Annotated in this window: 41 protein-coding genes (2 of these 41 cut by a window edge); 23 read left to right on the forward strand and 18 right to left on the reverse strand. The window is 52.8% G+C overall.

Annotated features, from left to right (window positions below):
- Positions 1-1,567, reverse strand: the start of a protein-coding gene (locus tag ABNT34_RS18060) for a multidrug efflux RND transporter permease subunit (protein WP_348734137.1). The gene continues 1,610 nt to the left of window position 1, outside the view; 1,567 of the gene's 3,177 nt are visible here — the first part of the coding sequence; its start codon is at positions 1,565-1,567; the stop codon falls past the left edge of the window.
- A gap of 14 nt (positions 1,568-1,581) precedes the next feature.
- Positions 1,582-2,832: an efflux RND transporter periplasmic adaptor subunit gene (locus tag ABNT34_RS18065; RefSeq protein ID WP_348734139.1), complete on the reverse strand. Its 1,251-nt coding sequence runs from the start codon at positions 2,830-2,832 to the stop codon at positions 1,582-1,584.
- Positions 2,833-3,244: 412 nt separating this feature from the next.
- Between ABNT34_RS18065 and ABNT34_RS18070 the strand changes: the two genes are divergently transcribed.
- A complete protein-coding gene (locus tag ABNT34_RS18070; protein WP_348734141.1) occupies positions 3,245-3,883 on the forward strand; it encodes a TetR/AcrR family transcriptional regulator in 639 nt (212 codons plus the stop codon).
- Positions 3,884-3,925: 42 nt separating this feature from the next.
- Here the strand turns inward: ABNT34_RS18070 and ABNT34_RS18075 are convergent, their stop codons facing one another.
- Positions 3,926-4,153: a hypothetical protein gene (locus ABNT34_RS18075; RefSeq protein ID WP_348734143.1), complete on the reverse strand. Its 228-nt coding sequence runs from the start codon at positions 4,151-4,153 to the stop codon at positions 3,926-3,928.
- A 126-nt stretch (positions 4,154-4,279) separates the two neighbouring features.
- On the opposite strand from ABNT34_RS18075, the gene ABNT34_RS18080 reads away from it, so the two are divergent.
- A complete protein-coding gene (locus ABNT34_RS18080; RefSeq protein WP_348734145.1) occupies positions 4,280-6,079 on the forward strand; it encodes a diguanylate cyclase in 1,800 nt (599 codons plus the stop codon).
- Positions 6,080-6,134: 55 nt separating this feature from the next.
- Here ABNT34_RS18080 and ABNT34_RS18085 read toward each other — a convergent pair whose 3' ends face one another.
- Positions 6,135-6,842 carry a SapC family protein gene (locus tag ABNT34_RS18085; RefSeq protein ID WP_348734147.1) on the reverse strand — a complete coding sequence of 236 codons (708 nt, stop codon included), beginning with the start codon at positions 6,840-6,842 and terminating at the stop codon, positions 6,135-6,137.
- 255 nt (positions 6,843-7,097) lie between these two features.
- On the opposite strand from ABNT34_RS18085, the gene ABNT34_RS18090 reads away from it, so the two are divergent.
- Together ABNT34_RS18090 and ABNT34_RS18095 are read left to right on the forward strand one after the other, a co-directional pair.
- Entirely contained in the window at positions 7,098-8,858 is a 1,761-nt protein-coding gene (locus ABNT34_RS18090) for a phosphoethanolamine transferase (protein WP_348734149.1), read from the forward strand.
- Positions 8,859-9,071: 213 nt separating this feature from the next.
- On the forward strand, positions 9,072-9,977 hold the full coding sequence (locus tag ABNT34_RS18095) for a porin (RefSeq protein ID WP_348734151.1): 906 nt from the start codon (positions 9,072-9,074) through the stop codon (positions 9,975-9,977).
- 47 nt (positions 9,978-10,024) lie between these two features.
- Here ABNT34_RS18095 and corA read toward each other — a convergent pair whose 3' ends face one another.
- From corA to ABNT34_RS18110, 3 genes are all read right to left on the reverse strand, one after another.
- Entirely contained in the window at positions 10,025-10,969 is a 945-nt protein-coding gene (gene corA / locus ABNT34_RS18100; RefSeq protein WP_348734153.1) for a magnesium/cobalt transporter CorA, read from the reverse strand.
- A 343-nt stretch (positions 10,970-11,312) separates the two neighbouring features.
- Positions 11,313-14,024, reverse strand: coding sequence for a TonB-dependent receptor (locus ABNT34_RS18105; protein ID WP_348734155.1), 2,712 nt, complete (start codon positions 14,022-14,024; stop codon positions 11,313-11,315).
- 132 nt (positions 14,025-14,156) lie between these two features.
- A complete protein-coding gene (locus tag ABNT34_RS18110; RefSeq protein ID WP_348734157.1) occupies positions 14,157-16,856 on the reverse strand; it encodes a hypothetical protein in 2,700 nt (899 codons plus the stop codon).
- Between the two features lie 371 nt (positions 16,857-17,227).
- Between ABNT34_RS18110 and phoB the strand changes: the two genes are divergently transcribed.
- Together phoB and phoR are read left to right on the forward strand one after the other, a co-directional pair.
- Positions 17,228-17,914 (forward strand): phosphate regulon transcriptional regulator PhoB, encoded by a 687-nt coding sequence (gene phoB, locus ABNT34_RS18115; protein ID WP_031568707.1) that lies wholly within the window; start codon positions 17,228-17,230, stop codon positions 17,912-17,914.
- 55 nt (positions 17,915-17,969) lie between these two features.
- The gene (gene phoR, locus ABNT34_RS18120; RefSeq protein WP_348734159.1) at positions 17,970-19,310 is read left to right on the forward strand and encodes a phosphate regulon sensor histidine kinase PhoR; all 1,341 of its coding nucleotides are present in this window, start codon (positions 17,970-17,972) and stop codon (positions 19,308-19,310) included.
- Between the two features lie 52 nt (positions 19,311-19,362).
- Here the strand turns inward: phoR and ABNT34_RS18125 are convergent, their stop codons facing one another.
- The gene (locus ABNT34_RS18125; protein ID WP_348734161.1) at positions 19,363-20,661 is read right to left on the reverse strand and encodes an amidohydrolase; all 1,299 of its coding nucleotides are present in this window, start codon (positions 20,659-20,661) and stop codon (positions 19,363-19,365) included.
- A 228-nt stretch (positions 20,662-20,889) separates the two neighbouring features.
- On the opposite strand from ABNT34_RS18125, the gene ABNT34_RS18130 reads away from it, so the two are divergent.
- Together ABNT34_RS18130 and ABNT34_RS18135 are read left to right on the forward strand one after the other, a co-directional pair.
- On the forward strand, positions 20,890-22,095 hold the full coding sequence (locus tag ABNT34_RS18130; RefSeq protein ID WP_348734163.1) for a DUF547 domain-containing protein: 1,206 nt from the start codon (positions 20,890-20,892) through the stop codon (positions 22,093-22,095).
- Between the two features lie 35 nt (positions 22,096-22,130).
- The gene (locus ABNT34_RS18135; RefSeq protein WP_348734165.1) at positions 22,131-23,273 is read left to right on the forward strand and encodes a DUF547 domain-containing protein; all 1,143 of its coding nucleotides are present in this window, start codon (positions 22,131-22,133) and stop codon (positions 23,271-23,273) included.
- A 52-nt stretch (positions 23,274-23,325) separates the two neighbouring features.
- On the opposite strand, the gene ppx is transcribed toward ABNT34_RS18135, so the two are convergent.
- From ppx to ABNT34_RS18150, 3 genes are all read right to left on the reverse strand, one after another.
- Positions 23,326-24,861: an exopolyphosphatase gene (gene ppx, locus ABNT34_RS18140; protein WP_348734167.1), complete on the reverse strand. Its 1,536-nt coding sequence runs from the start codon at positions 24,859-24,861 to the stop codon at positions 23,326-23,328.
- Positions 24,858-26,978: a polyphosphate kinase 1 gene (gene ppk1 / locus ABNT34_RS18145; RefSeq protein ID WP_348734169.1), complete on the reverse strand. Its 2,121-nt coding sequence runs from the start codon at positions 26,976-26,978 to the stop codon at positions 24,858-24,860. The genes ppx and ppk1 overlap by 4 nt, the downstream gene beginning before the upstream one ends.
- Before the next feature lie 121 nt (positions 26,979-27,099).
- A complete protein-coding gene (locus ABNT34_RS18150; RefSeq protein ID WP_348734171.1) occupies positions 27,100-27,606 on the reverse strand; it encodes an ACT domain-containing protein in 507 nt (168 codons plus the stop codon).
- A gap of 330 nt (positions 27,607-27,936) precedes the next feature.
- Here ABNT34_RS18150 and ABNT34_RS18155 point away from each other — a divergent pair, with 330 nt between their 5' ends.
- The 8 genes from ABNT34_RS18155 (at position 27,937) to ABNT34_RS18190 (ending at position 37,958) form a co-directional block, all read left to right on the forward strand.
- Positions 27,937-28,881 carry a phosphate ABC transporter substrate-binding protein PstS family protein gene (locus tag ABNT34_RS18155; RefSeq protein WP_348734287.1) on the forward strand — a complete coding sequence of 315 codons (945 nt, stop codon included), beginning with the start codon at positions 27,937-27,939 and terminating at the stop codon, positions 28,879-28,881.
- Positions 28,882-29,074: 193 nt separating this feature from the next.
- Positions 29,075-31,354: an ABC transporter permease subunit gene (locus ABNT34_RS18160; RefSeq protein WP_348734173.1), complete on the forward strand. Its 2,280-nt coding sequence runs from the start codon at positions 29,075-29,077 to the stop codon at positions 31,352-31,354.
- A gap of 15 nt (positions 31,355-31,369) precedes the next feature.
- Positions 31,370-33,031 carry a phosphate ABC transporter permease PstA gene (gene pstA, locus ABNT34_RS18165; protein ID WP_348734175.1) on the forward strand — a complete coding sequence of 554 codons (1,662 nt, stop codon included), beginning with the start codon at positions 31,370-31,372 and terminating at the stop codon, positions 33,029-33,031.
- Positions 33,032-33,127: 96 nt separating this feature from the next.
- The gene (pstB, locus tag ABNT34_RS18170; RefSeq protein WP_348734177.1) at positions 33,128-33,934 is read left to right on the forward strand and encodes a phosphate ABC transporter ATP-binding protein PstB; all 807 of its coding nucleotides are present in this window, start codon (positions 33,128-33,130) and stop codon (positions 33,932-33,934) included.
- Positions 33,935-33,959: 25 nt separating this feature from the next.
- Positions 33,960-34,670, forward strand: coding sequence for a phosphate signaling complex protein PhoU (gene phoU / locus ABNT34_RS18175; RefSeq protein ID WP_031568685.1), 711 nt, complete (start codon positions 33,960-33,962; stop codon positions 34,668-34,670).
- A 163-nt stretch (positions 34,671-34,833) separates the two neighbouring features.
- Entirely contained in the window at positions 34,834-35,508 is a 675-nt protein-coding gene (locus tag ABNT34_RS18180) for a DUF47 domain-containing protein (RefSeq protein ID WP_348734180.1), read from the forward strand.
- Positions 35,509-35,527: 19 nt separating this feature from the next.
- A complete protein-coding gene (locus ABNT34_RS18185; RefSeq protein ID WP_348734182.1) occupies positions 35,528-36,799 on the forward strand; it encodes an inorganic phosphate transporter in 1,272 nt (423 codons plus the stop codon).
- A gap of 235 nt (positions 36,800-37,034) precedes the next feature.
- Positions 37,035-37,958: a LysR substrate-binding domain-containing protein gene (locus tag ABNT34_RS18190; protein ID WP_348734183.1), complete on the forward strand. Its 924-nt coding sequence runs from the start codon at positions 37,035-37,037 to the stop codon at positions 37,956-37,958.
- A 12-nt stretch (positions 37,959-37,970) separates the two neighbouring features.
- Here the strand turns inward: ABNT34_RS18190 and ABNT34_RS18195 are convergent, their stop codons facing one another.
- Complete coding sequence (locus ABNT34_RS18195; protein WP_348734185.1) at positions 37,971-38,195, reverse strand: hypothetical protein; 225 nt, start codon at positions 38,193-38,195, stop codon at positions 37,971-37,973.
- A gap of 267 nt (positions 38,196-38,462) precedes the next feature.
- Here ABNT34_RS18195 and queA point away from each other — a divergent pair, with 267 nt between their 5' ends.
- The 6 genes from queA (at position 38,463) to ABNT34_RS18225 (ending at position 44,372) form a co-directional block, all read left to right on the forward strand.
- The gene (gene queA, locus ABNT34_RS18200) at positions 38,463-39,497 is read left to right on the forward strand and encodes a tRNA preQ1(34) S-adenosylmethionine ribosyltransferase-isomerase QueA (RefSeq protein WP_348734187.1); all 1,035 of its coding nucleotides are present in this window, start codon (positions 38,463-38,465) and stop codon (positions 39,495-39,497) included.
- 97 nt (positions 39,498-39,594) lie between these two features.
- Positions 39,595-40,752 carry a tRNA guanosine(34) transglycosylase Tgt gene (gene tgt / locus ABNT34_RS18205; protein WP_348734189.1) on the forward strand — a complete coding sequence of 386 codons (1,158 nt, stop codon included), beginning with the start codon at positions 39,595-39,597 and terminating at the stop codon, positions 40,750-40,752.
- Between the two features lie 37 nt (positions 40,753-40,789).
- The gene (gene yajC / locus ABNT34_RS18210) at positions 40,790-41,128 is read left to right on the forward strand and encodes a preprotein translocase subunit YajC (RefSeq protein ID WP_208933294.1); all 339 of its coding nucleotides are present in this window, start codon (positions 40,790-40,792) and stop codon (positions 41,126-41,128) included.
- A 21-nt stretch (positions 41,129-41,149) separates the two neighbouring features.
- The gene (secD, locus tag ABNT34_RS18215) at positions 41,150-43,000 is read left to right on the forward strand and encodes a protein translocase subunit SecD (RefSeq protein WP_348734192.1); all 1,851 of its coding nucleotides are present in this window, start codon (positions 41,150-41,152) and stop codon (positions 42,998-43,000) included.
- A 10-nt stretch (positions 43,001-43,010) separates the two neighbouring features.
- Positions 43,011-43,955, forward strand: coding sequence for a protein translocase subunit SecF (gene secF / locus ABNT34_RS18220; protein WP_348734194.1), 945 nt, complete (start codon positions 43,011-43,013; stop codon positions 43,953-43,955).
- Positions 43,956-44,003: 48 nt separating this feature from the next.
- The gene (locus ABNT34_RS18225) at positions 44,004-44,372 is read left to right on the forward strand and encodes a rhodanese-like domain-containing protein (RefSeq protein ID WP_348734196.1); all 369 of its coding nucleotides are present in this window, start codon (positions 44,004-44,006) and stop codon (positions 44,370-44,372) included.
- Between the two features lie 107 nt (positions 44,373-44,479).
- On the opposite strand, the gene suhB is transcribed toward ABNT34_RS18225, so the two are convergent.
- The 6 genes from suhB to dusB all read right to left on the reverse strand — a co-directional run bounded on the left by suhB (position 44,480) and on the right by dusB (position 50,928).
- Entirely contained in the window at positions 44,480-45,283 is an 804-nt protein-coding gene (suhB, locus tag ABNT34_RS18230; protein WP_031568663.1) for an inositol-1-monophosphatase, read from the reverse strand.
- 112 nt (positions 45,284-45,395) lie between these two features.
- Positions 45,396-47,120 (reverse strand): potassium/proton antiporter, encoded by a 1,725-nt coding sequence (locus ABNT34_RS18235; RefSeq protein ID WP_348734198.1) that lies wholly within the window; start codon positions 47,118-47,120, stop codon positions 45,396-45,398.
- Between the two features lie 271 nt (positions 47,121-47,391).
- A complete protein-coding gene (locus ABNT34_RS18240; RefSeq protein ID WP_348734200.1) occupies positions 47,392-47,730 on the reverse strand; it encodes a DUF4144 family protein in 339 nt (112 codons plus the stop codon).
- A 158-nt stretch (positions 47,731-47,888) separates the two neighbouring features.
- On the reverse strand, positions 47,889-49,475 hold the full coding sequence (gene purH / locus ABNT34_RS18245) for a bifunctional phosphoribosylaminoimidazolecarboxamide formyltransferase/IMP cyclohydrolase (protein WP_348734202.1): 1,587 nt from the start codon (positions 49,473-49,475) through the stop codon (positions 47,889-47,891).
- Positions 49,476-49,647: 172 nt separating this feature from the next.
- Positions 49,648-49,938 carry a DNA-binding transcriptional regulator Fis gene (gene fis / locus ABNT34_RS18250; protein ID WP_031568655.1) on the reverse strand — a complete coding sequence of 97 codons (291 nt, stop codon included), beginning with the start codon at positions 49,936-49,938 and terminating at the stop codon, positions 49,648-49,650.
- Between the two features lie 18 nt (positions 49,939-49,956).
- Positions 49,957-50,928, reverse strand: a complete 972-nt coding sequence (gene dusB, locus ABNT34_RS18255; RefSeq protein WP_348734205.1) for a tRNA dihydrouridine synthase DusB — start codon at positions 50,926-50,928, stop codon at positions 49,957-49,959.
- Between the two features lie 876 nt (positions 50,929-51,804).
- Between dusB and ABNT34_RS18260 the strand changes: the two genes are divergently transcribed.
- Positions 51,805-57,671, forward strand: partial view of an SDR family NAD(P)-dependent oxidoreductase gene (locus ABNT34_RS18260; protein WP_348734207.1) — the 5' portion only. It continues 376 nt past the right edge of the window; 5,867 of the gene's 6,243 nt are visible here — the first part of the coding sequence; the start codon lies at positions 51,805-51,807; its stop codon lies off the right edge, out of view.

A 57,671-nucleotide genomic window follows, 5' to 3' on the forward strand; every position in this document is an offset into this window, starting at 1 on the left:
ATGGCCGGAACACCAGACGACCGAATAACTTATCCAGCAGCACTGTCAGTTTATCCGGCGCCGCGCCATGCGGTTTTAACAGCAGGGCGGCTAACGCCGGGCTTAACGTCAGCGAGTTCAGTGCGGAAATCACCGTCGAAATAGTAATGGTCAGGGCAAACTGTTTATAAAACTGGCCGGTGAGGCCGGTCATAAAAGCGGTTGGCACAAACACCGCAGCCAGCACCAGCGTGGTGGCAATAATTGGGCCTGTGACTTCTTTCATCGCTTGCTGAGTCGCGGCAAGTGGCGACAAACCGGCTTCGATATTGCGTTCAACGTTCTCCACCACAACGATGGCGTCGTCGACGACAATACCGATGGCCAGCACCAGACCAAATAAGCTCAGCGCGTTCAGTGAAAAACCAAACAGGTGCATAAAGGCAAAAGTACCAATTAATGACACCGGCACTGCCACCAGCGGGATAATCGAGGCGCGCCAGGTTTGCAGGAACAGCACGACGACCAGCACCACCAGTAAAATGGCTTCAAACAGCGTTTTCACTACAGCTTCAATCGAACCGCGCACAAAGACAGTCGGGTCATAGACGATGTCGTAACTCAGACCTTGCGGGAAATTCTGCGCCAGTTCAGCCATGCGCGCACGCACATCATCAGAGATTTGAATGGCATTCGAACCAGACGCCTGAAACACCGGAATAGCAATCGCGTCTTTGTTATCCAGCAAAGAACGCAGCGCATAAGAGCTGGCACCTAATTCCAGTCGCGCCACGTCTTTGAGGTAACTCAGCTCGCCATTGGCACCGGTTTTGATGATGATATTGCCGAATTCTTCGGTGGAGGTCAGCCGGCCTTTGACGTTAATCAACAGCTGAAATTCACTGCTGCCGGACGGTTGCGCACCCAGGCTACCGGCCGCAGCTTGTTGGTTTTGCTCGCGAATCGCATTGACGATTTGCGGTGGCGTAAGACCTAGCGCCGCGACTTTATTCGGATCTAACCAGACGCGCATGCTGTATTCGCTGGCACCAAACAAACGCACAGCGCCGACACCGTCAATCCGCGCCAGTTCATCTTTGATGTTTTGCGCGGCATAGTTCGACAGATACAACATGTCATAGCGGTTATCCGGCGAAGTTAAATGCACCACCATAGTTAAATCCGGTGAGGATTTCTCCGTGACAATACCAAGCCGCTGCACTTCCTGCGGCAGCCGTGGTTTGGCACGGTCGACCCGGGCCTGTACCTGTGACTGCGCTTTGTCGACATCGCTGCCGATGGCAAAAGTGATGGTCAGCGTCATGCGGCCGTCGCTGGTTGCCTGCGAGGACATATACAGCATGTTTTCCACGCCGTTAATTTCCTGCTCCAGCGGGCTGGCGACAGTGTCAGCGATGACTTTCGGGTTGGCGCCCGGATAAGTTGCTGTCACCACCACTGTGGGGGGGACCACTTCCGGGTATTCCGTGATCGGCAGTTGCCAGACTGCAATGGCGCCGCTGATGACAAACAGCAGCGACAACACAGCGGCAAAAATAGGCCGGCGTAAAAAATAATTCGATAACATAGATGATGCCCCTGTTATTGGCCGGCGCCGCTCACGCTACCGCTGCCTGAGGTGGCAGCAGGTTGCTGTGCGATGCGAAAGGGTTGTTGTTCACTGGCAAGCGCGGCCAGCTGCTGTGGCGTCGCCATTTCGACCCGGTTCGGTTCAATCACGACACCTGGGCGTACCCGTTGCAGGCCATTCACCACCACTTGTTCGGCTGGTTTCAGGCCCGATTTGATGATGCGCAGGCCGCCGGTTTTTTCACCGAGTGTGACCGGGCGATATTGCAGCGTACCTTTCGGGTCGACCACCAGCACAAAACGGCTGGCCAAATCAGTGCCAATGGCTTTGTCGTCGACCAGTACGGCCTGATAAGGCGCGCTGCCGGTCAGTTTCAGCCGGGCGAACAGGCCAGGCAGCAGGCCGCCGTCATTGTTGTCAAAGCTGGCGCGGATACGGATAGTGCCGGTCGCGGCGTTTAACTGGTTGTCGATAAAATCGATAGTGCCCTGATGACGGAACTCAGTGCTGCCGCTTAAAGCCAACAGCACAGGCCGCTGTTGTTGCTGCAGCTGGCTGGCGGTACCGCTGGCACTGTCCAGGCCCAGATAACGCAACAGGCTTTGTTCGTCGGCATCAAACCAGGCGTAGATGCGACCACTGGAGACCAGGCTGGTCAGCACCGATTGACCGGCGTGCACATAGTTACCGGCCGTGATAAAGGCGTTCGATACCACACCGGCGATTGGCGCGCGAATTTCGGTATAAGACAAATCCAGCTCGGCTTTTTTCAGCGCGGCAGTCGTGGCGGCCAGCTGTGCTTTGGCTTGTTCAAACCGGCTGAAGCGGCTGTCGAGTAATTCGGTCGCAATCGCATTTTGTTTTTTCAGGCTCAGTGCGCGCTGATACTCACGTTCGGCCAGTGCTAAAGCACTTTTGGCTTCGCTCTGGCTGGCACTGAGGCGCGCCACTTCGGCGGCAAAAGGCGCATTGTCGAGGCTAAATAACAAGTCACCGGCAGCAACCTTTGCACCTTCGCTGAAGTGCACTTTGGCGAGGTAACCGGACACCCGTGGCATCAGATTAACCGATTCCGGCGCCTGTAACCGGCCGGTGTATTCGTCAGTTTCGCTGATTTGCTGGCTGAGCACGGTTGCCACATCCACTTTGACCGCAGCCGGACCGCTGGCAGCAGGTGCTGCGGGTTGGCAGGCAGCGAGTACAAGGGCCGCCAGGCTGGTCAGCAGCAGGCGACGGGGCAGTTTTAACTGGGGTCTGGCCATGATCGGTAATTCCTCTTATTCAGGGTCGGTGGCAGGAAGGTTTTGGCATTACACGCTGTGGAAGTCGGTATTTGTTGACTTCTGTACTGATTGGTATAATGTGCTGACCGGTAAATATATAGAAAAGCATTACAGAGTCAATTTAATTTTGTACTGATTGGTAAAATAGTTTGGAACTTTTTCGCAGGGCAGCGATTCTGTTGGTTATAAGCAGAAAATAAGCTGTCAGTGAATAAGCAGTGCAGCCAAGGTGGAGCGTCCGCTGTTTCGGTGTTAAAGCCGGACTGTGGACCGCAGTGTATACTGCAGTGTTTACCAGGCCGGGCTGCTGCGTTATTCTCTGGCCCATGCAGATAAAGGGCGGTTGCGATGCTGACTTCAGGTCGTCGCAGATGCCGCCACAGAGGTAGTGATGAGTGCAAACACGCTAAACAGCACCACATGTAATAACAGCGCACCGGTCGGCCGGCCGCGCGCTTTTGATTTGGAAACAGCGCTGCAAAAAGCGCTCGAAGTGTTTTGGCAAAAAGGTTATGAAGGCGCGTCTTTGCCTGATTTGACTGAAGCCATGGGCATTAACAAACCCAGCCTCTATGCGGCATTTGGCAATAAAGAGCAGTTATTTCTCAAAGCCATTGAACGCTATGAAAACCGCCCAAGCGCGTTTTTTTATCCGTCGATGCAGGAGCCCACGGCTTATCGGGTGGCAGAGCGGATTCTGCTGGGCGCAGCGGCAGAACACAGTAATCCGCAGCATCCGCCCGGATGCCTGATGGTGCAGGGTGCTTTGGCCTGTAGTGACAGCGGTCAGTCGGTGAAAGATGCCTTAATTGCACGGCGTAAAGCCGGTTTTGAACAGTTAGTGCAGCGGTTTGAGCGGGCCAAAGCAGATGGTGATTTACCTGCCGATGCCGATCCGCAGGGCCTGGCGGGTTTTATTATCACGGTGTTACAGGGGTTATCGGTTCAGGCGACCAATGGCGCTTGTACCGATCAGCTTCACAACATTGCCCGCACTGCGCTGAAAGCATTTCCACAGACGCAAGCTTAAGCGCTGACTGTGCCGCAATTGGCAGTTGTTTGGGGGCAGTTGTTAGGATGGTGGTTGCTTTAACACACGACAACCGCCGTCCAGATAAGGCCCGCTATGCCGGACCCAGCCTGGCCCGGGGTCAATCTGTTTGCAGATATATTTGCCGGTTTTGACACTTTGCCAGCGATACCAGAGTGCGGGTTCGGCACTGGGCCTGAGTGGCAGCAGCACCAATATCAACAGCAGTGCCAGCACATCAGGTCGCAGACTCATCTTTTTCAGCTTCATCTCCATCCACCTGCATGTCGCCGGTCGGGCATTATAACGTGCAGTGTGCCGGATTGACCGGCCAGTTGTCGACAGGTACAGTCTTTGCGTTGATGTAATAACATCAGAGCCACGGAGAAACCATCGATGCGTGCGTGCTGGCTGAGCCTGATTGTTTTCCTCTGGTCGTGGACCGCTCAGGCTGATCCTGTGTTGCTGCAAGGCGCGGGTTGTTGCGACCCGCGCCAGGATATCCGTGTACTGTCCGACCCTGGCGGTGCACTGAGCTTCAGTCAGGTGCGCAATTTGCAGGCTGATTTTCAGATGCCACTGCGGGAAGATCTCAGTTATGGCTATCGCAGCGGTGCTATCTGGCTGTATTTACAGGTAAAATCAACTGAGCGCGCCCGCTGGTGGTGGCTCTTTACCTATCCGTCGCTGGACCATCTGACGCTCTATATTGAAAACAGTCATGGCATCCGCCAGTTCGACAGTGGCGATATGGTGGCGTTGTCATCCCGGGCCCTGGTGCACCGGCAAGCGGTATTTCCGCTCGATTTGGCCGCTGATGAGGTCACGACTTTGTGGCTGCGGGTGGAAAGTCAGGGCAGCATGACGCTGCAGAATCAACTCATCAACAATGACGAATTTATCAGCCTGACCGCAGACGCTTATCTGGCGCCTGCTTTGTACTTCGGCGCTTTGCTGGCGCTGGCAGGTTATAACTTGTTGTTGTTTCTGGTGCTCAGAGAAAAAGTTTTTTTGTGGTATGTGTTGTTTGTGCTGTGGTTTGGCGTCGGTAGTGCCTCGCTAAACGGCATCGGCGCTATTTACCTGTGGCCCGGTGCGCTGGAACTGTCGAACCGTTTGCTGCCGCTTGGCTTTACCGTCGCAGCCCTGATGGCGGTGTTGTTTACCCGGGCTTTCCTTGATACGGCACGGTTTAGTCCGGCCTGGGACAAATTATTGCGTCCGCTCAGCACTCTGATGTTGGTTGCGGTTGGATTTGCTGCCTGGATGCCAGTGCAGCAAGCGCTGATTGTGATGTCGCTGATTGGCATTGTTGCGGTGTTAGCGCTGACTTTGTGCGCTATTCAGAGTGTGCTGAACCGGGCTCCAGGTGCGCGCTTGTTTGCGCTGGCCTGGGCCATGTTGTTGCTCGGTACTATTGTAATGTCACTGCGTAATCTTGGCTTGTTACCGTCAAACTTCTTTACTATCAATGCGATGCAGCTTGGCTCAGCTTTGGAAATGCTGCTGGTGTCTTTTGGTCTGGCTGCCCGGTTTAACCAGCTGAAACTGCAGCACAGCCAGGCTCAGCAGCAGGCGCTGGATGCACAGCAGCAACTGGTGCAACAATTACGCGAACATGAAAATCAGCTGGCGCAGAAAGTGGCAGAGCGCACCGCTGAACTGGAACAGATGAATGAAAAACTGCAACGGCTGGCGACTACAGATCCGCTGACTGGCCTGGCCAACCGCAATGCCATGTATCAGCAGCTCAGTCAGGCGATGGCGCGGGCGAAACGGCAGGGTTCCAGTCTGGCTTTGTTGTATCTGGACCTCGATGGCTTCAAAACGGTCAATGACCAGTTTGGCCACCTGGCTGGTGACAAAGTGTTGTTTGAAGTCAGCGAGCGGCTGCGCGATGCAGTGCGGGAAACCGATCTGATTTGCCGGATTGGCGGGGACGAGTTTTTACTGATTTGTGAGGGGCTGACGCAAGGCGCGATTCTGGTTCAATTAACGGAACGGCTGTTACAGCATGTGCAGCAGCCGTTTTACCATGGCACGGCGCAAATCAGGCTTGGCGTCAGCATCGGCGTGGCAATTAGCAGCGCCGGTGAAACCGCGGCCGAAGCGCTGATTGATGCCGCAGACCGTGCCATGTACGACGCCAAAGCGGCCGGCAAAAATTGTGTGCAGCTGGCCAGTGATTTTGCCTGAACCTTTGGATAATAAAAAAGCGGCAACAGCCGCTTTTTATTGGATAAACATTCGCTTAGGCAGTTGCGGCTGGTAAACGCGCGATCAACACACCGATACGCTCCAGTGACGTGAAATGTGCGTAAATTGCTGGCAGGACACCAAACTTACGTAACTGCAGGAATTGTTCGTCGCTTAATGCTTCGAATTTTTCCCGGTCGATCACATGGAAACCGTTCAGGCGGCGCTCGTTACCAGCCAGATCACGATATTGCAGACCATCGGCTTTAAACAGACCCATCTCGGTGATTTGGCTCAGGATATTGCGGCTGACGGTGTTAGCATCGATGTAATCTTTGAAGAAAGAATTAATGCCGTCGAAGAATTCAGTAGCTTTGCCTTCTGCATCAAACAAGGCCTGGCCTTCAGTGCGGCTGACGTTGTCGGCTTGTTCGTTGACACACAGCACTAACTGGTCGTCATTGGCCTGAGCCAGCGTGAACGGGTAAGCGCGGATGCCGGCAGGAATATATTCACCTTTCCACTCGCCATCTTGCAGGAACAGATTCTGCGCTTCCTGCAGACCAAATACTGCGACCGGGTTATACACGTCGGCGTCGCCGGCTTTTAAGAAGAAAATTGGATAAAACGGCGCAGCGGCAGTGAATTCCTGCAGCATTAACGGCGCGACGTGACGGTTTTCCAGGATTTCAACGGAGAATTTTGGCAGGATACGGAGATCTTTGTGTTGGTCCTGGGTCAGGGCGACTGGTTGAGCGAGCATGTTACTACTTCCTTTGGATCTTGTCTGAGGCCAGCATTGGCGGGCGTCCGCCGGTGGCCGGTTTTTATAAAGTCGCAAGCACCATACTATAAAAATATGACAGAATGCCAGCGCCGTTCTGCAGAAAAATGTTAGCAATTTAGCAACGCCAGACCTGCACTGTGGCGACTGGTTGAGTAACAGGCTGAATTTATGAATAATGCCGCCGTTTTCTGCGAATTTCGCTGCTGAGCTGTGACGAGGACTTCTTCCCGCATGATAAAAAAACTGCCGCAGAGCCAGTCACTGGCCGTTGTCTTACTGCTGAGTTTATTGCTGCTGTTGTTATCACCGCAGTGGCTGGTGCTGCAGCGTGGACAAGACCTGAGTCTATGGTTGCGCTTTGGGCTGCTGCCAGCTGCATTGCTGTTGCTGCTGCTGTTGTCGTTACAGCGTTCGCCCGGCCGCTCAGTCTGGTTGTGGTTGCCGCTGGCGCTGTTAGTGCCGCAGGAATGGTTTTATCAGCTGACTTACGGCAAGGCGACTGACGCGCATGCCATGGCGATTATCTTTGAAACCGATTTGGCCGAAGCTGCGGGTTATCTGTCCGGTATTGGTTGGTTGTTATTCGCGGCTTTGCTTGGCATTTTGTTGTTATTTGGCCTGACCAGCAGTGTGCTGCTGGCGGCGCAATTGCACTGGCCGCGGTTCTGCCGGCCGTTGATTTGGGGTTGTACCCTGGCGGGACTTTGCTGGGTGGCGCTGCAGGAACGTCAGTATGCCATTGATTATCCGCTTGACCCGCAAGCCGACGCGACGCAAACGGCGTTAAGCCGGCGGCCTCTGCCGCAAAGCCACAATCTGTTTTATCAGAGTTTTCCGCTCAATCTGCTGCTGGCCGGCAATGAGTTCCGTGTGCAGCAACAGGCGCTGAGTGCAGTCGCGGCGAAAAGCCGGAATTTTAAGTTTGGCGCAGCGCAGCCGGAAGTGCAGGGCGAGCGGCAAATCTATGTGCTGGTGATAGGCGAAACTCTGCGACCGGACCGGCTGCAGCTCAATGGTTATGGCCGCGTCACCACGCCAGAACTGGCCAGTATTCCCGGCGTCATCAGCTTTCAGGATATGGTCAGCCCCTGGGCCTGGACGCGGATGTCGGTGCCGGTGATTATTTCGCGTAAAACCGCCGCCAATCACAGTTATTTCTTTGATGAAAAGTCCTTAGTTGCCGCTTTTGGCGAAGCCGGCTTTCGCACTTATTGGTTGTCGACGCAAAGCCCGCTCGGCGTGCATGACTCTTCGGTGGCTTTACATGCCAGCGAAGCGGACGAAGTGCAGTACTTAAATCCGGTTGGCTACAAAAAAGAAGGCTTTTATGACGAAGTGTTGCTGGACGCATTTAAAAGAGTGCTGGCAAAACAAGAACAAAAACAACTGATTGTGCTGCATACGCTCGGCAGTCATTTCAGTTACACCGACCGTTACCCGTCAGCCTTTGACCGCTTTTTGCCCTCAGGCAAAGGCCAAAAGATTGGCATGCATGACAAGGCTAATCGTGAGCTGCTGAGCAATGGTTACGACAACACTGTGCTGTACACCGATTTTATCGTCGCCGGTCTTATCCGTCAGTTACAGCAACAGCAGGCTATCGCCAGTCTGTTACTGGTGTCTGATCATGGCGAAAACATTTTTGATGGTGACTGCGATAAAAGCGGTCATGGTCACAATACCGAATTTGATTATCGGGTTGGGGCTTTGTGGTGGGGTTCAGAGCTTTTCAGCCAGCAGTTTCCGCAGAAAACCCAGCAGCTGAGCCTGTCTGCCCGGCAACCTTTACTGACCAGTCAGACGTTTCATACCATGCTGCAGCTGGCAGATATTCATTATCCAACGCAGCAGAGCGAACTGAGTTTTGCCAGTGCGGCATTTAAGCCACAGCGACGATTGCTCTGGACTGGCGTCGATTTTGACCAGGCCGCTAAAACTGGCCAATGCCGGCAGCTGCCGCAAGGACAGCTTTCTGCAGACGCAACGAATTGACTGTCATATTGTTGTCATAAATAAGCCATAAAATAGCCATCCAACCGACATGACAACGCCATGAAAAATACTGAAAAACTTCATGAAACTGTCATTGCGTCATAAAAATACCTGTTTTTACCTCTTCAATCCTTGCAATTGGCTGGCACTGTTTATACTGAAGCCAAACTGTTGCAAAGAAAGATGTTCTTCATAAAAAAGAAGGATTTAACCATGTTCGCAAAAAAAGCTGTGGTCGTTGCCATGTTGTTGGGTCTGGCGGGTGTTGCACAGGCTGATCCACTGACGGTGTACGGTAAAATCAACGTATCGGCGCAAAGTTCGGATGATGGCGCCGGCCGCTTTTCCGAATTAAAAAGCAATGCCTCCCGTTTTGGCGTCAAAGGTGATTACCAGCTGGAAGATGACCTGACGCTGATTTATCAGCTGGAATGGGAAGTTGACCTGACCGACGAAGCCAATGAAAAGAATATCAAAGGCCGCGACCAGTTTATTGGTCTGACCGGCAGCTTCGGGACTATCAAAGCCGGCCGCAACGACACCGCGCTGAAATTGTCACAGGGTAAAATGGACCTGTTCAACGACTACGAGGCCGATATCAAAACCTTGTGGAAAGGCGAAAACCGGATGAATAACTCGCTAGTGTATATCACACCGAAGTTTGCCGGTTTCTCCTTGCTGGTGACCCATATCATGGAAGACTCAGAGAAAGGTCAGGACGGTCAGTCTGTGGCGCTGATGTATGGTGATGACAGCCTGAAAGACAGCCCGATATTTGCGTCAGTGTCGATGGATAACGACGTCAATGGCTACGACAGCAGCCGCTTATTTGTGCAGGGCAAAGTAGCCAGCATCAAACTGGGGGCCGGTCTGCAGCAGCAGGAAGTCATGACAGGCGGCACTAAAGAAGACGGTTACCTGTTAAACGCGGCTTATCCGCTGAAAAAGTTTGAGTTAAAAGTGCAATACCAGACGCTGGAAGATCATGACGGCTACAGCCTGGGTGCGGATTACAAAATCGGCAAAGAGACCAAGTTATTTGCCTGGTACAGCAGCTTTGATTTCTTCAATAAAGCCGATACCGATTATCTGGCAGTGGGCATCGAACATAAATTCTGATCCTCATTCACACACAAAAAAACCGGCTTTTGCCGGTTTTTTTATGTTCAGAGCCAACCTTTTCGCTTAAAAAACAAATATGGCGTGATGCCGGCGAGTAACATCAGCGCCAGCGCCAGCGGGTAACCATAGGTCAGATTCAGCTCCGGCATATGCGCGAAGTTCATACCATAGCTGCTGGCAACCAAAGTCGGCGGCAGGAAAATCACTGACACTACCGAGAAGATTTTGATGATGCGGTTTTGTTCGATATTGATAAAACCCATCGCTGATTGCAGCAGGAAGTTGACGCGCTGCGAAAAGGATTCGTTGTGCGGCAGCAGCGACTCGACGTCGCGTAACACGTCGCGCGCCTGCTCCAATTGATCAGCCGGTAACCGTGCTTTACGCAGCAAAAAGCTGATGGCACGCTGGGTATCCATCAGACAAAGCCGTACTTTCCAGCTCATATCCTCAAGCTCAGTCAGTTTCGACAGCGACTCCTGAAAGGCTTCATTTTGTTTGCCCTGTAAAATCACCTGACTGATAGCTTCCAGTGCCAGCGAAATTTCTTCGATACTGTCGGCCAGTTGTTCGATTTTGACTTCAAACAAATCCAGCAGCAGCTCAAAGGCATTGCTGCTTTGCAGGTGTGCGTTGCGTGCGCGCATCCGGTACAGCCGGAATACCGGCAGTTCGCGCTCGCGCAGCGTAAACAGCCGGCCGTCGCGAATGGTAAAAGCTACTGTGGTGGTGGCTGCGCGCTCTTCCTGATAAAAAAACAATGAGTGCACATGCAGGCCGTCTTCATCTTCGAAAAAACGCGCTGACGCTTCGATATCGTCCAGTTCGGCGCGCAAAGCAAGCTGCTGGCCAAACTGGTCGCTGATAAAACTTCGTTCGGCGTCGTCCGGTTCCTGCAAATCCAGCCAGATGGCCTGCTGCACCTGCTCGGCGCTTTGCAGCTCAAGCCGTTCCAGTTTTTGTTGTTGTACGGTAAAAATCCGCAGCATCAGGTGACTCCGTTAATCTAGCCGGAAGATCCCGGAACGACACAGCGCGAGAAAATACTTTGTGGTGGCGATACGCCGGTCAGACTGCAACTGACCCGGCAAAACAACAGGGGAGAGGCGGCAGACTGATTTACAACAAAGAAGGTCGACTGGGTATGTCCAAGGAAATGCAGCCTCTGGCAAAAAGTGATGTTGATCTTAAAGAACCCGCATAGCTCAGGTCAAGGTAAAGCTGGTCAGAACAGCTATCTTGCCCGCTACAAAAAAGCAGAACCGCGGGGTAGCGTCCTTGCTAACCTCCGCGGTTCTCCAACCGGTTCAGTGTAACTCTCAGGAATTCTTATCAGAACTTCTGACTGTAACTTAAGCCAACACTGACGCCTTCTTCGCGTTTTTGCAGAATTTCGCCTTGCTGCAGAATTTCGGTTTCTTCATTCAGCAGGTTTTTCACTGAGAACTTCAGGTTACCTTCTGGCAGCACTGTGTAGCTGTAAGTGAAATCTAGCGAGTTAAACGGCTGCTCGTAGGCGTCGTCTTTGCCGTCAATGCCGGCGAAAGCGATGCGTTTGCCAAACACGTTATACGTCAGCGTTGCGGTGTGGTCTTCGTTGTCCGAATCGTAGCCGAGCTGGAAGTTCACCACGTATTTGCTGTGGCCAGTCAGTGGCCGCACCAGATTGGTCAGGTTTGACTCACCGAGCGCCTGCATTTCGATTTCAGACTTACTGAAAGTGACGTTGCTGTTGATAAAGAAGTTATCAACAAACTGGCCAAAACTGCCTTCAAACATATCCAGTTTTTGCAGCGCTTCGGCTTCAATGCCGTACACTTCACCGGCTAAGGCATTGCGGAATGACATCAACAGGTTACCGTCTGAGCCTTTGAGTTCAATGGCTTCAATCGGGTTCACCATGTCTTTGTAAAACAGACCGATGCTGTAGTTGCTGCCAGAATCTAAGTAAGATTCAAAGCGCATGTCGTAGCCTTTGATGTCGGTGCTCTTCAGGTCAGCAAAACCCATCACTTTAAAATCAGTTACCGGGTCGATAAACAGCACTGGTGTCACTTCACGTAAATCCGGCCGCACCACAGTCTCACTGAAACCAAAGCGCAGTTGGGTTTCTTCGGTGCGCATCCAGGTGACCGACAGGGCAGGATATAAATCATCCTGCTCGATCAGCATCTTGCTGACATCACCCTGCGCTGCACCGGTGGATGGATTCAGCGGCACTGACACCTGACGGAAGTCCTCGTAACGCACACCCAGGTTCACCCGCCAGGTGTAGTCGTAAGTGGCTTCCATCGCGACATAAGCCGCATCAATCATCTGCGCCGCTTTGTAATCGTCCGCATCACCGGTTACGTCCGAAATCTGGAAACGCTTGGCGGCGTTTTGGATGTTGGTGTCGGCAAAAATCTGGCTATAGGCCTGACTTAAGTCAGCATTACTAAAACCACGGGTATCAAACTTATAACGCGCAGTTGAGGCGTCGCGCTGGCGTTCGAAGTAGCTGTAACCGGTGCTGAAAGACCATTCGGTTTTTTCGGTCGACAGCGGATATTTGGCGTTCCAGCTGACGTTTTCGGTGTTGTCTTCCATGTTGCCGAACTGATAAATCACCGCGTTGTCGCTGCGGCGCATGGTTTTGCTTTGCAGCGCACCAGCGTCGTCCAGCGAGCGGACATACAGATACTCGACTTCACCCGGCGCGCGGCGCTCGGCTTTAGCGTCGGTGTATTGCCAGTCGATATTTAAGTCACCGGCCCAGTCCAGCGTATGTTTACCGCGGATCTGGTTGCTGAGCATCGAACGCTCTTCGTACAGGATGTTGTAAAATTCGTTTTCGCGGTTGGCTTCGTTGATGGTTTCAATCGAATCACCGATTTTACGTTTGATACGATCTTTGGTGTCCTGCAGATAGATACTGGAGGTTTCAAAGCGGTGGTTGTTGTCCCACTCAAAACCAAAGTTCAGCATGCCGGACAATTTCACCTGATGCTCGGTACGCAGAATGTCGTCGTAGCGGTTCAGCGGCGTCAGTTCACTGCCGGTGGTGATGGAATAATAACGTTCCTGATCTTTGCTGTTTTCGCTGGACTGGTCATAGCTGACGCCAGCCATCACGCCAAACACGCGCTCGCCGATATCAAAACGGTTGCCCCAGGACATGCTGGCATCATAAGCCGGGCCTAAGCTTTTCTCGCGCACATCGAGGTCACGGTTCATTTCCAGACCGAGATTGCGGTTAATCAGCTCGGCTTTGGCCAGATTGTCGGCGTTGACGCCACCCAGGCCCTGGGCAATCTTCACCAGATCCAGCGAGCCATATTGGTCTACTGCGGCACGGAACGGCTCTGATAAACTGCGGGTGCCATCGTCGCGACCACGCCAGTCATCACCGCCACCGCTATATTCGAGGCCTTTGTCGCTGCTGAGGCTGTTGTATTCAGTACCGACTGAGAAGCTGAATACCTGGTCGAGCGGAATACTGCTGGTGCGGATATTGATATTACCGCCACCAAAAGCGGCCGGTAGTTCCGGCGAATACGACTTCTGCACCACCATGCTTTCGATAATGCCGGCCGGGAACATATCCATCGGTACGACGTTACGCGTCGGGTCCGGGCTTGGCACCTGGGCGCCGTTTAACAAGGTTGATGAGTAACGCTCACCAAGACCACGCACATAAATAAACTTGTCTTTGACCAGCGTCAAACCTGTCACGCGGCGCAGTGCTGCGGCAGCGTTACCGTCGCCGGCGCGGGAGATCTGGTCCATGCCCAAAAGTTCTGCCACAAATGGCTGCTGCCGGCGCTCTTCTGCCGTAGCGGCGGCGGAACTCAATAACCGGCCTGACACGTTAATCCGTTCAACGGCCTGCGTTTCGCTTGATGTTGCCGCGTTCGGGGCAGGTGCTGTCACTGTCTGGGCTGCTTCCTGAGCAACAGCCGCAGACAACGGCAGGGCTGCGCTGGCAGTTAAGGCCAATAAAACTGCGCGGGTGACGCGGTTCGGGTTTAATTGCAATGGGCCAAATGGGTGCAAGCTACTCATTTTTCTGGATCCTGTCGGCTGTTCATTTCAGCCAGAGTTTTTATCTGCCCGGTTTTGGCCGGGTTCTACGCAAAAGTGGTTGTCAGCACAAAGCCGGCCTTTGCCTCAGCAAAAGCCGGCTATTTATCATGCTTAGTTGCCTAAACCAGTGGTCCAGCCTTTAGTCCAGTCGTTGGCCGCATCCATGGCGCCGACAAAGGTGGTCTTGGTGAAGAAGCTGTCCACTGCGGCCATGTCTTTGGCAGCTGTGGTGTCGATGGTGTACAAGCCGTTCAGCACTGCAGCCTGGTCGGCCGCTGTTTTGTTGCCTTGCTGGCCTTCAAACCACTGTTTGACTGTCATGGTTGATGACACAGTGCCTTTGAACGGTTCCGGGCAACCCAGTACTGAGTGCGTCATCACCAGCCGTGCGCTCGCTGCTAAAGCCTGAGATTGCGTTGATTCAATTTCCAGACACTCACCCATAGCGCCAGTGTCAGTTTTTGGCCCGGCGATCAGGATGTTATGCAGCTTGGCTGAAGTACCGGCGCGCAGCAGGATGCCTTCTGAGTCCATGTCGGCCGACTTAAAGGTGTTGCCGATAATGGTCATGTTGGCAATGGTCGGCTCAGACAGTGGCGTCGCAGAGAAATTAGTCGACTGGTTGTCGGCTTCGATACCGCGGTTAGTCACAGTATTGGCGGCATCATGTTTCACCAGCAGGAACTGCGCTTTACCGTTCCAGCCGTCTGTCCAGTCCAGCGAGTCGTCTTCGTTACCGGTCAGCACCACATATTTGACGTTGACAGTACCGCCGAACAGTTCCAGACCGTCGTCGAGGTTTTTGTGGATTTGGATGTGGTCAACCACAGTGCCTTTACCCACGCCTGCCAGTGTCAGACCGTTTAATTCGTTGTCTTTGATCACTTCATAACCGGCGTTGCGGATTTGCACGTATTTGATCACACCAGAGTTATCGTCGGCTTTGTAACCGCCGTATGGGCCGGCGTTGCCTTCCGCTTCGATAGAACAGGTAGTTGCCGCCTGGTCACACTTGTTGCTTGGCGCATTACCCAGCACCACAATTCCGCCCCATTGGCCGGCGTGGGTGGCGGAGCCAATCACGTCCTGCAGCGAAGTGAACACGATAGGCGCAGTTGGTGAACCTTCCGCCATCAGTTTGCTGCCGCGGGCAACCACTAAGTAATCCTGGCCAGATTTACCGTAGATACGCACACCCGGGTCAATGCTCAGTGTGGCTGATGTGGTGTTATCGCCACCGACTGTCACTTTGCCGTTTAACACATAATCAGCACCAGCTTTGAGTGCCACGTTGCTGGTTAATGTGCCTTTGACTTCACAGTTCAGTTTGCCGGTCAGTGACGCAACTTCTGTAGTACCAGCCGGGCAGGCAGTCAGGGCTGCATTGCTGGCATGTAAACCGTGGGTCCAGCCTTTGGTCCAGTCGGTGATGCCGTCAAAAGCACCGATATAGGTCACGTTGTCGAACCATGGGTCAACAAAGTTTTGCATGTTGTAGCCTTTGCCAAGCGCCGGTGAAGTGGCCGCTGGCATGTAGCCGCCTAATAACGGGTCGGCTGTGCTGTTGTCTGGCTGAGCGGCAAACCATTTCGCCACGTCTAACAGGGTGTTACCGGCGGCATCTTTTGGCGATTTGAAGTTTTCCGGGCAGTTGACAATAGAATTACGGAAAATGATTTTGCCGCTGTTCGCATTGGCAACAGATTCAGGTGTTTCGATTTCAAAACACTCGCCCATGCCTTTTGGTCCCGTGATGATGGTGTTGTAAATCTCACCGGCAGTACCGGCGCGCAGCAGGATGCCTTCAGAATCGGCCGCGGCTGAGGTAAAGGCGTTACCGATAATAGTCATGTTCGAAATGCGTGGTTTTGACACTGGGGTCGCGTCAAATTTCGATGACTGGTTGTCGGCTTCAATCGCGCGGTTGGCTTCGAGGTTATTCGGGTTGTGACGAATAAGCACGTGCTGTACACGGCCGGTCCAGCCGTCAGCCCAGTCTAATGAATCGTCGCGGTTACCGGTCAGCACTAAGTGTTTGACGTCGACATTACCGCCGAAGAACTCGACGCCGTCGTCTGAATTGTTATGCACTTGCAGGTAATCCACAACAGTGCCTGAGCCGACACCAGCGAACGTTACGCCGTTTAATTCGTTGTCTTTGATGACTTCATAACCAGCGTATTTAACCTGAACAAATTTCAGGATACCGCTGCTGTCAGTCGGACGGTCGCCGCCGTATGGGCCGGCGTTGCCTTCGGCTTCAATTTTACAATTGGCCAGCGCTGCCGCGTCACACTTGTTGGTTGGCGCTTTACCCAATAACACGATACCGCCCCATTGGCCGGCTGACGCGTCATTGGCGGTGCCAATCATGTCGTTGACTGAGGTAAACACGATAGGCGCGTTGGCAGAGCCCACTGCGCTGATTTTCGAACCGCGGGCGACCACTAAGAAATCGGCGCCAGATTTACCGAACACAGTGGTACCAGGTTCAATGGTCAGGGTTGCGCTGTTGGCGTTGTCGTTACCGACCTGCACTTTACCGCTTAACGCCCAGACGATACCTGAGGTGAAAGTTGCGTCGGCGGTTAAAGTGCCGCTGACTTCACAAATGGTTTTGCTGATGCCACCGACCGCTGCGCCTTCTTTGGCAAAGCTTGGACATTTGCTGGTTGGGGTGGTCGGTGTAGTTGGGGTTGTCGGCGTGGTCGCGCCATTTCCAGTGCTAATCACAATGTCGCCGCCGCCACAACCGGCCAGGAATAAAGCAGTCGAAATTGCGCTTAACTTTAAAATCTTACCAAAAGCCATCTTAATCTCCGTCGATGCAGTGGGTCATAAAAAACTGCAGAGACGGTAAAGCGCTGGCGTGACTGTTTTATGACAGAATGTTGGCAGGCAGATGACAGTGTTGATAGCAGCAAGCGTGGCGCAGGCTGGCGTGGCTTCTGTCAAAAAAGCTTCAGAAAACTGTCACGGAACTGTCTTGCCAGTTCGTAATATTTTGACGCCGGCACGCGGCAGCCTGCTGAGCTGCCGTTGGTGGAAATCGCTGATAGCGCTGGCTATATGCAAATGAATTGTGACAAAGTCAGCACCGGACTGCTGTCTTTCATAAAATTGTCATAATAAGGCGGGATACTGCCAACAGTACCCAAAACCTCGGATGATGGTAACAGGCTATGTCGAGACGAATTCTGATAGTGGAAGATGAAGCACCAATTCGCGATATGTTGTGTTTTGTGCTGGAACAAAATGGATATCAGGCCAGCACTGCGGCTGATTTTGACAGCGCTATTAACCAACTGGTGGAACCTTATCCTGATTTAGTGTTGCTGGACTGGATGCTGCCAGGTGGCAGCGGCATTCAAATTGCCAAAAAAATGAAACAACATGAACTGACCCGCAGTATCCCAATCATTATGATCACGGCGCGCGGCGAAGAAGAAGACAAAGTGCGGGGGCTGGAAGTCGGCGCCGACGACTATGTGACTAAACCATTTTCACCGAAAGAGCTGATGGCGCGCATCAAAGCGGTGATCCGCCGCGTGGCACCAACCAGTCTGGATGAAGTGATTGAAGTGCAGGGGTTAAAACTGGACCCGGTGTCGCATCGTGTCACTGCAGTGGACCAGCCACTGGATATGGGCCCAACCGAATTCCGCCTGCTGCACTTTTTTATGACGCACCCGGAGCGGGTTTACAGCCGTGAACAGTTACTGGACCACGTCTGGGGCACCAATGTTTATGTTGAAGACCGCACGGTAGATGTACATATCCGCCGGCTGCGTAAAGCGATTTCACACGGGGGTCACGACCGCCTGGTGCAAACCGTACGTGGCTCCGGCTATCGTTTTTCGGTAAAATAACCTCAGTCCGCCGCTCGGCCTGTCCCTGACAGGCCGTCGCAACCAAGTAGGTACTATGCGTTTATTACTGTCCAAACGGGCTATCGTCAGTCGTCTGGCTGGTTTGTTTTTGCTGGCCGCAGCACTGGGTTGGCTGTTTGACCTGACCAGTGAGTTCCTGTTGTTGCTTGCGCTAGGTATTATTGCCTGGCATTACAAACATCTGTTTTTACTGGATAAATGGTTATGGCGTGACCGCAAGTTATCGCCACCGGCCGGCGATGGCAGCTGGCAGCAGGTGTTTGACGGTATTTATTATCGCCAGCGCAAAGCTCGCAAGAAAAACAAAGATTTACGCGCATTGGTGCGGCGGTTTCGCGATGGCGCTGAAGCTTTACCAGATGCCATTGTGGTACTGAGCCTCGACTGGACTATCGTCTGGTGCAACAAACTGGCGCAGCAGTTGGCCGGCCTGAGATGGCCGATGGACGAGCGTCAGCGCATTGATAACCTGATTCGTAACCCCGAATTTCAGCAATATCTGCAGCAGCAGAATTTCGAGCAAGCCATTGAGTTGCCTTCGCCACTGACCGAAGATCTGACGCTGGAATATCGCGTGCTGCAATATGGCGAAAAACAGTATCTGCTGATCATCCGTGATATCACCCAGCTCAAACAGCTGGAGCAAATCCGCAAAGATTTCGTCGCCAACGTGTCACACGAACTGCGTACGCCGCTGACCGTGCTGCAGGGTTACCTGGAAATGATGGAACCTGAGCATCTGCCACAGCAGGCGATTTGGCAAAAAGCCCATTCGGTGATGCTGGACCAGACCAAACGCATGGACAATCTGGTACAGCAGCTACTGACCTTGTCGCGAATTGAAGCCGCTGCCAAAGTGCAATACGACGACAATGTTGACGCGCCGGCCATGCTGGCGTTGCTGGAGCAGGAAGCACAGAGCCTGAACCGCGAGAAACAGCACCACATCCAGTTTGCGATTGACCCTGATTTGCGCGTCAATGCCATCACCGAAGAGCTGCGCAGCGCCTTTTCCAATCTGGTGACTAATGCGATTAAATACACCCCGGATGGCGGCGAGATCAAAGTCAGCTGGCGGCGTGAACATCACAAAGCGGTGTTTACTGTGACCGACAACGGTGAAGGTATCGCGTCACAACACGTCAAACGTTTAACCGAGCGGTTTTACCGGGTCGATCAGGCGCGGGCCCGCAACACTGGTGGCACTGGCCTTGGCCTGGCCATCGTGAAACATGTGCTGTCGCGGCATCAAAGCCGGCTGATGATCTTCAGTGAACCGAAACGTGGCAGTTCGTTTTCTTTTGCGCTGCCGCCGGAGTTGGTGGTCGGCGAGCTGACGGCAATCCAGCCGAAGTTACCGAAGAAGCTGAAATAATCTGACAACATGGCCACAGCAATCTGTTGCTGTGGTCATGTTGTTCTCTGTACTACTTCAAAGCCGGCGCTTGCGCCAGAAAATCTGCGGCTAACCCCGCCAAAGCCCGTACGCCATTTTCCATCGCCGGTTCATACACGCGGAAAAACGGTGAGTGATTCGGAGCGGTTTTATCCAGCGGCTGGCCTGGTTCGGCAATGCCGAGGAATAAAAACACCCCCGGTACTTCCTGTTGGAAAAAGGAAAAATCTTCCGAAGCAGTGATAGGTTTGATTGGGCTTACACCGGCTTTGGCACCGGCCCAGTTCAGCGACGGCATAGCCCATTCAGTCAGGCCGGCGTGGTTCCAGGTTACAGCAGCAAAACTTTGCGAATGGAAATGCGCCGTGGCGCCGCTGGCCGCAGCGATATGTTCGCTGGTGTGCTGCATTTTGCTGATGAGCTGCTCGCGCATCGCCGGGTCAAAGGTGCGGATAGTGCCGCCAAGTTTGACTTCATCCGGGATAATGTTCCAGCGCACCCCGCCGTGGACCTGACCAATCGACATCACTGCCGGCGCTTGTGTGACATCGAGCTGCCGGGCCGGAATTTGATGTAAAGCGGTAATGAGTTGACCTGTGACTGCAACCGGGTCAATGCCGCGCCACGGGCTGGAGCCATGTACCTGCACGCCTTTGACGGTAATTTCGAAACTGTCCGCTGCCGCCATAATGCCTTCAGGTTTGACCTGTAACTGTCCGGCAGGACCTGGCCAGACATGCACGCCAAAAATCGCATCGGGTTTGCGTTTAGCAAAAATCCCTTCTTTGAGCATCAGCTTGGCGCCGCCTTCTTCTCCTGGCGGTGGGCCTTCTTCGGCCGGCTGGAAAATAAACATCACATCACCGGCCAGCTGCGCTTTGTGCTGGCTCAGCACCGTCGCTGCACCCAATAACATCGCGACGTGTGCATCGTGTCCACAGGCATGCATCACACCAACCTGCTGACCGTTAAATTCAGCCACTGCTTTGGAGGCAAAAGGCAGGTCCACTTGCTCTTTAACCGGCAAAGCATCCATATCGGCGCGCAGCGCTACTAATTTTCCCGGTTTGGCGCCTTTTAAAATCGCCACTACCCCGGTGTGGGCGATACCGCTTTGGACTTCGAGGCCGAGTTTTTTCAGTTCAGCCGCCACCAGTGCGCTGGTGCGTTTTTCCCGGTTCGACAGTTCCGGATGTTGGTGTAAATCACGACGCCAGTTGATCACTTGTGGCATCACGGCACTAATTGCCGGCGTCAGGGCCGTTTTCACATCGGCGGCTTGGGCCTGCGCGGTCAGTGCGATGGTCAGGGCGGAAAGCAAAAAACGCATATCAATTCCTGATAGAAGAAAAAAGGGACAGCGTTAACTTAGCGGGAAATCAGCCGCTTGCCAACCGCCAGACAACCGCTGCGACGGATAAATCCGGCGCTCAGTCCGGGGTTTACAAAGTAGCCGGATTTTTAGCTAAAAAAATGTGAATTTAAAGAAGTTTAAAAGTTGAGCTCGCCGAAATATTCACCTATGGTGATGCCAGCACTGGCAAAAAGGAGAACAAAAATGTGGAAAGCTTACCTTGTGTTCGCGTCGCTGACAGTGCTGTCCTGCGCGGCAGCTGCAAGCGATTTTGTGTTACCGGAAGCCTGGCAGGGCGAAGCCCAGGATTCTACCATCACCATTAGTTACAGCGACCTGGATTTTGTACTGGATTCTGCAGTGCTGATGTCTGGCCCGCCAAGCCGGAAGAAATCCAAAGCTTCATCTGCAACTGTCAGTACCCGGCTGAAAAACAATTACAACACTTTGACGACCAATGCCGGCAACCGCATCATGTTCGAAGAGTTTAAAAAGAAACCAGAAATGGCGGCGGTAGTCAGTAAAATCCGTGCCAGCCTGGAGTCAGTTCCCGCAGAGATCCCACTGAATTCGCTCAGTAAAAAAGAACAAATCGCCTTTTGGCTGAATTTATACAACGTGGTGGTGATCGATGAAATCAACAAAATCTATCCGAAAAAAGATTTGGAGGATTTTGTCACTGGTAAAGACGGTTTATTGACCCGCAAGCTGGTCAACGCTGGTGGCGTACAACTAAGCCTCAATGACATTCAGTACGGCGTATTACAACAAAAATACCCGGATGATGTGCTGGTGATTTATGGCTTGTATCAGGGATATATCGGCAGCCCCAGCATCCGTAAATACGCCTACACCGGTGCCAATCTGAACCGTTCGCTGCAGTTTAATGCCAATGACTTTATCAATACCAACCGCGGCACTTATCCCAATGGCAAAACCTTCCGGGTTGCCGGTTTTTATCAGCGCAACGCCAGTTATTTTCCCGATTTTGCCACCGATTTACGCAGTCACTTAAGAGAATACCTACGGGAAGATGAGATTCCGCTGTTGGACGAAGCACAAACGCTGGTTGCTGACATTAACGACTGGACTGTGACGGATATCTATGGCACCAGCCGTAATTATGGCGGTGGCGCAGCGACGAACGATGCAGCTTTGTTAGGTGCTTTCGCGCAGGGCGAGACAATGGCGGGCTCGGAGGAAGTTGCCAATCTGGAACTGATGGCAAGCACGGTACAGGCGAAATCTGTGACTTATGGCCGCTTCTCTGCTGATCAGGTGCAAAAGCTCAAAGAGTTGAAATTTAATCATGAAAACCGTGGTGGCGTGGTGACAGTGACGGATTTAACCGAAGCAGAAGCGGCGAAGAAAACCGAGTCCGGGCAAAACAACGATAAATCCGGGCAATAAATTATCTGTAATAAAGCATTGGAAAAGGAGTTTCAATGAAAAGAGTGTTGTTGATTGCCAGTTTGTTCAGCGCAGTGGCCAGCACTGCGCTGCCAGCGGCGGAATTGCCGGAGCATTGGTTTGGCTCGGACGAGCAATCACAAATCCAAATCCGCTACGATGATGTGGACCACCTGCTGCAACAAGCGGTGCTGATGTCGGGCCCACCGAGTCGAAAAAAGTCTTCCGCCTCAACTGCCACAGTAAATACCCGCCTAAAAAACAATTTTAATGTGCTGACCATCAACGCCGGCAATAAGTTGTATTTTGAAGAATTCCATAAAAAACCTGAACTGCGCGCTGCAGTGACCGAAATCCGCAAAAGCCTGGAAGCCATACCAGCCAGTATCCGGCTCAATCAGTTAAATCAAAAGGTACAACTGGCGTATTGGCTGAATCTGTACAATCTGGTGGTGATTGATGAGATCAATCAGATTTATCCGCGCAAGAACCTGAAAGACTATGTACTGGCGCCGGATGGGCTGCTCGCCCGTAAAACCATGCAGATTGAAGGGGTAGCGCTTAGTCTGGATGATATCCAGCATGCGGTGCTCAAGGTTAATTTTCCGGACCAGCCACTGGTGTTATATGGATTGTATCAGGGCTACATTGGTAGTCCCAGCATTCGCAAGCACGCCTATACCGGCGAAAATGTGATGCGGGCTTTGAAGCTCAATGCTTTTGATTTTATTAACTCGAACCGTGGGACTTATCCGGATCGCAACAGTTTCAGAGTCGCCGGGTTTTATCAGCGCAATGCCGGATATTTTCCCGATTTTCAGTCTGACCTGCGTGAGCACATCAAAGGCTTTTTGCAGGATGCTGAACAGCCTTTGCTGGCCGAAGCTGAGCTGCTGGTGACTGATATTAACGATTGGACCGTGACTGATATTCATGGCAGTAGCCGCAGTTATGGCAGCGCTGCGCATATCAACAGAGCGGCCATTCTGGACATTCGCAATATGCCAGATGCCGCGTCAAGCTGGATTGGTAAAGTGGATGATGTAGGATTGTATTCGTCAGACCAGCTGCAACGGATGCGCGAGCTGCGGATTAATCACATCAACAGGGGCGGTGTGGTGACAGTCAGCGACTTGCCGGCGGACGCGGCAACAACGAACACCACAACAAAACCATAACAGCAAAGGCGGGCTGATCTGCAGCCCGCCCTGCCCAAAATTATATCCATTATTAATTGTCTTCGGTCAGTTCCGGCAGTCCCGGGCACTGCAGCGTCAAACCAGCGCGTTTTAAGAATTGCTGTTCAGTGCGAAGGTCCGCGGCGAGCACTGTGTGCTGCTGATACCAGCTTTCTGGCAGTAGCAATGTCAGCTCGGCCGGTTGGGCGATACAACTGAATGTCGGCACTATGTCCTCGCGGCGCTTTTGATTCAAAAGCACGGCCAGGCGGAAAATCGTCAACGCATGATAAAAGTCGGCCTGCTGGTACAAATAAAACGCCGAGACATCGTCTGGTTTAATCTTGCGCCGGTGATAACGCACTAAAGACGCCAGCACCCGCTGCTGTTCCTGATTAAACCCGGGCAAATTGGCGTTATTCAGAATATACGCACTGTGGCGCTGCACGCTGGACGAATTAATCTGCAGGCCAATCTCATAGACATAACAGGCAAATAACAGCAGTTGATGCCACTCTTCGCTAAGCTGCCAGGCGGCATGACATTGTTGCCACAAAACCTCCACGGTCTGACTGACCCGGCCAGCCTGTTCAGTGTCGATAGCGTATCTTTTAATCAGGCTCTGGATGGTATGCTGGCGGATATCCTGATGCTGCAGGCGGTCACTCATTTCATACAACACACCTTCACGCAGCGCAGCATCGACATAGACCATCTCATCAATGCCAAGCATCCGGAAGGATGCCAATAAAATCGCAAGACCAGGTGCCAGCAGTTGTTTGCGATCTTCAGTCAGGCCAGGCAGATTTAAATCTTCACATTGCTCTACCTGCAGCAGCAGTTGTTGCAGTTTTTCCAGGTGTTCCAGCCGAATCACATGCGGATGCCAGCCGAGACCACTGACGATGTCTTTAATGGTTTTGATGGTGCCGGAAGTGCCAACCGCTTGCTGCCAGCCGGTGGCTTTGTAGCCGGTGTAGATATTTTCCAGTTCCTGTTCGGCCAGTAACAAGGCGCGCTCAAAACGCTTTGGACTGATTTTGCCTTTTTGGAAGAAAAACTTGGCAAAACTGACACAGCCCATATTGCGGCTTGCCAGTTTCAGCGGCTGAAAATCCACGCCGATGGCAAATTCAGTGCTGCCGCCGCCAATATCGATGACCAGGCGCTGACCGGTATAAGTTTCGAAGTGTGCCACACCCTGATAAATCAGCCGGGCTTCTTCCTGACCGGCGATGACTTCAATCGGAAAGGGGAAAATAGCCTGGGCTTGCTGTAAAAAGCGGGCACTATTTTTGGCGCGCCGCAGGGTGTAGGTGGCAATCACCCGCACTGCCTGCGGCGGCATATCTTTTAACGTCTCGGCGAATTGGCGCAATACACTGAGGCCGCGTTGCATCGCTTCGTCGCTGAGCATTTGTTGTTCATCCAGCCCATCGGCCAGCTGCACTTTTTGTTTTTCCCGGTGCAGCAGTTGTAACGCGCCGTCGACGATACGCGCTATCACCAGATGGAAACTGTTCGAGCCAAGGTCAACAGCCGCGATGAGTTCTGCGGCTGACAATGCATTGGGCGTCAAATGGGTCATAAATCTGCCTGAATAGTCGGTCCCAGCTGCTGACTGGCGAGATAGTCATAAATCGCCTGCTGAGACCTGATACTTTTTTTGTTGCCCCTTTTGACATAGGGGTTGCTCTGATCGCTGTCGATAAGCCGGGCTTTGACATTGTCATTCCACTGCAAATCCAGGATCGTCATAATTTGTTGTTTAATCCGCGCATTATAGATCGGCACGCCCACTTCAACCCGCTGTTCAATATTACGCGTCATCCAGTCGGCCGATGACAGATACAAATCAATATCACCGCCATTAAAGAACTGATAGACCCTCGCATGTTCCAGATAACGGTCTAACACGCTGATAACCTTGATATTGTGACTTTTACCTGGGATGCCCGGAATGAGTGAGCACATGCCGCGCACAATAATACGCACCTTAACCCCAGCCTGGCTGGCTTTATACAGCATCTCAACAATAGGGTCATCGACCAGATTATTCAGTTTTAACAGGATCTCTGCTTTGCGCCCGCTCAAAGCAAAGTCTATTTCCCGTTGGATCAGGTTATTCAGCTTAGGGCGGCTCCAGGTAGGTGACACAATTAAGTGTTTGAATACAAATGGCTTATAGCTGTATTCGACAAACTCAAACACCTGATCGACTTCGTCACAAATCTCCGTGTGGCAGGTAAACAGACTCATATCGGTATAAATCCGGGCAGTTTTTTCGTTGAAATTGCCGGTGCCGATATGGGCATATTTGACCAGACCGCTTTTTTCTTCGCGGCTGATAATGCAGAGTTTGGAGTGAATTTTCAGTGTGGTCAGGCCAAATACTACCTGGACGCCGGCCTGTGTCATGCGTCGTGCCCACTGAATGTTGTTTTCTTCGTCAAAGCGTGCTTTGAGCTCAACGACAACGGTGACTTTTTTGCCGTTGCGCACAGCATCCAATAACGAATGGATCACGCGGGAATTTTTTGCCACCCGATACATGGTCATTTTGATCGACTTCACTTTCGGGTCAAAAGACGCTTGCCGGACCCATTCGGTGAAATAGGTAAAGTTATGGTAAGGGTAGTGCAGCAATACATCGTGATTACGGATAGCGTCAAAAGTGGTGTTGTATTGCTCAAAATCAGGGCTTGGCAACGGCGGCAGCGGTGGAAACTCCAGGCTGGCGTGGCCGGTATAAGGGAAGCTGATAAAATCTTTAAAGTTGCGGTAGCGCCCGCCCGGGATCAGCGCATCTAAGGTATTAGCGCCGAGCAGTTTGCGTAAAATCTTCAGCATATGTTCGGGCATCGAGACGTCATACACCAAACGTACTGGCTCAGATTCCAACCGCTGCCGGATGCCGTGCGACATTTTGTCGAGCAGGCTCTGGTCCAGCGATTCACTCAAGTCATATTCGGCGTCTTTGGTCAGTTTCATCGAATAGGCCTGAATGTCGCAGAAATCAAAGAAACCGGCGAACAAATCATGCAGGCAATGAATGATCACGTCATCGAGCATCATAAACTGATGCCGGTAGCGGCCTTTGCGTTTGGTGCGGTTCAGCGCGATCGGCAGCTCCAGGAACCGCGACACATCATCGGTCGGCACCTGCACTATGGCGTATTCGGGTTTGCCTTTGCCGGTCATTTCGACCATCAGATAAGTCGCATTATCTTCCAGCCGTTTTGACAGCTGCAGATGTTCATTCGACAGCAGAATAGGTGAAATATGCCGCAGCACTTTTTCTTTGAAATAGGATTTTACCCAGGCGCTTTGGGATTCATTCAGCTTATGCTGGTCGATAAATTCGATATTGTGCTTGCGTAAACCCAACTGCAGGTCCATGTGGATCGCATTAAACTTTGCGCCTAAACGTAAGACAAATTGCTGAATTTGCTTTAATAAATGTTCAGTCTGGCTGGCATCTTCTTCATGGTATTTCTGTAGCATGATGCGACGTTTTACGTCCGCCACCCGCACCCGGTAAAACTCATCCATGTTATTGGAATAAATCCCGAGAAAGCGCAGCCGTTCAATCAATGGGTTACGTTCATCAGCCGCTTCCTGTAACACACGTTCGTTAAAGGCGAGCCAGCTCAGTTCTTTCGGGAAAAAATGAGTCGGGTGTTCTGCATTGCTTTGTAATTCCATACCAATTCCATCACAGCGGGGGAGGGTCTGCGCTTAATCTATGGCAGTTTGATGAAAGATTTATGAATAAGATAGCCCGTCACGTCTGAAGATGCACGGGCTATTGCGGGCACAAAGCGGGTCAGTTCAGATTTTCCACATCGACCATGACGTCAGACGCTATATCTTCCAGCGCCCGTACTACTTCATCTTTGTTCAGCCCTTCCGGCAATTCAACTGTGGCAATGGCATTAAACAAAGGCACGCCCCAGTTTGGCGCACTTTGTTTTGAACTTTCAAAATGAATGATGTTGGTGCCTTTGTGTTTGATCACTGATGACAGTTCGCGCACTATGCCCGGTCTGTCGTTGCCGGTGATGACAAAACGCAGCAGTTTTTGCTGATTAACGCGGGAGTCCACCCCATGCTGTACGCGGATATCCAGATCCTTCATTTGCTGCAAAGCTGCGGTCAAGGCCGCAACATGTTGTTCTGCCACTTCAACCTGTAAAATCCCGGCGAAGTAACCCGCCAGGTGGCTGAGATTACTGGCCGTCCAATTGCCGTGATATTCGGCAATTAACGTCGCAAGCTGTTCGACCAGGCCGGCTTTATCCTGACCAATCAGCGTTAAAACCAACTGCTTCATAGCGCATTTCCTTGTTATGTACATCGCTGTTAACGAGATTCAGCGTGAAATATATATCATTAAAAAATATAATTTTTGTTATGGAGCGGGCTTGACCCTGCTACGAATTGAAATCCGTCCGGGCGCCCAGCCTGCCAAAACTATAGCCAGTCGCCTTAAAAACACAACACCACTGACCGATTTTCCAGGAATTTGCGCCGGGTATTTTTTCGTCATAATAGTGTCATATTTACGCCATATGATGCGAAGCGTGAACTTCAGGCACAGGCCTGCGAATGCCAACAAGAGGACTTTAAGGTGAAAACTTTTAAAATTTTATCGACTGCGGCGCTGGTTGCTGCAACATTCAGTTTTCAAGCCGCCGCGGTGACTAAAGTCGACCCGGCATTACCTGAGTACCAGAAAGCCTCTGGCGTATCAGGCAACATCTCCAGCATCGGTTCAGACACGCTGAACAACCTGATGACGCTGTGGGCTGAAGATTACCGCAAACTGTACCCAAATGTGAACATTCAGATCCAGGGCGCCGGTTCTTCAACTGCACCAACAGCGCTGACTGAAGGGACCGCAAACTTCGGCCCGATGAGCCGTGCCATGAAGCCAAGTGAAATTCAGGCATTTGAAGCTAAATATGGCTACAAGCCAACAGCAGTGCCGGTTGCAGTGGATTTACTGGCGGTTTATGTCAATAAAGACAACCCAATCAAAGGCCTGACCATGGCGCAGGTTGATGCTGTGTTCTCTGCCACACGTAAATGCGGTTACAAAGAAGACGTGACCCGCTGGGGCCAGTTAGGTCTGGACGGCGCCTGGGCAAACCGTGACTTCACCATGTATAGCCGTAACGCAGTTTCAGGCACTTATGGTTATTTCAAAGAACACGCGCTGTGTAAAGGCGACTTCAAATCCAGCATCAATGAACAGCCGGGTTCTGCATCAGTAGTACAAGGCGTCAGCGAATCGATCAATGGTATCGGTTATTCAGGTATCGGTTATGTCACCTCTGGTGTACGTCCGCTGCCACTGGCGAAAAAAGAAGGCCAGCCATTTGTTGAACCAACAGCTGACCACGCGTTAGATGGTAAATATCCACTGTCGCGTTTCCTGTTTGTTTATGTGAATAAACACCCGAACAAAGAGCTGACGCCGATGGAACGCGAGTTCATCAAACTGGTGTTATCAAAACGCGGTCAGGAAATCGTGGTGCGTGACGGTTATGTGCCGGTACCAAACAAAGTTGCGGCCAAAGTACTGGCTGAGCTCGGTATCAAATAAATATCAGTTGTTGCCAGAGGCGCCTGCGGGCGCCTTTTCTCTTTGGGCTGATAGCCTGAGTGCTTGCTCAGCATCTCAGCAGTAAAAGCCTGAATATTGCCAAATTATGACAAAAAATCTCTTTGTAATATTTCTGACATAAAACTCATCTAAGCTTTGCAGCATCCGAAAAGTCAGTCCTGGATGTGTAAACATGCAACAGACCTCCACGTCAGCCCCAGTCACTGCAAGGCAATCTTTATTGCCAAGTGGCGAGAAACGGGCCCGTCTGCGCCGTTGGCGCAGTTTTAAAGACAAAATGTCCAAGTACGGCATCGCCTTTGCCGGCATCAGCGTAGTCGCAGCCTTTGCGACTATTTTCATTTATCTGTTCTCCGAAGTCGGACCGATTTTTTCTTCGGCCAGTGTCGAACCGGAACAGAGTTATCAAATCAACAGCGATAAACCGCTGTATACCAACTTGGAACGTTACAGCGAAGTTGGCTTAAATGTTTCAGCCAGCGGCGAGTTGCAGTTCTTTGATGCGATGACAGGCGCTGCCGGTGAAAAAGTTCAGCTGGCATTGCCTGCCGACACGACGATTTCGGCTTTTGCCCGTGGTGAGCCACGCTCTGGTTTACTGGCGCTGGGTTTGTCAAATGGTCAGGCGCTGGTGATTAAACACGAATACAACCTGAGCTACCCGAACGACAAACGCAAAGTAGTGCCGGTGGTGACTTATCCGCTTGGCGAAGCGCCGTTGGATTTAAATCCGGGCCAGGCGCTGAAAAGTCTGGCGGTGCAGGAAGGCAGTGCCGGCACTGCGCTGGTTGCTTTCAGCGCCGACGGCAAGCTGAGTTACCATGTGTTTGAAGCCCAGACCGAGTTTATGACCGGTGAAACCACGCTGGTGCGCACTGATTATCCGCTGCCGGATGCGCCAAAAAATGTCAGCCGGATTTTACTGGATACGACGTTACACAACCTGTTTATCGCCGAAGGCAACGAGAAGATTCACTATTACGATGTCACAGATCCGGCGCAGGCGCGTTATGTTGAAGCCGTCAATGCGGTGGCAACAGGTCAGCAGGTCAGTGCAGTGGAATTTCTGGTTGGTGCTGTATCGCTGATTGTCGGCGGTTCAGATGGCAGCCTGAGTCAGTGGTTCCTGGTGCGCGATGAACATAATAATTTCCACTTAAAACATATCCGTGATTTTGCACAGCACCCGGCGGCCATTCGCCAGATCGAACCTGAGTATTCGCGCAAAGGTTTCCTGGCACTGGATACCTCAGGCCATTTGGGTATTCACTACGGCACTTCCGCCCGCACCTTGTCGCTGGAACCACTGGTGGAAGGTACAAGCTTTGAACGCATTGCTATCAGCCCGATTAACACGGCGTTACTGGCTTTTGCCGGCGACGGCAAAGTGCAGCGTTTTGCGCTGGAAAACGCCCATCCTGATGTCAGCTGGAAAGCGATGTGGAATGAGGTCTGGTACGAAGGCCGTGGCGAAAAAGACTATATCTGGCAGGCGTCTTCTGGCTCTGACGAGTTTGAAGCCAAAATGAGCCTGGTGCCGCTGGCACTGGGTACTTTAAAAGCTGCGTTGTTTGCGATGTTGTTCGCCACGCCGCTGGCCATCATGAGCGCACTGTACACCGCCTATTTCATGACGCCGAAACTGCGCGGCAAGGTCAAACCGACGATTGAAATTATGGCGGCACTGCCAACGGTGATCCTGGGTTTCCTTGCTGGTTTGTGGCTGGCGCCTTTTGTCGAAAAATACTTAAGCGCGGTGTTTGCCATCCTGCTGTTGTTGCCGCTGATGATGGTGCTGACGGCGTATTTGTGGCGCTTTGTCCCGCGCAGCTGGCGCGAGCGGTTTGGTCTGGGTTGGGAAGTTGTGATCCTGATCCCGATGATCATCGGCTTTATCTGGTTGTGTGTCAGTTTAAGCCCGGCGGTTGATCAGCTGTTTTTCAACGGCAGCCTGCGCCAGTGGTTTACTGACAACGGCATCACCTATGACCAGCGCAATGCTCTGGTGGTTGGGATTGCCATGGGATTTGCCGTCATTCCGAATATCTTCTCAATTGCCGAAGATGCGGTGTTTAACGTACCGCGCCATTTGACCCAAGGCTCGTTAGCGTTGGGTGCTACACCTTGGCAAACCATGATGGGCGTGGTGTTACCAACTGCAAGCCCTGGCATTTTTGCTGCTGTGATGGTGGGTTTTGGCCGCGCCGTCGGTGAAACCATGATTGTGTTGATGGCGACCGGGAACAGCCCTGTGGTCAACTTCAATCTGTTTGAAGGCATGCGCACCTTATCCGCCAATATCGCAGTGGAGTTACCGGAAACAGCTGTAGGCAGTACCCACTTCCGCGTCTTATTCCTGGCGGCGTTGGTGCTGTTTGTCTTTACCTTTATTTTCAACACGTTGGCTGAAGTGATTCGTCAGCGGTTACGTCAACGCTTCAGTAATCTGTAATTCGGAGTGAACGGCATGAGAGCTTGGTTTAAAACGGGAACTCCGTGGATTTGGTTAAACGCCGGCGCAATCGCTTTGTGTCTGGTGATGGTGATTGGCGTATTGGGGCTGATTGCCGTGCAGGGCGGTAGCCATTTCTGGCCGGCGGATTTACAACGGGTTGAAGCGGTACAGGCCGATGGCAGTAAAAAAACGCTGTTAGCAGAACATGTCCGTACTGAATTAGTCAGTGCGGTCACGCTAAAAGATTCAGGCGTTGCACTGCCGGACAATGCCGAAAGTTATGCCCGGCATTTACTGAAATTAGGTAACCGCGACGTCTATGGCCGTGATTTCGCCTGGTTTTTGGACCACGACCTGAGCGGTTGGGAAAAACCTGCCAACGCCATTGTGATTGAACGGCGCGAGTGGGGGAATTTCTACGGCTTCCCGCAGCAATTGTTGCAGCAGGATAAAGTGCTGGCTGAAGGCGAAGCCTTATGGCCGGCGTTACAAGAAGCCATGGCACGTGCCAATGATTTACATGATGAGATCACCGATATCGAAAAAGGTGATATCGGTAAAATCAACAAGGCACTGGAAGCGCTGCGGCTAGGCAAACGCACCATGGAATTACAGGGCGCGAGCGCAGCCGAAATCAGCCAGTATGCGCAGCAGGCTACAGAAGAACAGGCCGCTTTGGATGCGCAGTATGCGCAGCTGCAGCAAAAGCTGGAAGATTTGTACGCACAGGCCAAACGCGACAGCTTGAAAGTCGTTACTGCCGAAGGTAAAGAGCTGACTATCAGTCTGTCCAATATTGTGCATGCCCATATGCCGAACCAGATGTCGTTGCTCGACAAATCGGTGCACTACGTGGTGTCTATCTGGAATTTCCTCAGTGACGACCCGCGTGAAGCCAACACTGAAGGCGGTATTTTCCCGGCGATTTTCGGCACTATCACTATGGTGATCCTGATGTCGATTATCGTCACGCCATTTGGTGTGCTGGCGGCGATTTACCTGCGTGAGTATGCCAAACAAGGCACTATGCTGAAAATTATCCGCATCTCGGTTTATAACCTGGCCGGTGTACCTTCGATTGTGTACGGCGTGTTTGGTTTGGGCTTCTTTGTCTACATCATGGGCGGCAATATTGATGCGCTGTTTTACCCGGAAAAATTACCGGCGCCGACTTTTGGTACGCCAGGTTTGTTCTGGGCCTCGCTGACGCTGGCGCTGTTAACGCTGCCAGTGGTGATTGTGTCGACTGAAGAAGGTTTGTCGCGAATTCCAAGTACCATCCGGATGGGCAGTCTGGCGCTGGGTGCCACCAAATCTGAGACTTTATGGAAAGTGGTAGTGCCGCTGGCGACGCCGGCGATGATGACGGGGCTGATTTTGTCGATTGCCCGCGCTGCCGGTGAAGTGGCACCGCTGATGCTGGTGGGCGTGGTGAAACTGGCACCGACTTTACCGGTCGACGCTACCTTCCCATTTGTGCATTTAGACCAGAAAATCATGCACTTAGGCTTCCATGTTTACGATGTTGGCTTCCAGAGCCCGAACGTTGAAGCCTCGCGACCACTGCTGTACGCCACGGCCTTAGTGTTGGTGCTGCTGATTGTGGTGCTGAATATGGCGGCCATTCATTTGCGCAATAAACTGCGGGAAAAGTATCGCAGCGAATCTGACTAGCATCCAAAGATCCGAGGGGTGCCGACAGGCACCAGCCGGCGGGGCGCAAAGCGTCCCGCTCAGAACCAGAACCGAATATTAAGAGTGAACTGACGTATGACCACACAACAAATTCTGAACGGCTACAGTGAGCTGAATCTGGCAGATGAAAAAATCAAGCTGGAAGTCAATGACTTGCGTCTGTATTACGGTGAATCGCAAGCGCTGAAAACCATCAATATGCAGATCCCGGAAAAACGCGTGACGGCCTTTATCGGCCCTTCAGGTTGTGGTAAATCGACGCTGTTGCGTTGCTTTAACCGGATGAATGACCTGGTCGACATCTGCCGCATCGAAGGCAAAATTTTATTGGACGGCCAGAACATTTATGACAAAGCCGTCGATGTTGCCGAGCTGCGTCGTCAGGTAGGCATGGTATTCCAGAAGCCAAATCCATTCCCAAAAACCATTTATGAAAACGTCGCTTATGGCCTGCGCCTGCAAGGCGTTAATGACCGCCGTGTGCTGGACGAAGTGGTGGAAACCTCGTTAAAAGGTGCTGCGCTGTGGAACGAAGTCAAAGACCGTCTGCACGACAACGCCTTTGGTTTGTCTGGTGGTCAGCAGCAGCGTCTGGTTATTGCCCGCGCTATCGCGATCGAGCCGGAAGTATTGTTACTGGACGAACCGGCTTCAGCACTGGACCCGATTTCGACGTTAAAAATTGAAGAGTTAATCAACGAACTGAAAGAGCGTTTCACCATCGTCATCGTCACCCACAACATGCAGCAGGCTGCGCGGGTGTCCGACTATACTGCCTTTATGTATATGGGCAATCTGGTGGAATATGATGCGACCAACAAGATGTTTACCAATCCGTCGCAACAGCAGACTGAAGACTACATCACTGGCCGTTTTGGTTAATCACCCGACTTAAGCAGAGGTTTTTATGGATAAACTGAATTTAACCAAACATATTTCCAGCCAGTTCAATGACGAAATTGAACAGATCCGTAACCACATTATGGCGATGGGTGGCCTGATTGAGCAGCAGCTTTCTGATGCACTGAATGCGATTGCCGGTAGCAATGCCGAACTGGCGCAGCAGGTCATAGCCAATGATTTGCTGGTTAACGACTGGGAAATCAAAATTGATGCTGAGTGCACGCGCATCATCGCCAAACGCCAGCCGGCCGCCAGTGATTTGCGGTTGATCCTGACGATTATCAAAGCAATTTCTGACTTAGAACGCATTGGTGATGAAGCAGAGCGGATTGCCAAAGTGGCGCTGGAATCTTTCAGCAGTGCGCAGCAGGATTTGCTGGTGAATCTGGAGAACATGGGCCGTCATGTCGCACAGATGCTGCATGATGTGCTGGACGCTTTTGCCCGGATGGATGTTGAAGCAGCGCTGGCGGTTTATAAAGAAGACAAAAAGGTCGACCGGGAATATGAAGCTATCACGCGACAGCTGATGACTTACATGATGGAAGACCCGCGTTCAATCCCCAAAATCATGAACGTGTTGTGGTCAGCCCGTGCGCTGGAGCGCATTGGTGATCGCTGCAAAAATATCTCCGAATATGTGATTTCGTTTGTGAAAGGCCGGGATGTGCGCCACAGTGATGAAGACAGTCTGGAGCAAAATGCCCGGAGCTGAATTTTCGCTGAATAAGCGCTGATATTCGCAGAAGTCAAGCCGGCAGGGTGCAAAATAACTGCCGGCTTTGGCGTTTTATCTGCATGATCGCGTTTTTATTACCGTTGTGTTGCAGTAAAATACGCGCCGACTTTCGTCCACTACAAAACCAAGAGGCAAAGCTATGCCAAGTGCATTTTTGGCTGTTTTCGCAAAATCTCCAATTAAACCAATTGAAGAACATATTCGTAAGGTCCTGGCGGCCAGCGAGCAGTTACTGCCGTTTTTCGCGGCGGTATACATCAAGGATTGGACTACTGCAGCGGAAGTAAGAAAAGTTATCGTCAGCTTAGAAAAAGAAGCTGACAATTTAAAACGCGACATTCGCGTACACCTGCCAAGAGGTTTGTTCTTGCCGGTTGATCGCACCGATATTCTGGAGCTGGTCTCTCAGCAAGACAAAATCGCCAACAAAGCAAAAGACATCACCGGCCGTGTGTTAGGCCGCGAGCTGGAAATTCCGGCTCCTATCCAACAAGAGTTCAATGCCTATCTGCAACGTTGTATCGATGCAGTCGCTCTGGCATGTGAAGCAATCAACGAGCTGGACGAGCTGCTGGAAACTGGTTTCCGCGGCCGTGAAGTAGACCTGGTGGTCAAAATGGTCGAAAAAATCGACGAGATTGAGCACGACACCGACCAGATGCAAATCAGCCTGCGTAAGTACGTGCGCAAAGCGGAAGACACGCTGAATCCGGTCGATGTGATGTTCCTGTACCGCACTTTGGAATGGGTTGGCGATCTGGCCGACACTGCCCTGCGGGTAGGTTCACGTCTTGAAATCATGCTGGCTCGTTAAGCGTAAAGGGTAATCAATCATGGAAATTCTGGCTCAATATGGCCAGGTGCTGGTGTTTGTCGCCGCACTGTTTGGCTTTATCATGGCATATGGCGTGGGCGCGAATGACGTCGCCAACGCAATGGGAACATCTGTTGGTTCCAAAGCATTAACAATTAAGCAAGCAATTGTTATCGCAGCTATTTTTGAATTCACTGGTGCGTTTTTTGCCGGTGGTGAAGTGACCTCAACCATTCGCAATGGCATTGTTGATTCTGCAGTGTTTGCGCCTGTGCCTGAACTGTTGGCCTACGGCATGATCGCGTCATTGCTGGCGGCCGGTACCTGGCTGTTAGTGGCTACTTATTACGGCTGGCCGGTGTCTACCACGCATTCAATCGTTGGTGCTATCATCGGTTTCTCTGCCGTCGGTGTTGGTATCGAATCGGTTAAATGGGATGAAGTCGGCGGTATCGTTGGTAGTTGGGTGATCACCCCAATGCTGGCAGGTGTATTAGCTTACCTGCTGTTTATGAGTGCCCAGCGCCTGATTTTTGATACTGACAATCCGTTGGCTGCAGCGAAAAAGTTTGTGCCTTATTACATGGTATTTGCTGCCTTTATCATGGCTTTTGTTACCGTGACCAAAGGCCTGAAACACGTTGGTCTGCACCTGACCGACACTGAAGGTTTCCTGCTGTGTATCGCTATAGCTGTGGTTGCCGGTCTGATTGGTAAATTAGCCATCAGCCGGGTCAAAATCGACCCGGAAGCGGACAAAGAAATGCACTTTAACAACGTAGAAAAAATCTTCGGTATTCTGATGATTTTCACCGCTTGTTGTATGGCTTTTGCCCACGGTTCTAATGACGTTGCTAACGCCATTGGTCCTTTGGCTGCTGTGGTTGGTGTCATTGAATCCGGTGGTCAAATTCTGGATAAAGTGTCGCTGGCCTGGTGGATACTGCCGTTAGGCGCCGTCGGTATCGTGATTGGTCTGATGACCTTTGGTGCCCGGGTTATCGAGACCATTGGCTCTAACATCACGCACCTGACACCAAGCCGTGGTTTTGCCGCTGAAATTGCTGCAGCCAGTACTGTGGTGATTTCATCTGGTTTAGGTTTGCCTATTTCTACTACTCAAACGCTGGTGGGTGCAGTGTTAGGTGTTGGTATGGCGCGTGGTATTGCAGCACTGAATTTAAGTGTGATCCGCAACATCTTTGTGTCCTGGGTAGTAACACTGCCAATCGGCGCTTTCCTGTCGATTGTGTTCTTCTACATCATCAAACTGATTGTTGGCGCGGCATAACGTTGCTGTGCCGAAAAAACCGCCTCCGGGCGGTTTTTTATTTTCGGCCCTAAACCACCTACTTCCACAGGTGGTTATCAGACACAACGCGTCGTGTTGTTAAAAAATGTCGGGATTGATCCAGACCAAAGTATCAGCGGTATCCGGCGCATTTAGGTTGCAGCATGCCGGGCGCTGGACTAGCATCGTCATCGCTATCTTCGCAGATAATTCAATCGATATAACGGAATTTATGATGAAACGACTGCCCAGTGTCAAACAACTGCAATATCTGTTAGCTCTGCACGAACATCAACATTTTGGCAGGGCGGCAGACGCCTGTTACATCGGCCAGTCTACCTTAAGTGCGGCGATTGCCAATCTGGAAGAAACCATCGATGCCCAGCTACTGGAACGTGATCACAAGACTTTTATCTTTACTTCATTAGGTGAGGATGTGGTGCGTCAGGCGCGTTATATCATTGAACAATGTGAAGAATTAGCTGATTTTGCCCGCAATCAGGGCAAGCCAATGACCGGGCAATTCCGCCTCGGTTGTATTCCGACTATTGCGCCTTTTGTGCTTAGTGAAGTGATGGCGCTGAGCCGCCAGCGTTATCCGGAGCTGCAGCTGTTATTGCGCGAAGACACTTCGGAAAATTCGCTCAGGGCTTTAACCGAAGGCCGGCTGGATATGGTGCTGCTGGCGTTGCCTTATGAAACTGGTGCTTTGCATACAGAAGTGCTGGCGCAGGACGCCTTTAAACTGGTGCTGCATAAAGACTGGCAAAACCGCGGTTTTAGTCAGGATATTTCACAGTGGCCTGATGAAAGTATTTTTTTGCTGGAGCGTGAGCATTGCCTGACTGGTCATGCGGTGAAAGCTTGTGAGCTGGAGGATTCGCGCAAAGTAAATCCGTTTTTTGCCACCAGCCTGCATACCTTAACGCAGATGGTCAATAACAAGCTTGGTGTGACTTTTATGCCGCAGATGGCAATTAACAGCGGTTTGTTGCAGGGCACTGAACTCATTACTCAGGCACCGTCGAATAACGGCGCAGCCCGTGATATCGGCGTCGCGTGGCGGCCGACATCCAGTAAGTCCCGCAACTACCGGTTGATGGCGACTTTGATTGCTGAAGTATTGCAGCAAAAATGTGCTGACAACACGGCGCTCTGAAGCCAACAGACGCTATGGCCGCTGACGGAACTTACTGAAATATAAAGGATGTTCTGCCAGCCGCCGGTCTGGCAATAACAACAGCAACATCAGAGCAAACAGATTAAAAACCGGCAACAAACCGGTCGACGCAAACAGACGGGGTGAATAACCTTTTTCTCTGGCCAGCTGGTAACTGTACCAGCTGAGGATGAGTTGACTGGCGGTGAATAAAATCAGACTAAACCAGATATCCATCTTGACTCCCTGTATGTTCAGATGTGCTGTATAAGCGCGTCCTGCGCCAGCTCCGATTATAGAACAGCATCGCCAGTGTGCACCGCGAAATTGCCTTTATTTCTGTAAGCCAAAAGCCTCAGCGCAGCGATAAACTGAAGGCGCTGCTATCAGCTTTTTAACCTCATCGATGCTCCCGGTCATTGAGAAACAGCGACCGGATCAGTAGACTGTGCGGCCGGGCGCGCGCCCATCAATTCCAGAGTTTGTCAGTAAAGCGGACCTGCTATGCAAAAATCAGATTTTTCTTTTGAGCTGCCTGAGCAGCTAATTGCCCGTTTCCCACAACCAGAACGTTCTGCCAGCCGGCTGCTGAAGTTACAGCGCCAGAGTGGCGCCATTGAGCATACGCAGTTTAAAGCTGTGCTGGATGCCATTAATCCGGGCGACCTGCTGGTGTTTAACAATACCCGGGTGATCCCGGCGCGGCTGTTTGGCCAGAAGACTTCCGGTGGCAAAGTGGAAGTGTTGGTCGAGCGGCTGCTCGATGACAAACGTTTTCTGGCGCATATCCGGGCCAGTAAAGCGCCAAAACCCGGCAACCGTTTAGTCCTGGAGCAGGATGCTGAAGTCGAAATGACCTGCCGCCACGGTGAGTTATTTGAATTGACGTTGTTGTCCAGCGAGCCGGTGCTGGCGATGCTGGAGCGGCTCGGTCATATGCCGTTACCGCCTTATATCGACAGACCTGATGCTGAAAGCGACCGCGAGCGTTATCAGACGGTCTACAACGCCAAACCTGGCGCTGTGGCAGCGCCAACTGCCGGGTTACACTTTGATGAGCCATTGTTGGCAGCACTCAAAGCCAAAGGCGTAGAGTTTGCTTTTGTCACTTTGCACGTCGGCGCTGGCACTTTCCAGCCGGTGCGGGTTGATAATATTCTCGAGCATCAGATGCACGCCGAATATATCGAAGTGCCGCCGGAAGTGGTGGTAGCGGTCGAGGCCTGTAAAGCACGCGGCAAGCGGGTGATTGCTGTCGGCACTACCTCAGTGCGCTCGCTGGAATCGGCGGCCCAATTTGCCAAAAAGGCGGGACAGCCGTTGCTGCCTTATTATGGCGACACACAGATTTTTATTTATCCGGGGTATCAGTTTGCCGTGGTCGATGGGCTTATCACCAATTTCCATTTGCCGGAATCGACGCTGATTATGCTGGTATCGGCGTTGTGTAGCCGCGATATTATTATGCATGCATACCAGGAAGCCATCGCCGAGCAGTATCGGTTCTACTCTTATGGCGATGCGATGTTAATCCTCTGATTGCTGCAGGGTCGGGCTGTCAACATCAGGCCGGCTTTCTGTTACAATCGGACGTTTTTTAAAAGGCTGGACTGTTTTTCCGGCCAATGAGGTCACAATGAAATTTGAATTAATGAAAACCGACGGCAAAGCCCGGCGCGGTCGTATGACATTTGCCCGTGGCGTGGTTGATACACCAGCCTTTATGCCGGTCGGTACTTACGGCACAGTCAAAGGCATGACGCCGGAAGAACTGGCCGATACCGGCGCGCAGATTTGCCTCGGCAATACCTTTCACCTGATGCTGCGCCCCGGCACCGAAATCATCCGCAAACACGGCGACCTGCATGATTTTATGCACTGGGACAAACCAATCCTGACTGACTCCGGTGGTTTTCAGGTGTTTAGTCTCGGTGAACTGCGCAAAATAAAAGAAGAAGGCGTGACTTTCCGTTCACCGCTGAATGGCGAAAAAATTCAACTGACGCCGGAGCGCTCGATGCAGGTGCAGCGGGATTTAGGTTCAGATATCGTGATGATTTTTGACGAATGTACGCCGTACCCGGCGACAGAACAGCAAGCAAAGAAATCGATGGAAATGTCGTTGCGCTGGGCCAAACGCAGTAAAGACGCGCATGGTGACAATCCATCTGCGCTGTTTGGCATCATTCAGGGCGGCATGTATCCGAACCTGCGTGATGTATCGTTAAATGGCCTGGAAGACATCGGTTTTGATGGTTACGCTATCGGCGGTTTGTCGGTCGGCGAACCGAAACATGAAATGATCAAAATCCTCAATCACACCACTGACAAAATGCCGGCACATAAACCGCGTTATCTGATGGGCGTCGGTAAACCGGAAGACCTGGTGGAAGGCGTGCGTCGGGGCATTGATATGTTTGACTGCGTGATGCCAACCCGCAACGCCCGCAACGGTCATTTATTCGTCAGTAACGGTGTGATTAAGATCCGTAACGCCAAATACAAAGACGATATCGCGCCTTTGGACGAAAATTGCGACTGTTACACTTGTAAAAACTATTCGCGGGCATATCTCCATCATCTCGACCGTTGTAATGAGATATTGGGCGCGCGGCTCAACACTATTCATAACCTGCACCATTATCAGAAGTTAATGCAAGGGTTACGCAATGCGATAGAACAAGGCACACTGGATGCCTTTGTGACCGATTTTTATGCTCGTCGTGGTCTGACAGTACCAGCGTTGGACGCTCCGGTGCCTGTCGTTGAAACCACAGCGGCGGTCAGTGAATAAAATTTAAAATTAAGCTTTAAAAACTAAGGGGATAACAATGAGTTTTTTTATTTCTGATGCACAAGCACAAACTGCAGCTGCCGGTCAGCCTGGTGGTGGTTTAGATCTGGTGATTATGCTGGCCGCTTTTGGTCTGATCTTTTATTTCATGATTTTCCGTCCGCAAAGCAAACGGATGAAAGAGCACAAAAACCTGATGGCGTCGCTGGCCAAAGGTGATGAAGTGCTCACGCAAGGCGGCCTGGTTGGCCGTATTGCTAAAATCGCTGAAGACAAAGATTTTGTCGTGATCGCGCTGAACGACACGACAGAAGTGACAGTGCAAAAAGGCTCGATCAGTGCCGTACTGCCGAAAGGCACGATGAAATCGCTGTAAGCAGCCCGGAAGGAATTTACTGTGTTAAATCAAAACTCAATCTGGCGTTATCTGCTGGTGGTAGTGGTGATGGTGGTCAGTTTTATCTACGCCTTGCCCAACATTTACCCCAGCGACCCATCGCTGCAAATTAATGCGACCCGTGGTGCTGAAGTCACTGCTGAAGTCGTGGAAAAAATCAACACTGAGCTGACTGCCAAGCAAATCAGCAGCAAAAGTGTCGTGCTCGAAGACGGTCAGGTACTGGCGCGTTTTCTGACCACTGAAGACCAGTTAAAAGCCCGCGAAGTCATTGAACAGCTGCTTGGCGACAAATACGTTACGGCGCTGAATCTGGCCCCGGCCACACCGGCCTGGATGGACAGCATCGGTGCGTCACCGATGAAGCTGGGTCTGGACTTACGCGGTGGTGTGCATTTCCTGATGGAAATCGACATGAAAACCGCAATGGACAAAAACGTCAACGATTTGGTCCAGAGTTACCGCTCCGATTTACGTGAAGCCAAAGTGCGTTACCGCTCCGTCACGGCTGATCTGCCGAAACAAGCTGTGGTATTGACCTTCCGTACACCGGAAGACGTGAAGGCTGCGCAAAAAGTACTGTCAGAAAAAGACCGTGACATGGTGTACACCGATGCGCCGGACAACACGCTGATCGTCAGCTTCTCAGAAGCAAAAGTCAAAGCGCTGCGTGAAGACGCAGTGGCGCAGAACATTACCATCATTCGTAACCGCGTCAATGCGATTGGTGTGGCAGAACCACTGGTGCAACGTCAAGGCGCTGAGCGTATTGTCGTGCAATTACCAGGGGTGCAGGATACGGCCCGCGCGAAAGAAATTCTGGGTGCAACCGCGACCCTTGAGTTCCGTTTAGTGGACGAAACAGCAGATGCAGTCAGTGCTGTCGCAGGCCGCGTGCCTCCTTCCTCACAGCTGTTTTATGACCGTGCCGGCAACCCGGTGGTGCTGCAAAAACGCATCATGTTAACTGGTAACCATATCGTCGGTGCCAATGCTGGTTTTGATGAATACAGCCGGCCACAGGTCAATATCGACCTGGATGCCAAAGGTGGAAACAGCTTCTCTGCCGCGACGAAAGATGCGATTGGCAAGGCGATGGCCACAGTCTTTATCGAATACAAACCAACCACGCGTAAAGATGCAGATGGCAAAACCATTCTGGAGAAAAAAGAAGAAGTGGTGTCTGTTGCCACTATTCAGGCCCGTTTAGGCCGTAGTTTCCGCATCACTGGCCTGGATGCGCCGGGTGAAGCACAGAATCTGGCGGTGTTACTGCGCGCCGGTGCTCTGATTGCGCCTATTCAAATCGTGGAAGAACGCACCATTGGTCCAAGCCTGGGCCAGGAGAATATCGACCTCGGCATGAACGCCATTCTGTGGGGCATGCTGGCTGTGGTTGGTTTTATGGTGTTCTACTACAAATGGTTTGGCGTGGTGGCAAATATTGCGCTGGCCTGTAACGTGGTGTTGCTGGTCGGCATGATTGCGATGATCCCGGGCGCTACGCTGACGTTGCCGGGCATGGCGGGTATTCTGCTGACGGTCGGTATGGCGGTTGACGCCAACGTGTTAATTAATGAACGGATCCGTGAAGAGCTGGGCAATGGCCGCTCGGCGATGCAGGCTATCCATGAAGGCTATGACCGCGCTTTTGCTACCATTGCCGACTCCAACATCACGACGCTGCTGGTTGCGTTAATCCTGTTTGGCGTAGGGACTGGTCCGGTCAAAGGCTTTGCGGTGACGCTGGCACTTGGCATCCTGACTTCAATTTTCACGGCGGTTGTGATCACCCGTCTGATCGTCAACGCCGTGTGGGGCCAGCGCCGCGGTGCTGAGCTGCCAATTTAAGGAGTTAAAGATGCTACGGATTTTTACCTATAAACATGCACTGAACTTTATGCGGTTTAAGTGGCATGCGTTGATTTTCTCCACCATTCTGGTGCTGGGCTCGTTATTCAGTCTGTTCACCAAAGGGCTGAATCTGGGGCTGGACTTCACCGGCGGCACTGTGATTGAAGTTCAATTTGACCAACAGGCAAATCTGGACAAAGTCCGGACGGCATTGGGGGAAAGCGGCTTCCATGACGCACAAGTTCAATACTTCGGTAGTAGTCAGGATGTGATGATCCGGATTGCGCCGCGTGCTGGTGTTGAGCAAAAGGTGATTGGTCAACAAATCCTGGAAGCCGTGAATAAAGCTGCGGAAACTCCGGTCACGGTGAAAAAGGTTGATGTGGTTGGCTCGGCTGTCGGTGATGAACTGAAAGAAGACGGCTTCCTCGCGGTGCTCGCGGCGATGGTCGGCATTCTGATCTATGTTGCCGCCCGTTTTGAATGGCGTTTTTCGGTCGGCGCCGTCGCTGCGTTGATGCACGATGTCATTATTACGATGGGTGTGTTTTCGATTACCGGTAAAGAGTTTGATTTGACGGTATTAGCGGCAGTGCTGGCGCTGATTGGTTATTCCATCAACGATACTATCGTGGTGTTTGACCGCATCCGGGAAACCTTCCGTAAAGTGCGGGATCTGACCACTGATGAAGCAGTCAATGAGGCGATTACCACGACGTTGAGCCGTACGACTATGACATCGTTCACCACGGCTTTGACCCTGATGGTGTTGTATGCCATTGGCGGTGCCATGATCAACGGCTTTGCTTTTGCGCTGCTGTTTGGTATCGCGATTGGTACTTACTCTTCCATCTTTATCGCATCGGCATTGTCAGTGATTTTAGGTGCCAGCCGTGAAGATCTGATGCCAACGGTGATTGAAAAAGAAGGTGCGGATACGCCATCGATTTAAACCAAACCAAGCCAGTCCAGTGACTGGCTTTTTTCTGCGGGGTGTTCAATGAGTAAACAACATAATACCGGCTTTCTGGCGATGGTCGATGCAGCAAAAAGCCGGGTACGGGAAATCACCATCGAGCAATACAATGCGCATCAGGCACCTTGTGTCCTGATTGACGTGCGGGAAGATCTGGAATGGCAAAAAGGCCATTTACCGCAAGCGATGCATATCGGTAAAGGCGTGATCGAACGCGATATCGAAAGCAAAGTGCAGGATAAACAACAAACTTTAATCCTGTATTGCGGCGGTGGTTTTCGTTCAGCCTTAGCGGCTGATGCACTGCAGCAGATGGGCTACAGCGATGTGCTGAGTCTGGCTGGTGGTTACACGGCCTGGGTCAATGCCGGTTTACCTGTTGTGCAGGATTAAGCGCTAAAAAACTGAAAATCGCCACAAATTGCTCCTGCATTTGCGGCGTACCGTACATCCTGTACATAAAAAACGCCGGCAAATGCCGGCGTTTTTAATGGTGATACTTAGCGCATCAGCGATTCAGGCAGGTGCGGACGCATGCCTTTTAACATGGCTGCCAGCACTTTTGGGTTACCAGCCACCACGTTGCCGCTTTTCAGTTGGTTATTGCCACCAACGAAGTCGCTGACCAGGCCACCGGCTTCGCGCACAATCAGTTCACCTGCAGCGATATCCCATGGTTTTAAGCCGATTTCCCAGAAACCGTCTAAACGGCCTGCGGCGACATAAGCTAAATCCAGCGCAGCTGAACCGGTGCGACGGATGTCCGCAGCAGTGGTGAAGAAGGTCTTAAAGGTTTCGGTGTAAGCGTCCAGTTGATGTTTTTGCTTAAACGGGAAACCGGTCGCCAGGATAGTACCGCTTAAATCTGTCGCATTGGTCACGCGGATACGGCGGCCGTTTAACTGCGCACCACCACCACGGCTGGCAGTGAAAACTTCGCCACGCAGCGGGTCGTAAATCACTGCCTGATCGAGCTTACCATTGTGGCGCAGCGCGATAGAGACGGCGAAGTGGGGGATACCTTTGATGAAGTTGGCGGTACCATCGAGCGGGTCGATGATCCATTGGTATTCACTGTTGAAGCTGCCGTAATCGCCGCCTTCTTCACCGATAATATCGTGAGTCGGGTAAGATTTACGCAGGATTTGCACTATGGCCTGTTCTGCTTCTTTGTCGACGTTGGTGACAAAGTCGTTGGTGCCTTTCTGGCTGGTCTGAACCATGTCAAGTTGACCACAAGCCCGGGCGATGATATTGCCTGCGCCACGCGCAGCACGAACAGCGATGTTTAACATCGGATGCATAGGGTGAATACCTTATTGTATAAAGAACAGTCAAAAGAGCGGCGCGTATTGTAGCCGCTGGGCGGTAAAAGTAAAGCAATTTTGCGCAGCTGACGGCCTGCTGCGCAGAGGGCTATTCTGCCTGCTCGGGCACTTTCACACCTACTTTGCGGATTTGCTGACCGTCAAGCTCTGCCACTATCCAGCTCATGCCGGACCACTGCAAAGTGTCGCCGACCACAGGTTTGCCGCCGAGTTTTTTGCCGAGATGATCAGATAAGGTGACCGCATCGCCGCAGGTGGATAAATCCAGCGCGTAGAACATAGCTAAATCCTCCAGCCGCGCAGCACCATCCAGCATAAAATCGCCGAAAAACTCGAAGTCGAAATTACGTTGCGGTGTTTCACTGAACATCCGGCCTAACACCGGTAGATCGGCGTCGTGGCCAATGATACAAAGCACGTCGCCGGCCATCAGCTTACTGCTACCGGACGGATGCAGCAGTTGATTGTCGCGGAACAAAGCGACAATGCGGGTATTCTCCGGCATGTTCAGCTGTTTTAATTCACTGCCAATACACCATTTATCCGGGTTTAGTTTGTAGACAAACATTTCCCACTGGCTGGCGAGTTCTACCTCAATACCGGCGCGGGACACCGGCGACGGCATCGGTGGCACCACCACATGGGCTTTCTTCGCAAAGAACCCCAAGGTGGTGCCTTGTAACAGCAGTGACACCAACACGATGAAAAACGCTACATTAAAAAACAGCTGGGCATTGGGCAAACCAGCCATCAGCGGGAACACCGCCAGAATGACCGGTACCGCACCGCGAAGGCCCACCCAGGAGATAAAAGTACGCTCGCGCAGTGTAAAGCTTTTAAACGGCAACAGGCCGATAAACACTGATAGTGGCCGGGCAAACAGAATCATCCACAGCGACAGCAACAGTGCCGGCACCGCAATAGGCAGCAATTCGCTTGGCGTTAACAACAAGCCAAGCACTAAGAACATACCGATTTGGCTGAGCCAGGCCAGGCCATCAAACATATGCAAAATACCGTGGCGGTTGCGGATGGGCTGATTGCCCAGCACCAGACCACAGACATAAACACTCAAAATACCACTGCCACCAACCGAGCCGGACACCGCGTACAGGAACAGGCCACCACTGACAGCCAGTAACGGATAAAGGCCGTCAGCGATATGAATGGTGTTGATGAGTTTCAACAGTACCCAGCCGCCGGCGAGGCCCAGCAGGATGCCGACGCCAAATTGCTGAAATAAACTGACAATGACTTTCCACTCGAAGTGGGTCTGGCCTGCTGCCAGCATTGAGATCAGTGTGACGGTTAAAAACATCGCCATCGGGTCGTTACTGCCCGACTCGATTTCGAGCGTGGCGCCAACCCGTTCGTTCAGGCCTTTGCCATTGAGTAAATTAAACACCACGGCCGCATCAGTAGAGCCAACAATAGCGCCAATTAACAAGCCTTCGAGCGTGGTTAAATCAAACAGCCAGGCCGCGGCGAGGCCAGTGAGACCCGCCGTGATCACCACACCAACAGTCGCCAGTGACAAAGACGGGCCTAATGCTACGCGGAAGCTTTTTACATTGGTGCGCATGCCGCCATCAAGCAGGATCACCGCAAGCGCCAGGTTACCGACCAGATACGCCATGGAATAATCATCAAACACGATGCCGCCGGGGCCATCCACCCCGGCAAACATCCCGACGGCGAGGAAAATCACCAGAATAGGCACGCCGATTTTGCTGGCCACTGAGCTCATCATGATGGCTGCAGCAATCAGGACAGCACCCAACAGGAATAAATTATTGATGGTCGTAGCATCCATGAGGGGGCTCCTGTACTGGCTCTAAACTTGGTAAAAATGCTCGCAGCATTAAAAATGCAGGTGTTAGGCGGTAATTTCAACCGATAATTCAGTATTTAATTAAATAAATATTTTTTATTGTTTTAAAACAAATAGATAGATTGGATATTTTTTTAGTCTTGTCTGGTATAAAGCACTGTTTCCATCGATTGCGATACGGTGACAGACCGGTTTGCTGCTCTCTACGCCTGATTCTGCTGATTCTGCTGATTATTACGCAATTCAGGCTGATTCAGTCTGCTGTATTCACCGCGTCCTGCTGCACTAAGGCTATCAATGCGGATATATCCGGGGCATTGATTTTACTGACACAACATTGCTGTTGGGCAAAAAAATGGCGCTGTACCCGTAAAGTCAGCTCCGTGAGCGTCCAGACAGGTCCGGTCTGACGGAAAGTGTACTGAGTGTCAAAAGTCCACTGCAGCCCCGCGCTATCGATGAAGCAGTCTGCGCCGAATAACAGCGCCTGCGGCTGCTGCAAAAATTGTTGCAGTGCAGGCAGGCTGGCAAGCGGCAGCAGCTCGTCACAGCCAGAATAAACAAATAAAACCGGAAACCTGATGCTGGTCATGTGCTGTGGGTACCGCGCTATGTTGCATTGTTGATTAACTTAGCGAAAACGCCAGCTGCTGTCGCGACAATCTGTTTTTGTCAGATGCCGATGATGGCCTAAATAATAACGGCAGCTAAAGCTGCCGTTATTTTGTATCAATGCAGGGCTAACATCTGTTAGTGGCGGAAATGCCGCACGCCGGTGAACAGCATCGTCATGCCGTGTTCGTCTGCAGCCGCAATGACTTCAGCATCACGCATGGAACCGCCTGGCTGGATCACGGCTTTGATACCAGCTGCTGCCGCGGCGTCAATGCCATCGCGGAACGGGAAAAACGCATCAGAAGCCATCACTGAGCCTTTGACTTCCAGGTTTTCGTCGGCGGCTTTAATCCCGGCGATTTTGGCGCTGTACACGCGGCTCATCTGGCCGGCGCCCACGCCAATGGTCATCGAGTCTTTGGCGTACACAATGGCGTTGGATTTGACGTATTTCGCCACTTTCCAGCAGAACAGCAGGTCGCGCAGTTCTTCCGCTGTAGGCTGACGCTTAGTCACGACTTTTAAATCGTCGAGGCCAACCATCTTCTGGTCGCGGTCCTGTACTAACACACCGCCGTTGACGCGTTTGATGTCAAAACCTGTGGTTTTGTCTGACCACTGGCCACATACCAGCAGACGCACGTTGGGCTTTTTCGCCACGACTGCTGCGGCTTCTGCAGTAGCGGTTGGCGCGATAATCACTTCAACAAACTGGCGGCTGACAATGGCTTCGGCCGTCGTTGCATCTAATTCGCGGTTAAAAGCGATGATGCCGCCGAAGGCTGACGTTGGGTCGGTTTGATAAGCGCGGTTGTACGCGGCCAGAATATTGTCGCCAATCGCTACACCACATGGGTTAGCGTGTTTCACGATAACACAGGCTGGTTCGGCAAATTCTTTCACGCATTCCAGCGCCGCATCAGTGTCAGCGATATTGTTGTACGACAGCTCTTTGCCCTGCAGCTGCGTGGCGCTTGCGACTGAGGCTTCCTGAATGCTGTTTTCGACATAAAATGCCGCCGCCTGATGGCTGTTTTCGCCATAACGCAGGTCTTGTTTTTTGGTGAACTGAGCGTTAAACGTGCGCGGGAATTTGCTTGGTGCAGCTTCCGGGGTGTCGTAAGCCGGCAACATTGCGCCGAAGTAGTTGGCGATCATGCCGTCATACTGGGCGGTGTGTTCATAAGCGCTGATGGCGAGGCTGAAACGGGTGGCGTGGGTGGTCGCGCCATTGTTGGCTGCCATTTCCGCCAGCACTTTGTTGTAGTCGGCGGCGTTGACCACAATAGTCACGTCTTTGTGGTTTTTCGCTGCAGCGCGCACCATAGTTGGGCCGCCGATGTCGATGTTCTCGACTGCATCTTCCAGTGTGCAACCGGCTTTCGCCACTGTTTGCGCAAATGGATACAGGTTCACTACGACTAAATCGATTGGCTTGATGCTGTGAGTGTCCATCACACCTTCGTCAGTGCCACGGCGACCTAAAATACCGCCATGTACTTTTGGATGCAGGGTTTTGACCCGGCCGTCCATAATTTCCGGGTGACCGGTGTAGTCGGATACTTCAGTGACGGGGATACCGGCATCGGCCAGCAGTTTTGCCGTCCCACCGGTTGACAGCAGTTCAACGCCCTGCGCATGTAAGGCTTTGGCAAATTCCAGCATGCCGGTTTTGTCAGATACACTTAACAAGGCGCGGCGGATAGGTAAATTTGAGCTCATCGTTAGTCTCTTCTGTTAAATAAAAATCCGGGTCGGGACAGCCAGGGGTTGCAGAAGAATAGTCGGGGAAACCTGGCTTGTCCGCTGAAAGCAGGTTGCAGCATGAACCTGGCTTCCAGAAACAAAAAAGCACCCGAAGGTGCTTTCTGGCGGGACTCCTCCCGCGGGGGCATTAACTCATGCCGTATTGTTTCAGCTTCTTGCGCAGCGTGCCGCGGTTGATGCCCATCAGGTTGGCGGCCCGGGTCTGGTTGCCGCGGGTGTATTTCATCACTTCTTCCAGCAGAGGGCGTTCCAGCTCTGACAGGACCAGCTCGTACAGGTCGTTGACGTCCTGACCGTTCAGCTGTTGCAGGTAATTCGCCACCGCTTTTTGTACCGCGTTACTTAAAGGCTGCGGTTTTTCCTGAGTCTGTACATGGGCGTTGGTGATAAATGGCGAAGTCACGTTTTGATTAAACATTGCCTAGTCTCTTTTACGTTAGGTTGCTGCTAGTTGTTCGAAATACTGATTTAAAGCATCGATTTGCTGTAACGCGTCCTCAATGCCATTAAATTCACTGCGAAACAGTCCTGCGCTGTCTTGTTCGGCCAGATACCATCCCACATGTTTGCGGGCGATTCTTGGACCTAACACATCACCATAAAGCTGATGCAGACCGCGGACATGTTCCAGCAAAATCTGCCGCACTTCCTGCAATGCAGGCGGCGGAAGTTCTTGTCCTGTGGTCAGATAGTGCACCACTTCCCGGAAAATCCAGGGCCGGCCCTGTGCCGCACGGCCAATCATAATGGCGTCGGCACCGGTATAATCGAGCACAAACCGGGCTTTTTGTGCGCTGGTGATATCACCATTGGCTACCACCGGAATAGACACCGCCTGCTTGATGGCGCGGATAGTGTCGTACTCGGCTTCACCTTTATACATACAGGCTTTGGTGCGGCCATGCACCGCTAAAGCCTGAATGCCGTTGTCTTCGGCAAGCCGCGCAATCTGGACACCGTTTTTGTGTTCCGGGTCCCAGCCTGTGCGGATTTTCAGTGTAACGGGCACATCCACTGCCGCGACCACTGCCTGAATAATCTGCTCTACCAAATCCGGGTACTGTAACAGTGCCGAGCCGGCCAGCTTCTTATTCACTTTCTTCGCCGGACAACCCATATTGATGTCGATAATCTGGGCGCCATGTTCGACGTTAAATTGGGCTGCTTCCGCCATCTGCTGCGGATCTGCACCTGCAATCTGCACCGACCGTAAGCCGGTTTCATCTGCATGTGACATCCGTTTTAATGACTTTTCGCTTTGCCAGACCAAAGGGTTGCTGGACATCATTTCTGATACAGCTAAACCGGCACCAAACCGGCGGCACAGCTCACGAAAAGTGAAATCTGTTACACCAGCCATCGGGGCGCAAATCACATTGTTGTCAAGTTGATAAGGACCGATGCGCACCGCTTCATCTCTGGGGTCTACCCTCAAGGGGCGCTAAGTTTACGGATTTTTGCCCACAATGCAAAGGCTAATATTTAAACAAAAATATAAATTTATCCGGGGTTGGCGGGTTGACAATCGCTAAACGGCTGAAAATTGGACTTATCGGTTTCAGGAATGCGGGCTGGCGTGGAGATTTGTCGCAGAAAATTGTGCCGCTGTTGAATTTGTCACCACTGAGGTGTTGCCAAATATGGTGGATTTATAAAAAAGGCACCTGAATTTACAGGTGCCACAGGCAGAAATCCCAGGAACATGGTTTGGGGTCGACAAGAGCTGAATGTGCCTGCTGGTACAGCTCATATTGTTATAGTATAACATTTCTTGTTGTGGCGACAGGTATTGTGAGTCGTCTGCGATTAAAAGGTGATATTTCCGGACCAATGGCAGCTGTGGCTGTCCCCGAACCAGTCCCTTAACTTGTGACAAACCGCTGTGTTTTTGTCATTTGAGCCCACAGGCCGGTCTTTTGTCTGACATATCCGCTGCACCAACATGAGGCATGGTGCTTTTTCTGCATTCGTTGGTCATTTCGCCGCAAAGCGTGAAAATCCGATGAAATGACACTGGAATGGAGCCAGTTGCAACATAGTCCGACCGGTGATTTTACGTCACTGTTAACTTGATGTTATCAAATAAATATCAAACATAAATAACTTTGATGTAAATAAAACTGCAAACTTCCCTCGTAGCATGGCCGCCACTTCGTCAGTGACTGTGGTTATTGGGGCCGTCTTCCCAAACCTTTAGTTATAAGCCACCGGGCTTTATCAAGGTTTTATCCAGTCCGCCACAGCACTGACAGATCTTTCACAGCGCTTAAACAAGGATTCGGCGATGAAACTGGCGGGCATTTTTTCGGGCATGGGGTCGCAATGGCCACAAATGGCTGTGTCCCTGCAATCTCATTTTCCCATTTTTCAGCAGGAACTGAAGAAGTTAGACCAACAGGTCCAGCAGCAGTTTGGCTGGTCGGTGTTGCAGTGTTTACAGGAGCCGGACAGCAATCTGCTGGCCCAACCTGAGGTCGCTAATCCCTGTATTTTTGCGGTACAGCTGGCGCTGTTCCGGCAGTTACAGGCGCAAGGCCTGCAATTTGACATGGTACTGGGCCACAGTACCGGTGAGTTTGCCGCCGCCTGTGCTGCCGGTGCGCTGGATGTATCGCAGGCTCTGGCGCTGATGCACAGCCACAATCAGCTGATCCAAAGAGCCAGTGCGCAAACCGGTTATGCCATGGCTCAGCTGAGTATCACCCTGGCTGAAATCAGCGATAGCCGTGTGGTAACACCTGAGCTGTGGCAGGGCGTGGTGGTGTCGGCAGAGAACAGTCCGTCGATTCAGATTGTCAGCGGGCCTGTGGCACAACTGCAGGCACTGGTGGCACAGCAGCAGACACAGCAAAAATTTGCCCGGCTGTTAACGGGCGCAGTGCCATTTCACAGCCCGTATTTGCCGGAAGGTGACGCCGACACGCCGCAGGGATTGCCAAAAGCCTCGTCTGGTGACGATGCTCCCACACTCTACTCCAGTCTGCGCGGCGGCTGCATCAGTGTCGACGAGCTGACGACAGACTATTGGCAACAGCATATCCGACAGCCGGTGCGGTTTTACCCGGCTGTGCAGGCGATGCTGGCTGCTGGCGCTGATACTCTGCTGGAAATTGCGCCGCATCATATTCTGCTGTTTTGTCTGCATGAGATTGCGAAAACCGCGGGACGCCCGGTGCAGGTGCTGCCGACCCTGAAACGCGGTGAAGACTGCCGCAGCAGTTTACAGCAGACGCTGGCGCAGCTGGCTGCGGCTCAAAGCCCGGCACAACTCACTGCTCAACCCGAACCTCATATCAACACCCAGACTGCAGCAGCGGCCGGCATGCACGCCCGGCGCACGGTCGCAGCCGTGCTGGCTGTGATTATCGAGCAGCTGCAGCCGTTGCTGTCACTAGCTCCAGACCAGCCGGTCGAGCCGGATCGCGGCTTTTTTCAGTTGGGGCTGACGTCAGTACAGGTGATTAGCTTTAGCCAGCGTCTGGCGGCGGCCTTGCAGTGTGAAGCAGATCTGAGCTGGTGTTTTGACTATCCGACACCATTGCAGCTGGCCGCCGCGCTGGCTGACATTGCGGTAACGCCACAGCGACGGACAGAGCTGCCAATGCCAACATCAACGTCGGGCGACATCGCCATTATTGGCCTGGGTTGCCGTTTTCCGGGCGGCGCCAACGACCCCGATTTGTTCTGGCAACGCCTGGTACAGGGCCATTCGGCTATTCGGGAAGTACCGGCAGAGCGCTGGCAGGCTGATGCTTATTATGCATCGGACGACCAGCCGGGTAAAAGCCGCTCCAAATGGGCCGGTTTTTTACAGGACTGGGACCCGCAGCAGTTTGACGCGGCGTTGTTTGATATTTCTCCGGCCGAAGCCAAAGCGCTGGACCCGCAGCAGCGGCTGTTACTGGAAGTCAGTCTCGAAGCCATCGCGCACGCCGGTCTGGTGCCGGGCCGCACTTTAGCCCGGGATACCGGTGTCTTTGTGGGGATTTCGACCGACGACTATAAAGCGTCGCAGCTGTATAGCAGTGACTTGCGCCGGATCAGCACTTACACCGGCTCGGGTTGCATGTACAGCGCAGCGGCCGGGCGCCTGTCGTATTGGCTGGGGCTGCAGGGGCCAAACAAAGCGGTGGATACCGCCTGTTCGTCATCACTGGTGGCACTGCATGACGCCTGTCAGGCCATTCGCCATGGCGAATGCAGTACGGCACTGGTCGGTGGCGTCAATCTGTTGCTGACCCCACATTTATTCGTTTGTTTCTCCGCGCTGGGCGCTTTATCACCCGACGGCGTTTGCCGGGCTTTTGCTGACGGCGCCAATGGTTATGTGCGGGGCGAGGGCTGCGGGGTGCTGGTGCTGAAGTCGCGGGCGCAGGCCGAAGCGGATGGCGACCAGATCCTGGCGCTGATCGCTGCGAGCGCAGTCAATCAGGATGGCATGTCCAGTAATCTGACCGCACCGAATGGCGCTGCGCAGCAGCAGGTGATCCGCACCGCATTGCAACGCGCCGGCATCAGCGCGGCTGACGTCAGTTATGTCGAAACGCATGGCACCGGCACGCCGCTGGGTGATCCGGTCGAAGCCAAAGCGCTTGGCACTGTGTACGGTCAGGCGCCGCAGCGGCAGGAACCGCTATTGATCGGTTCCGGTAAAACCCAGTTTGGTCATCTGGAAGCGGCCGCCGGTATTTTGTCAGTGATTAAAACCACCTTAATGCTGAACCGGCAGCAGCTGGTCGCCACGGCCAATGCTGACCAGCCCAGCGCACTGATTGATTTCGCCGGGCTGAACCTGCAAGTGGTGCGGGCCAACGAACCGCGCGCTGTGCCTTATGCCGCTGTCAGTTCTTTTGGTTTTAGTGGTACCAATGGCCATATTATTTTAAAAGCGCCGGAACCGCCGGCTGCGATTTCGGCGCCTGTAGTTCCCGATGCAGCGCCGCAGCTGCTGACGCTCAGTGCCCGCGATCCGCAGGCGCTCACCGCGCTGGCCCGGCGTTGGTTAACTTTGCTGGCGGCAGGGCCTGAGCGCTCATTTGCGGATCTGTGTCGCGCCAGCTATCTGCAACGCCCACATCTGCGTCAGCGGCTGGCCTTTGTGGCGACCGATGCCACCGATTTGCAGCAGCAACTGAAGCAGTATCTGGCCGGGGCGGCTGAAGCTCAGGCCCTTGCGCTGAGCCAGAAAATCGCTGCCATGAGCCGGCAGTTTGCTCCGCTGAGTACGGCTGATGCAGATAATTACTGGTCGTTGTTGCAGCCGTCAGACAGCCTGCCGGCAGATTTGTTGTTGCCACTCTCTGCTGAGCTCAGTGCGCGCTGGCAGTCGTACCTGCAGCAGGCAGAGCTTTCAGCCGTACAACCGGCTGCGGCCGAATTATTACGCCAGCAGCTGGCGGCGTTGTTATTAACTGAAACCGGTATCGACACCAGCGCGTCTGAGTCTGTGGCTGCGACGACGGATCTGCCACTCTGGCCAGACCGCTACTGGCTGCTGACACAAATCGCCAGTGCTTACCTTCAAGGTGCGGACATCCACTGGCCGGCGCTGCAGCGTTGGTGGGGGGCGGCTACTCCGGGCACTGCGGCTTTGTTGCCACATTATCCGTATCAGAAAAAAAACTTCTGGCTCGACCCGTTGCCAGATCAGCTGCGCCAACCGGCACAGCACGCTGTGCAGCAGACCGACACGCCAGCTTTAATGAATCACGTGCAGCAGCTGGCCGCGATGCCACAGCTGCGCTGGTACAGCCTGCAGTTTGACCGCTCGCAGCAGTTTCTGGCCGAGCACCTGATTTTTCAGACGCCGATTTCACCGGCCGCCGCCCATCTCGCGATGTTGTTAACGGCGGTTGCCGATGTTGCGAGCGCGCAGCCATTGTCGGTCCGCCAGCTGGAATTGCATCAGCCGCTGGTGATGAGCACTGTGCAGCGCGCCGTGCAGCTGAGCTTACAAGGGCCGCTGCTGGATCACAGTGGCGTGCAGGCGGTGGCAGAACTGCGTAGCAGCAGCGAAGCCGGGGCGGTCGCCGCCGACTGGTTGCTGCATGCCCGTGCCGACATCATAGCGCTGCCGGACAGTCTGTATCAGCAACAACAACAGCGTCTGCAACAACTATGGCCGCAGCAGGCTAAAGCGCTGGCAAACTGCAGCGCCACAGCGGCTGCACCCTGGTATCAGCATCTGACGGGGCTGGGTTATCAGCTTGGCAACGGCTATCAGCGCATTCAGCAGATTTGGCACAGCGGCCCGCAGCAGGCCTGGTGCCGGGTTGATGCTCTGGCAAATCAGGATAGCGCCGGCGCCGTGGTAGCGCCCGGACTGATGGATTCACTACTGCAGACGCTGATTTGTACCGTACCGGACCTTATCAGCCAGATGCAGCAAGGCGGCTGGATTTATATTCCGTTCAGCATCGGTGAAGTGACGCAGTTTGCGCCGCTGGACCAACCTTATTATTGGTGTCTGAGCGAAAGTCAGGTGCAGGGTACTTTACTCAGCGGCCGGGTATTGGTGTTTGGCGCCGATGGCCAGCTGAAACTGCTGGTCGACGAGTTTGCTGTCAAACAAACCAATCAACAGGCGCTGCTTGGTAAGTTCCGGCCCGCGCCAGCGACATTATGCTGGCGCACCAGATGGCAACCCGTTTCACATCCGGCCGATTTGGCGCAGCCGCCGGCCACCAGTACCGCAATCAACGCCATGTGTTATGGCGTTGCACCGGGCGCGTCGCTCCCGGCGTCCTGGCAGCAACTGTTGGCTGTGTGGCCGCAGGACACTGCAGTAACCGCGGAAAAACAACTGTTGCTGCTGCCGGCATTGTCGCTGAATGACGAGCTGGCCGATGCGCTGCAAGCGCAGGCGGACTGGCTGCGCCAGCAAATCCCGGATGTATTGGCGACGGGTCGGCAGCTGCAACTGCTGGTGCTGGAGCAGGCCAGTGCCGCCGCAGCGGAGTCAGTCGCTGCGAACCCGCACAGCGCGGCGATCATCGCGTTGCAGCAAGTGCTGCGACTGGAATATCCGGGTCAGATCGCCGACCTGCTGCTGCTGCCGGCAGAGGTGCCGGTCGCGGCTCAAGCAGCGCTGACGCAAGCGTTGACACAGGCGATGACGCAGATGGGCACGGCACCGCTCGGCCAGGTCCGGCGTTGGGTCAGCACTGCGGATGCAGGTCAGTGGCTGAAGCCTGTCTTAGTGGCGGCAGATACCGAATTTCCTGCACCTGCCACAGCGCTCACTGACAGCGCGCAGCTGGATAGCACAGTGCAGCTAAATAGCACAGTGCAGCTGGATGGCACCGCGCTGCTGAGCGGTGGTCAGAGTGCGCTTTCTGCCGTGGTGTTACCGCAATTGTTTGCCCAAGGGGCCAGCGCCGTGGTGATCTGCAGTCGCCGCGTTAAGCCTGCTGATTTCACCGCCTGGCTGGCGTCGATATTACCCGACCCGCAGCTGCAACAACGGGTGTATTGGTCGCACACCGATGTCTGTGACGCCGGGGCGCTCACGCAATGTCTGCAATGGATAAGCGCTCACTTGCCGCCGTTACAAGCGATTTGGCACTGCGCCGGCCAATTGGCAGATGTCAGTCTGGCGCGGATGAGCGCGGCGCAACTGGCAGACGTACTGGCACCGAAAGTGCGCGGCAGTCTGAATCTACATCAGCTGAGTCTCGATTTGCCGCTGCGCCAGTTTGTGCTGTTCAGTTCAGTGGCCGCCGTGTTTGGCAATTTTGGTCAGGCCAACTATGCGCTCGCCAACGGCTTTTTGAATGGTCTGGCACAGCTGCGCAATACGCAGGGATTGCCGGCGGTGGCGCTGTGTTTTGGTCCCTGGCAAAGCGTCTCTGTCAATGGTGCCGCGGTCAAGGGCGCCAGTGGCGGTATGGCGCAGGCGCAGGCGGCCAGTATCAGTGCCCAGGGCTATCAGTGGCTGGATGCGGACCTGCTGCAATCACATTGGGCCCGGCTCGTGGCGGCGCAGGGGCAAATCGTCGTGGCGCAGGCCGACTGGCCGCTGCTGTCGACGCGCTTGCAGTCACAACCCTTGTTACAGACACTCGCTGCGGCCAGCACAGAATCTTCAGTCGCAGACCGCGACTTGCAGAGCAGCCAGCAGAACAGTTCGCAGCAGGTTGACTTGAGTTACTG

The organism is Rheinheimera texasensis (assembly GCF_964031785.1).
GTDB lineage: Bacteria > Pseudomonadota > Gammaproteobacteria > Enterobacterales > Alteromonadaceae > Pararheinheimera > Pararheinheimera texasensis_A.

Bases quoted from the DNA above. Each gene is read 5' to 3' on its own strand.
- ABNT34_RS18065 (WP_348734139.1), bottom strand. From the start codon at position 2,832: ATGGCCAGACCCCAGTTAAAACTGCCCCGTCGCCTGCTGCTGACCAGC.
- ABNT34_RS18070 (WP_348734141.1), top strand. From the start codon at position 3,245: ATGAGTGCAAACACGCTAAACAGCACCACATGTAATAACAGCGCACCG.
- ABNT34_RS18075 (WP_348734143.1), bottom strand. From the start codon at position 4,153: ATGAAGCTGAAAAAGATGAGTCTGCGACCTGATGTGCTGGCACTGCTG.
- ABNT34_RS18080 (WP_348734145.1), top strand. From the start codon at position 4,280: ATGCGTGCGTGCTGGCTGAGCCTGATTGTTTTCCTCTGGTCGTGGACC.
- ABNT34_RS18085 (WP_348734147.1), bottom strand. From the start codon at position 6,842: ATGCTCGCTCAACCAGTCGCCCTGACCCAGGACCAACACAAAGATCTC.
- ABNT34_RS18090 (WP_348734149.1), top strand. From the start codon at position 7,098: ATGATAAAAAAACTGCCGCAGAGCCAGTCACTGGCCGTTGTCTTACTG.
- ABNT34_RS18095 (WP_348734151.1), top strand. From the start codon at position 9,072: ATGTTCGCAAAAAAAGCTGTGGTCGTTGCCATGTTGTTGGGTCTGGCG.
- corA (WP_348734153.1), bottom strand. From the start codon at position 10,969: ATGCTGCGGATTTTTACCGTACAACAACAAAAACTGGAACGGCTTGAG.
- ABNT34_RS18105 (WP_348734155.1), bottom strand. From the start codon at position 14,024: ATGAGTAGCTTGCACCCATTTGGCCCATTGCAATTAAACCCGAACCGC.
- ABNT34_RS18110 (WP_348734157.1), bottom strand. From the start codon at position 16,856: ATGGCTTTTGGTAAGATTTTAAAGTTAAGCGCAATTTCGACTGCTTTA.
- phoB (WP_031568707.1), top strand. From the start codon at position 17,228: ATGTCGAGACGAATTCTGATAGTGGAAGATGAAGCACCAATTCGCGAT.
- phoR (WP_348734159.1), top strand. From the start codon at position 17,970: ATGCGTTTATTACTGTCCAAACGGGCTATCGTCAGTCGTCTGGCTGGT.
- ABNT34_RS18125 (WP_348734161.1), bottom strand. From the start codon at position 20,661: ATGCGTTTTTTGCTTTCCGCCCTGACCATCGCACTGACCGCGCAGGCC.
- ABNT34_RS18130 (WP_348734163.1), top strand. From the start codon at position 20,890: ATGTGGAAAGCTTACCTTGTGTTCGCGTCGCTGACAGTGCTGTCCTGC.
- ABNT34_RS18135 (WP_348734165.1), top strand. From the start codon at position 22,131: ATGAAAAGAGTGTTGTTGATTGCCAGTTTGTTCAGCGCAGTGGCCAGC.
- ppx (WP_348734167.1), bottom strand. From the start codon at position 24,861: ATGACCCATTTGACGCCCAATGCATTGTCAGCCGCAGAACTCATCGCG.
- ppk1 (WP_348734169.1), bottom strand. From the start codon at position 26,978: ATGGAATTACAAAGCAATGCAGAACACCCGACTCATTTTTTCCCGAAA.
- ABNT34_RS18150 (WP_348734171.1), bottom strand. From the start codon at position 27,606: ATGAAGCAGTTGGTTTTAACGCTGATTGGTCAGGATAAAGCCGGCCTG.
- ABNT34_RS18160 (WP_348734173.1), top strand. From the start codon at position 29,075: ATGCAACAGACCTCCACGTCAGCCCCAGTCACTGCAAGGCAATCTTTA.
- pstA (WP_348734175.1), top strand. From the start codon at position 31,370: ATGAGAGCTTGGTTTAAAACGGGAACTCCGTGGATTTGGTTAAACGCC.
- pstB (WP_348734177.1), top strand. From the start codon at position 33,128: ATGACCACACAACAAATTCTGAACGGCTACAGTGAGCTGAATCTGGCA.
- phoU (WP_031568685.1), top strand. From the start codon at position 33,960: ATGGATAAACTGAATTTAACCAAACATATTTCCAGCCAGTTCAATGAC.
- ABNT34_RS18180 (WP_348734180.1), top strand. From the start codon at position 34,834: ATGCCAAGTGCATTTTTGGCTGTTTTCGCAAAATCTCCAATTAAACCA.
- ABNT34_RS18185 (WP_348734182.1), top strand. From the start codon at position 35,528: ATGGAAATTCTGGCTCAATATGGCCAGGTGCTGGTGTTTGTCGCCGCA.
- ABNT34_RS18190 (WP_348734183.1), top strand. From the start codon at position 37,035: ATGAAACGACTGCCCAGTGTCAAACAACTGCAATATCTGTTAGCTCTG.
- ABNT34_RS18195 (WP_348734185.1), bottom strand. From the start codon at position 38,195: ATGGATATCTGGTTTAGTCTGATTTTATTCACCGCCAGTCAACTCATC.
- queA (WP_348734187.1), top strand. From the start codon at position 38,463: ATGCAAAAATCAGATTTTTCTTTTGAGCTGCCTGAGCAGCTAATTGCC.
- tgt (WP_348734189.1), top strand. From the start codon at position 39,595: ATGAAATTTGAATTAATGAAAACCGACGGCAAAGCCCGGCGCGGTCGT.
- yajC (WP_208933294.1), top strand. From the start codon at position 40,790: ATGAGTTTTTTTATTTCTGATGCACAAGCACAAACTGCAGCTGCCGGT.
- secF (WP_348734194.1), top strand. From the start codon at position 43,011: ATGCTACGGATTTTTACCTATAAACATGCACTGAACTTTATGCGGTTT.
- ABNT34_RS18225 (WP_348734196.1), top strand. From the start codon at position 44,004: ATGAGTAAACAACATAATACCGGCTTTCTGGCGATGGTCGATGCAGCA.
- suhB (WP_031568663.1), bottom strand. From the start codon at position 45,283: ATGCATCCGATGTTAAACATCGCTGTTCGTGCTGCGCGTGGCGCAGGC.
- ABNT34_RS18235 (WP_348734198.1), bottom strand. From the start codon at position 47,120: ATGGATGCTACGACCATCAATAATTTATTCCTGTTGGGTGCTGTCCTG.
- ABNT34_RS18240 (WP_348734200.1), bottom strand. From the start codon at position 47,730: ATGACCAGCATCAGGTTTCCGGTTTTATTTGTTTATTCTGGCTGTGAC.
- purH (WP_348734202.1), bottom strand. From the start codon at position 49,475: ATGAGCTCAAATTTACCTATCCGCCGCGCCTTGTTAAGTGTATCTGAC.
- fis (WP_031568655.1), bottom strand. From the start codon at position 49,938: ATGTTTAATCAAAACGTGACTTCGCCATTTATCACCAACGCCCATGTA.